44 protein-coding genes and 5 pseudogenes (1 of these 49 running past the window's edge) are annotated in these 57,671 nt (G+C 74.7%); 14 read left to right on the top strand and 35 right to left on the bottom strand.

The features are described from left to right. Nucleotides 1–2,815: pseudogene (locus NBM05_RS01215) on the top strand (proline dehydrogenase family protein) (it extends 868 nt beyond the left edge of the window). A gap of 323 nt (nt 2,816–3,138) precedes the next feature. Here NBM05_RS01215 and NBM05_RS01205 read toward each other — a convergent pair. Then, a complete protein-coding gene (locus tag NBM05_RS01205; protein WP_254164477.1) occupies nt 3,139–3,444 on the bottom strand; it encodes a hypothetical protein in 306 nt (101 codons plus the stop codon). Continuing rightward, nucleotides 3,441–4,316 (bottom strand): hypothetical protein, encoded by an 876-nt coding sequence (locus NBM05_RS01200; protein ID WP_254164475.1) that lies wholly within the window; start codon nt 4,314–4,316, stop codon nt 3,441–3,443. The genes NBM05_RS01205 and NBM05_RS01200 overlap by 4 nt, the downstream gene beginning before the upstream one ends. A 1,131-nt stretch (nt 4,317–5,447) precedes the next feature. Between NBM05_RS01200 and NBM05_RS01195 the strand changes: the two genes are divergently transcribed. The 6 genes from NBM05_RS01195 to NBM05_RS01170 all read left to right on the top strand — a co-directional run bounded on the left by NBM05_RS01195 (nt 5,448) and on the right by NBM05_RS01170 (nt 12,299). Further along, entirely contained in the window at nt 5,448–6,086 is a 639-nt protein-coding gene (locus tag NBM05_RS01195) for a hypothetical protein (RefSeq protein ID WP_254164473.1), read from the top strand. 400 nt (nt 6,087–6,486) lie between these two features. Then, complete coding sequence (locus NBM05_RS01190) at nt 6,487–7,497, top strand: ABC transporter substrate-binding protein (protein WP_254164471.1); 1,011 nt, start codon at nt 6,487–6,489, stop codon at nt 7,495–7,497. Continuing rightward, nucleotides 7,494–9,347, top strand: coding sequence for a siderophore-interacting protein (locus NBM05_RS01185; protein WP_254164469.1), 1,854 nt, complete (start codon nt 7,494–7,496; stop codon nt 9,345–9,347). Before NBM05_RS01190 ends, NBM05_RS01185 begins: the two co-directional genes overlap by 4 nt. A gap of 20 nt (nt 9,348–9,367) precedes the next feature. Further along, nucleotides 9,368–10,381 (top strand): FecCD family ABC transporter permease, encoded by a 1,014-nt coding sequence (locus NBM05_RS01180; RefSeq protein WP_254164467.1) that lies wholly within the window; start codon nt 9,368–9,370, stop codon nt 10,379–10,381. Further along, nucleotides 10,378–11,460, top strand: coding sequence for a FecCD family ABC transporter permease (locus NBM05_RS01175; protein ID WP_254164465.1), 1,083 nt, complete (start codon nt 10,378–10,380; stop codon nt 11,458–11,460). Before NBM05_RS01180 ends, NBM05_RS01175 begins: the two co-directional genes overlap by 4 nt. Nucleotides 11,461–11,510: 50 nt before the next feature. After that, entirely contained in the window at nt 11,511–12,299 is a 789-nt protein-coding gene (locus NBM05_RS01170) for an ABC transporter ATP-binding protein (protein ID WP_254164463.1), read from the top strand. Here NBM05_RS01170 and NBM05_RS15760 read toward each other — a convergent pair. Continuing rightward, nucleotides 12,208–12,498 carry a LysR substrate-binding domain-containing protein gene (locus tag NBM05_RS15760; protein WP_373689258.1) on the bottom strand — a complete coding sequence of 97 codons (291 nt, stop codon included), beginning with the start codon at nt 12,496–12,498 and terminating at the stop codon, nt 12,208–12,210. The genes NBM05_RS01170 and NBM05_RS15760 overlap by 92 nt on opposite strands. A 428-nt stretch (nt 12,499–12,926) precedes the next feature. Here NBM05_RS15760 and NBM05_RS01165 point away from each other — a divergent pair, with 428 nt between their 5' ends. Then, complete coding sequence (locus NBM05_RS01165; protein WP_254164461.1) at nt 12,927–13,664, top strand: methyltransferase domain-containing protein; 738 nt, start codon at nt 12,927–12,929, stop codon at nt 13,662–13,664. Nucleotides 13,665–13,734: 70 nt separating this feature from the next. Here NBM05_RS01165 and NBM05_RS01160 read toward each other — a convergent pair whose 3' ends face one another. Beyond that, nucleotides 13,735–14,367: an ArsR/SmtB family transcription factor gene (locus NBM05_RS01160; RefSeq protein WP_254164459.1), complete on the bottom strand. Its 633-nt coding sequence runs from the start codon at nt 14,365–14,367 to the stop codon at nt 13,735–13,737. Nucleotides 14,368–14,545: 178 nt separating this feature from the next. After that, complete coding sequence (locus tag NBM05_RS01155; protein WP_254164457.1) at nt 14,546–15,445, bottom strand: LysR family transcriptional regulator; 900 nt, start codon at nt 15,443–15,445, stop codon at nt 14,546–14,548. Nucleotides 15,446–15,581: 136 nt separating this feature from the next. On the opposite strand from NBM05_RS01155, the gene NBM05_RS01150 reads away from it, so the two are divergent. Both NBM05_RS01150 and NBM05_RS01145 read left to right on the top strand, forming a co-directional pair. Continuing rightward, entirely contained in the window at nt 15,582–16,799 is a 1,218-nt protein-coding gene (locus tag NBM05_RS01150) for a thiolase family protein (RefSeq protein WP_254164455.1), read from the top strand. Between the two features lie 233 nt (nt 16,800–17,032). Beyond that, nucleotides 17,033–17,695 (top strand): hypothetical protein, encoded by a 663-nt coding sequence (locus NBM05_RS01145; protein WP_254164453.1) that lies wholly within the window; start codon nt 17,033–17,035, stop codon nt 17,693–17,695. Between the two features lie 28 nt (nt 17,696–17,723). Here the strand turns inward: NBM05_RS01145 and NBM05_RS01140 are convergent, their stop codons facing one another. Continuing rightward, on the bottom strand, nt 17,724–19,202 hold the full coding sequence (locus tag NBM05_RS01140) for an ABC transporter permease (protein ID WP_254164451.1): 1,479 nt from the start codon (nt 19,200–19,202) through the stop codon (nt 17,724–17,726). A 212-nt stretch (nt 19,203–19,414) separates the two neighbouring features. Here NBM05_RS01140 and NBM05_RS01135 point away from each other — a divergent pair, with 212 nt between their 5' ends. After that, nucleotides 19,415–21,106, top strand: a complete 1,692-nt coding sequence (locus NBM05_RS01135) for a sensor histidine kinase (protein ID WP_254164449.1) — start codon at nt 19,415–19,417, stop codon at nt 21,104–21,106. Beyond that, nucleotides 21,103–22,953, top strand: coding sequence for a glycosyltransferase family 2 protein (locus tag NBM05_RS01130; RefSeq protein ID WP_254164447.1), 1,851 nt, complete (start codon nt 21,103–21,105; stop codon nt 22,951–22,953). The genes NBM05_RS01135 and NBM05_RS01130 overlap by 4 nt, the downstream gene beginning before the upstream one ends. Here NBM05_RS01130 and NBM05_RS01125 read toward each other — a convergent pair. The 20 genes and pseudogenes from NBM05_RS01125 to NBM05_RS01045 all read right to left on the bottom strand — a co-directional run bounded on the left by NBM05_RS01125 (nt 22,879) and on the right by NBM05_RS01045 (nt 49,882). Beyond that, complete coding sequence (locus tag NBM05_RS01125; protein WP_254164445.1) at nt 22,879–23,295, bottom strand: response regulator transcription factor; 417 nt, start codon at nt 23,293–23,295, stop codon at nt 22,879–22,881. The two genes, NBM05_RS01130 and NBM05_RS01125, sit on opposite strands and share 75 nt — an antisense overlap. Nucleotides 23,296–23,409: 114 nt before the next feature. Beyond that, entirely contained in the window at nt 23,410–23,889 is a 480-nt protein-coding gene (locus NBM05_RS15300) for an ATP-binding cassette domain-containing protein (RefSeq protein WP_309248091.1), read from the bottom strand. Next, a pseudogene (locus NBM05_RS15755) lies at nt 23,816–25,018 on the bottom strand (ATP-binding cassette domain-containing protein); the annotation flags it as partial. The pseudogene NBM05_RS15755 and the gene NBM05_RS15300, both read right to left, overlap by 74 nt. Further along, nucleotides 25,015–25,818, bottom strand: coding sequence for an ABC transporter permease (locus NBM05_RS15295; RefSeq protein ID WP_302183588.1), 804 nt, complete (start codon nt 25,816–25,818; stop codon nt 25,015–25,017). The pseudogene NBM05_RS15755 and the gene NBM05_RS15295, both read right to left, overlap by 4 nt. Nucleotides 25,819–25,846: 28 nt before the next feature. Then, a pseudogene (locus tag NBM05_RS15750) lies at nt 25,847–26,416 on the bottom strand (ABC transporter permease subunit); the annotation flags it as partial. Nucleotides 26,417–26,799: 383 nt separating this feature from the next. Continuing rightward, on the bottom strand, nt 26,800–28,338 hold the full coding sequence (locus NBM05_RS01110; protein WP_254164443.1) for an ABC transporter substrate-binding protein: 1,539 nt from the start codon (nt 28,336–28,338) through the stop codon (nt 26,800–26,802). Between the two features lie 167 nt (nt 28,339–28,505). After that, nucleotides 28,506–29,552 carry a cytochrome P450 gene (locus NBM05_RS15540; protein WP_254164441.1) on the bottom strand — a complete coding sequence of 349 codons (1,047 nt, stop codon included), beginning with the start codon at nt 29,550–29,552 and terminating at the stop codon, nt 28,506–28,508. A gap of 56 nt (nt 29,553–29,608) precedes the next feature. Further along, nucleotides 29,609–31,711 (bottom strand): ABC transporter ATP-binding protein, encoded by a 2,103-nt coding sequence (locus NBM05_RS01100; RefSeq protein WP_254164439.1) that lies wholly within the window; start codon nt 31,709–31,711, stop codon nt 29,609–29,611. Continuing rightward, nucleotides 31,708–33,495, bottom strand: coding sequence for an ABC transporter ATP-binding protein (locus tag NBM05_RS01095; protein WP_254164437.1), 1,788 nt, complete (start codon nt 33,493–33,495; stop codon nt 31,708–31,710). Before NBM05_RS01095 ends, NBM05_RS01100 begins: the two co-directional genes overlap by 4 nt. Continuing rightward, nucleotides 33,492–34,226, bottom strand: a complete 735-nt coding sequence (locus NBM05_RS01090) for a class I SAM-dependent methyltransferase (RefSeq protein WP_254164435.1) — start codon at nt 34,224–34,226, stop codon at nt 33,492–33,494. Before NBM05_RS01090 ends, NBM05_RS01095 begins: the two co-directional genes overlap by 4 nt. A 26-nt stretch (nt 34,227–34,252) precedes the next feature. Then, nucleotides 34,253–35,038, bottom strand: a complete 786-nt coding sequence (locus NBM05_RS01085) for a thioesterase II family protein (RefSeq protein ID WP_254164433.1) — start codon at nt 35,036–35,038, stop codon at nt 34,253–34,255. After that, nucleotides 35,035–36,150 carry a Gfo/Idh/MocA family oxidoreductase gene (locus NBM05_RS01080; RefSeq protein WP_254164431.1) on the bottom strand — a complete coding sequence of 372 codons (1,116 nt, stop codon included), beginning with the start codon at nt 36,148–36,150 and terminating at the stop codon, nt 35,035–35,037. Before NBM05_RS01080 ends, NBM05_RS01085 begins: the two co-directional genes overlap by 4 nt. After that, on the bottom strand, nt 36,147–37,439 hold the full coding sequence (locus tag NBM05_RS01075; protein WP_254164429.1) for a saccharopine dehydrogenase NADP-binding domain-containing protein: 1,293 nt from the start codon (nt 37,437–37,439) through the stop codon (nt 36,147–36,149). Before NBM05_RS01075 ends, NBM05_RS01080 begins: the two co-directional genes overlap by 4 nt. Continuing rightward, on the bottom strand, nt 37,436–41,173 hold the full coding sequence (locus NBM05_RS01070) for an amino acid adenylation domain-containing protein (protein WP_254164427.1): 3,738 nt from the start codon (nt 41,171–41,173) through the stop codon (nt 37,436–37,438). Before NBM05_RS01070 ends, NBM05_RS01075 begins: the two co-directional genes overlap by 4 nt. Next, complete coding sequence (locus NBM05_RS01065; protein WP_254164656.1) at nt 41,059–42,039, bottom strand: condensation domain-containing protein; 981 nt, start codon at nt 42,037–42,039, stop codon at nt 41,059–41,061. Before NBM05_RS01065 ends, NBM05_RS01070 begins: the two co-directional genes overlap by 115 nt. Continuing rightward, on the bottom strand, nt 42,009–42,968 hold the full coding sequence (locus NBM05_RS01060; RefSeq protein ID WP_254164425.1) for a TubC N-terminal docking domain-related protein: 960 nt from the start codon (nt 42,966–42,968) through the stop codon (nt 42,009–42,011). Before NBM05_RS01060 ends, NBM05_RS01065 begins: the two co-directional genes overlap by 31 nt. Nucleotides 42,969–43,114: 146 nt before the next feature. After that, nucleotides 43,115–43,480, bottom strand: coding sequence for a phosphopantetheine-binding protein (locus tag NBM05_RS15285; RefSeq protein WP_373689257.1), 366 nt, complete (start codon nt 43,478–43,480; stop codon nt 43,115–43,117). 246 nt (nt 43,481–43,726) lie between these two features. Beyond that, a pseudogene (locus NBM05_RS01055) lies at nt 43,727–44,779 on the bottom strand (amino acid adenylation domain-containing protein); the annotation flags it as partial. A 58-nt stretch (nt 44,780–44,837) separates the two neighbouring features. Further along, a complete protein-coding gene (locus NBM05_RS01050) occupies nt 44,838–47,105 on the bottom strand; it encodes a condensation domain-containing protein (RefSeq protein WP_254164421.1) in 2,268 nt (755 codons plus the stop codon). Next, nucleotides 47,054–49,882, bottom strand: coding sequence for an AMP-binding protein (locus NBM05_RS01045; protein ID WP_254164419.1), 2,829 nt, complete (start codon nt 49,880–49,882; stop codon nt 47,054–47,056). The genes NBM05_RS01050 and NBM05_RS01045 overlap by 52 nt, the downstream gene beginning before the upstream one ends. A gap of 104 nt (nt 49,883–49,986) precedes the next feature. Between NBM05_RS01045 and NBM05_RS01040 the strand changes: the two are divergent. Next, a pseudogene (locus tag NBM05_RS01040) lies at nt 49,987–51,194 on the top strand (AMP-binding protein); the annotation flags it as partial. A 223-nt stretch (nt 51,195–51,417) separates the two neighbouring features. Beyond that, nucleotides 51,418–52,386 (top strand): NAD-dependent epimerase/dehydratase family protein, encoded by a 969-nt coding sequence (locus tag NBM05_RS01030; RefSeq protein WP_254164417.1) that lies wholly within the window; start codon nt 51,418–51,420, stop codon nt 52,384–52,386. 58 nt (nt 52,387–52,444) lie between these two features. Here NBM05_RS01030 and NBM05_RS01025 read toward each other — a convergent pair whose 3' ends face one another. The 9 genes from NBM05_RS01025 to coaD form a co-directional block, all read right to left on the bottom strand. Then, on the bottom strand, nt 52,445–52,891 hold the full coding sequence (locus NBM05_RS01025; RefSeq protein ID WP_254164415.1) for a GNAT family acetyltransferase: 447 nt from the start codon (nt 52,889–52,891) through the stop codon (nt 52,445–52,447). A 123-nt stretch (nt 52,892–53,014) separates the two neighbouring features. Beyond that, nucleotides 53,015–53,206 (bottom strand): hypothetical protein, encoded by a 192-nt coding sequence (locus tag NBM05_RS01020; protein WP_254164413.1) that lies wholly within the window; start codon nt 53,204–53,206, stop codon nt 53,015–53,017. A gap of 128 nt (nt 53,207–53,334) precedes the next feature. Beyond that, nucleotides 53,335–53,664, bottom strand: coding sequence for a hypothetical protein (locus NBM05_RS01015; RefSeq protein ID WP_254164411.1), 330 nt, complete (start codon nt 53,662–53,664; stop codon nt 53,335–53,337). 224 nt (nt 53,665–53,888) lie between these two features. Continuing rightward, nucleotides 53,889–54,218, bottom strand: coding sequence for a hypothetical protein (locus NBM05_RS01010; RefSeq protein WP_254164409.1), 330 nt, complete (start codon nt 54,216–54,218; stop codon nt 53,889–53,891). Nucleotides 54,219–54,383: 165 nt separating this feature from the next. After that, entirely contained in the window at nt 54,384–55,355 is a 972-nt protein-coding gene (gene mutM, locus NBM05_RS01005; RefSeq protein WP_254164407.1) for a bifunctional DNA-formamidopyrimidine glycosylase/DNA-(apurinic or apyrimidinic site) lyase, read from the bottom strand. Continuing rightward, nucleotides 55,348–56,061 carry a ribonuclease III gene (gene rnc, locus NBM05_RS01000; protein WP_254164405.1) on the bottom strand — a complete coding sequence of 238 codons (714 nt, stop codon included), beginning with the start codon at nt 56,059–56,061 and terminating at the stop codon, nt 55,348–55,350. The genes mutM and rnc overlap by 8 nt, the downstream gene beginning before the upstream one ends. Before the next feature lie 11 nt (nt 56,062–56,072). Next, the gene (rpmF, locus tag NBM05_RS00995) at nt 56,073–56,276 is read right to left on the bottom strand and encodes a 50S ribosomal protein L32 (protein ID WP_254164403.1); all 204 of its coding nucleotides are present in this window, start codon (nt 56,274–56,276) and stop codon (nt 56,073–56,075) included. Nucleotides 56,277–56,278: 2 nt separating this feature from the next. Then, nucleotides 56,279–56,788: a YceD family protein gene (locus NBM05_RS00990; RefSeq protein ID WP_254164401.1), complete on the bottom strand. Its 510-nt coding sequence runs from the start codon at nt 56,786–56,788 to the stop codon at nt 56,279–56,281. A 290-nt stretch (nt 56,789–57,078) separates the two neighbouring features. After that, a complete protein-coding gene (gene coaD, locus NBM05_RS00985; protein ID WP_254164399.1) occupies nt 57,079–57,552 on the bottom strand; it encodes a pantetheine-phosphate adenylyltransferase in 474 nt (157 codons plus the stop codon). Nucleotides 57,553–57,671: the final 119 nt, after the last annotated feature.

Genomic DNA, 57,671 nt, shown 5'->3' with positions numbered 1-57,671 from the left:
AGGAGCTCTCCGCGTTCGCCGCCGAGCGGGTCCGCGCGGGCGGCGCCGGCATCAAGGTGCGCCTGGTCAAGGGCGCGAACCTCGCGATGGAGACCGTCCACGCCGAGGTCGCCGGCTGGCCCGTGGCCACCTGCGAGTCCAAGCAGGCCACCGACGCCAACTACAAGCGCGTGCTGCACTGGCTGTTCACCGCCGAGCGGATGGAGGGGCTGCGGATCGGCGTCGCCGGGCACAACCTCTTCGACATCGCCTTCGCCCACCTGCTCGGCGTCGAGCGCGGGGTCTCGCACCGGATCGAGTTCGAGATGCTGCAGGGCATGGCCAGCGAGCAGGCCGCGGCCGTGAGCGACGACGTCGGGCAGCTGCTGCTCTACGTCCCGGCCGTGCGGCCGCAGGAGTTCGACGTCGCGATCTCCTACCTCGTGCGCCGGCTCGAGGAGAACGCCGCGAGCGAGAACTTCATGTCCGGGATCTTCGACCTGAAGCCCGGCAACGAGATCTTCGCCCGCGAGGAGCGCCGCTTCCGCGCCTCCCTCGACGACCTCGCCGCGCTCCTCGCGGCGGAGGGCGAGACCGCGCCCGGGCCGCAGCACCGTCAGGACCGCTCCGCGGAGGCGCTGCCCGCTGCGTCGGCCGATGACGCTGCACCTGCCGACGACGCCGCTCCGGCCGCTCACGCCGCGCCGGCTGGCTCCGGCGCACCGGCCGCCACCGCGCCCGCCGGCGCCCCGGCCGCCGCCACCCTGCCCCCGTTCGTCAACGAGCCGGACACCGACCCCTCGCTGCGGGCCAACCAGCAGTGGGCGCGCGCCGCGATCCAGACTGCGGCGCGGGAGGGCTGGCTCGAGGAGCAGCTGGCGCCGGAGACGGTCGCCGCGGACGGCGTCGAGGACCTGATCGGCTCCGTCCGTCAGGCGGCGCTCGCCTGGGCCGCCCGCCCCGCCGCCGAGCGCGCCCGGATCCTGTACCGCACCGCCGACATCCTGGCCGCCCGCCGCGGCCACCTGGTCTCGATCGCGGCGGCCGAGGTCGGGAAGTCGGTCGAGCAGTCGGACCCGGAGGTCTCCGAGGCCATCGACTTCGCCCGGTACTACGCCCACTCGGCGCTCGAGCTGGAGGAGGTGGAGCACGCCGAGTTCACCCCCGACCGGGTGGTCCTGGTGACCCCGCCGTGGAACTTCCCGCTGGCGATCCCCGCGGGCTCGACCTTCGCCGCGCTCGCGGCCGGGGCCGGCGTCGTGCACAAGCCCTCCAAGCCGACCCCGCACTGCTCGATGGCGATCCTGGATGCGCTGTGGGAGGCCGGCGTCCCGCGCGAGGTGCTGCGCGGGGTCTACCCGGCCGACCGCGACGCCGGCCGCGCGCTGGTCAGCCACCCCGGCGTCGACCGCGTGATCCTGACCGGCGCCTCCGAGACCGCCTCGATGTTCGCCTCCTGGCGCCCCGAGCTGCGGATCGCGGCGGAGACCTCCGGCAAGAACGCCCTGGTGATCACCCCGGCCGCGGACCGCGACCTCGCGGTGGCCGACCTCGTCCACTCGGCCTTCGGCCACGCGGGTCAGAAGTGCTCGGCGGCCTCGCTGGGCGTCCTGGTCGGCAGCGTCTACGACTCGGAGCGGTTCCGCCGCCAGCTGGTCGACGCCGCGGCCTCGATGGTCGTGGACTGGCCCACCAACCTCTCCGCGACGATGGGTCCGCTGACCGAGCTGCCGAGCGAGAAGCTGCACCGGGCCCTGACGCAGCTCGAGGAGGGGGAGCGCTGGCTGCTCGAGCCGCGCCCGCTCGACGACTCGGGCCGGCTCTGGTCCCCCGGGATCAAGGACGGCGTGAAGCCCGGCTCCTTCTTCCACCTGACCGAGGTCTTCGGGCCGGTGCTCGGCCTGATGCGGGCGAAGGACCTGGACGAGGCGATCGAGCTGCAGAACGCGACCGACTTCGGCCTGACCGGCGGCATCCACAGCCTGGACCCCCGCGAGGTGCGCCGCTGGGCCGAGGAGGTCCAGGTCGGCAACGCCTACGTCAACCGCGGGATCACCGGCGCGATCGTGCAGCGCCAGTCCTTCGGCGGCTGGAAGCAGTCCTCGGTGGGCCTCGGCTCCAAGGCGGGCGGCCCCAACTACGTCATGATGATGGGCACGTGGAGCGACGCCGCCCGGGCCGGCGCGGGGCGCAGGAACTCCGGCGACTCGTCGATCGACGCGCTGATCCGGTGCGCCGAGGCCGAGGGGCTGCTCGACGCCGCGGGCGCGGACTGGCTGGCTACCGCGGTCGCCGACGACGCCGCGGCCTGGGCCACCGAGTTCGGCGCGGCCCGCGACCGCACCGGCCTGCACGCGGAGGCCAACATCTTCCGCTACCGGGCGGCTGACCTGGTGCTGCGCGTCGCGGCCGACGCCTCGGCCGCCGAGACGGCCCGCGCCCTCGTGGCGGCCCGGCGAGCGGGGCTGGCCTGAGGGTCGTGGCCGACCCGGGCGTCTCCGCCGAGGTCGCCGCGCTGCTGGCGTTCGCGCCCGCGCAGCTCGGGTTCGACGATGCCGCGTCGGCCGACGAGTCGTCGTTCGCCCGGCACCTGGCCGACGGCGCCTACGACGTCTCGGTGGGCGCCCGCGTGCGCGTGGTCGGCACGCTGGACCCGGCCACCCGGGAGCGGCTGGCCGCCCGGCCGGAGGTCGCGCTGCTGGACGACGCCGTGACCGCCTCGGGCCGCGTGGAGCTGCGGTACTGGCTCAAGGAGCAGGCGGTCTCGATCACCCTGCACCGCTTCGGTAACCCGTCCTCGGCGTTCCACGCGCTGGCGGAGGAGCTGAAGGGCTGAGGCCGGCGCACCGGTCGGCCGCCGTCCCCGCGACAGGGGCGGCGGCCGGCCCACTTGCCGGGTACTGCGTTTCGTCTCCAATCGTTATTGATACCTCTTGAACTTTCCCGTGAAGACAGCTTGGTCGGCGTACTCACCGCGCCTACTGCCTTCCCAGGGAGTATGGGTTTCCGTTCGTCACTGGAACCAGACCGCGCCGCGGTCCGCGCAGCTTTGGGCATCTGGCCCGGTGGCCTGCGCTTCCAGCTTCCCCATCGGGAAGCGGTTAAACAACTGCTTGCGAAAACCTGTTACCGATGGGGACTCGTCGGGCCCCACATGCCTCAACCGGCGGCGGGGGACTCTCTACGCTCGATTGCCTTCTCAAGCAATTGGCGAGATCGGTTCAGCTTCCAAAAACTCCAGGCTCCGGTCACCATGGTTTTTCCTTGATCCTCGAGCGGGGGGAGTCCCCGTGCGGCAAGTTCCCGCCTCACCTCATCTCGGTTTTGTCCTTTCATGGATTCGATGAGCTCACGGCTCTGTTGGAGGTTCGTTGAGTTTATCGAATGTTTTTCTAGCTCCTGATTGACGAATTCAAGTCTTGCCTTCAATTCGGGCAACGATTTACTCTTGAATTTTTTCATCATCGGCCCATCAAGCATCGGAGTGCGGCATACCCTCCGGCGGCAATGAGTGCCTGGGGAGTGCCGGTTTGCATAATTCGCGTGATGGTTGGACCATTGATTCCGATACCAATAAGGCATCTGACAACGGCCGGTGCCAGCCAGAAGGGGTCTGCAACGATCGGGTAGGCAACGTTTTCAGCCTTCTGGTGGTCGATGAATTGAACGAGCTGGTCGTCCTTGATTTCGAACCGAGTAGGGATGTCCCTGCCCGAAGCATCCTGTGCCCAAGGGGCGGCGATCGCCGTCTCGAGCGATCCATCCGGCCGGTTGATGTGGATGCTGCCGTCATCCTGCGGTTCGATGATGTGCTCAGGATTAAGGGTGAGGTCATACACGTAGCGGTCCGGGGCACTCTCGTCGATGAGTGTGATCAATTGCTGCACACCGGAGTCCGTGGGAATCAGCGAATGAATATGCGAACCCTGGGTGGGGTACGTAATGACACCGTCCGGTGATGCTACACCGCGGCTGGCATCGTGCGCTGCGGGGGAGGTGATCTCTAGGACTGACCCGCTCGAGTCCGTCATGCGGAGCGGTTGGTCTGAGAATCGAGGAAGCTCAATTCCGCCACCTGCTTCCGTCGTGAGGGAGGGCAGCGCCTCCGGGGGGCCGGGGTCGGGCGCGGGTGTCTTGATGAGGGTTTCGGAGCGCTCCTGTACGGCGGTGATGGACCGCTGCGCTGCCTGGACGGAATCGCTAGCATGCTCTGCATCTGGTGATGTCATGGCGCGAGCTGCAGTGGGGGAGAGTAGGGCGGCGAGCAGGGCCATCACCAGAAGGATGACCAAAGCTGTCGGTCTCATTCTGGTGGGGAATACGGAACTGAGGTACATTCTGATTCTCCTTCTTAGTTTTCCCTTGTCATTCGAGGGTGCCTCAACCTCGAGTAGAGATTCGTCGATTAAAGGACACCCTAGGACCGAGTGAAGCGCGACATCTTGGCGAGGTCAAGGGTGAAAACATCGATTAACCTTAAAGTGGCTCGGGGGGTCCTGATGCTTCCTGGCGTGACAGAGGAGCTCTCAGAGGGATATCCAATAGCGACCACGCTTGTGAGGTTAGGAATTCGACACCACGCGCATGGCATCCTCGGATTGACGATGGTTCTTCAAGACATCAGGAACGGGTGGTGTTTTGCATACTTTGGTAGATGCACATGGCTGAGATCAGACCCTTGAACAAGGGGCCGGTGATGCACTGGTCTCAATGCGGGGCGGCATGCGACTGTCGGAATGCTGTTCCAAGCGGCCACCGTCCGGCTCGCAATGCTGGGCGAGGTGGCGCAGCTGCTCCGCCTGAAGGATGGGCTAATTTCCGACGTCGAGGTTGGGTTCAAGGCTTGATGATGCGGTGGTCCTGAAGTGCGTCCTGGTCATCGACACAGTGGCGATCAGCCTGCGCTGTGCGATGCGTGTCTCGCCCCGCGGCGGATTGCCGGTTCCACGAAGTGGTTCGAGTAAATCATGGTTTGACTGGAGGCTTCTCGCGTCCGCAGATCTTTCCATCAGTGTCTCTACATGGGCGGTAATCGGCTACCTTGACGGCGGGGGCCTGACCATGCTCCCCGCCCAGGGCTGTCGGTGAGCTCATGGACTGGCATATGACCTGCTGGCGGCGGAGCGGGTGCGACTTGTCAATAAGGCATCGCTGAGTTCGGCTGCCATTATCCCGAAGTGGATGCTCCGGCCGCCGTGGTGATCGACGTCGGGATAGCGGCGCGGTAGGCGACGACGCGCACTGGCTGCTCGTGAAGGGGTGAGCCGGTGGCGCGGCCGGGTGTGGTCGGGGTGCGTCCGAGGAGTGCGGGGCACCCTCCCGGACGTGGGTGAGAGCGTCGGCCACCACGTGGGTCACGTGGTCGTCGGCGATCGAGTGGACGACCTGCCTGCTGTGCCGGCGTCAACCGCGGCATCACCGGTGCTATCGTCCAGCGCCAGTCCTTCGGCGGCTGGAAGCAGTCCTCGGTGGGGCTGGGTTCCAAGGCGGGCGGCCCCAACTACGTCATGATGAGGGGCTCCTGGCACGACGCCGCCCGGCCCGGCACCGAGCGCCGCCCCTCAGGCGACGCCGCGGCCTGGGCCACCGAGTTCGGCGCGGCCCGCGACCTCACCGGCTTGGACAGCGAGGCCAACATCTTCCGGTATCGCCCGGCGGAGCTGGTGCTGCGCGTGTCCGCCGACGCCGTCGCGGCCGAGGCGGTCCGTGCGCTGCTCGCCGCCCGGCGCGCCGGGGCCGGGGTGCGCATCGTGGCCGATCCTGACGTCGCCCCCGAGGTCTCCGCGCTGCTCGCGCCCGCTACCGGCCAGCTGGGCTTCGCGGCCCCCGAGACGCGCGAGGCCGTCGCCTTCGCAGCCCGGCTCGCCGACGGCGCCTACGACGTCTCGGTGGGCGCCCGCGTGCGGGTCATCGGCACGCTGGACCCGGTCCTCCGGGAGCGGCTGGCCGCCCGGCCGGAGGTCGCGCTGCTGGACGACGCCGTGACCGCCTCGGGCCGCGTGGAGCTGCGGTACTGGCTCAAGGAGCAGGCGGTCTCGATCACCCTGCACCGCTTCGGCAACCCGTCCTCGGCGTTCCACGCGCTGGCGGAGGAGCTGAAGGGCTGAGGCCGCGGGCCGGCCGTCGTCGTGAAGAGGGCGGCCGGCCCAGCCGGTGGCCCATATCGTCTCGCCGGGGCAGAGAGGCGCTCCCCAAGTGCCTGGGGCGCCGGGGCGGGGATGGCGGTCGGCTAGGGGCGAAGGCCGGACTGCCGGGTTGGCTGTGCCTGTTCCGCGGCCTTCGCCGCCCGAAGGCGGGTGAAGTCGATCCCGTGAACTGCCCCAGCCCCTTCTGCGCGCGCACCACGATCCCGGAACCCGCAATGGGAGGTCGCGTATCGCCCCGTCCTGGGGGAGACAGCTTAGGGAATGCTAACCTATCCTCGCGCGTTGTCATCGCGCGCCGAGATCACAGCGTCGCCCCCGTGAGAGCGTGGCCGGACGCCGGTTCACCTTTGAGGAATGAAATATGTCTAAATTCTCCACCCTGTCCAAGCTGACAGTGTCGCTGCTGGTCGCCTCCACGATCGGCCTGGCCGGATGTGCGCAGGGCTCCGACGAGGCCAGCTCCGACAGCAGCCAGTCCGCCGAGCAGTCGGCCGACCGCACGGTCTCCACCCCCAAGGGCGACGTGACGGTCCCGGGCGACCCGCAGAAGGTCGTCGTGCTGAACTACGCCCTGGCCGGTTACCTCTACGACCTGGACGTCCCCGTGACGAACGTGGTCCCCGAGGACGCGGACGGCGCGGGCGAGTTCTCCGACATGTGGGGCGACAAGCCCGAGGAGGACGGCACGGAGTTCCTGCCCTGGAGCACCGAGGGCTTCGACCTGGAGTCCATCATGGCCGCCGAGCCGGACCTGATCATCGCCGGCGGCTGGGGCTTCCCCTACTTCCAGGCCGACGAGATCTACGACGACCTCTCGGACATCGCCCCGACCGTGATGGTGGACAAGGGCTTCGAGACCTGGCAGGACCAGCTGAAGTTCCTGGCCGTGGATACCTTCGGCAAGCAGGACAAGTACGACGAGATGCTGAGCGACTACGACGCCCGCATCGAGGACGTGCGTGGCAGCATCGAGGTCCCCCCGCAGCCGACGTCGTTCATCTCCGTGGTGGCCGATGGCACCCCGTACCTCGCCTTTGACAACTCGGCTCTGCCGGAGCTCTTCTCCGACCTCGGCTTCGAGATCAACCCGCTCTCCGAGGAGAACAACCTCGAGCCCTACGCCCCGGGCGGGGACATGGCGGAGCTGTCCACCGAACAGCTCGGTCAGCTCGTAGACTCGGAAACGGTCTTCGTCAACGGGTTCAATGCCGACACGATCTCGGTCGATGAGCTGAAGGATCGTCCCGTGTGGCAGGACCTGCCCGCGTTCCAGAACGGCCACGCCTACGACCTGCCGTACTGGGCCTCCCGCCACGACTACGACGAGGCGATGGCCCTGCTCGACCAGGTGGAGGAGAACTTCGGCAAATGAGCCACCACCAGCTGATCATCCACCCGCTGATCCTGCGGACCGTCGAGGTGCTCGACGTCGAGGACGTGACCCCGCGCATGCGCCGGGTCCGCCTCGGCGGCGAGCAGCTGCTGGCGGGCTCGCGGGACGGCGCGGAGGCCCCCGCCTTCGCGGCGCCGGGATTCGACGACCACGTCAAGCTCATCTTCGCCGAGAGCGGTCCGGTGAGCGAGGTCCTCCCGCGCCAGCTGGAGAACGGGATCGAGTGGACGGACGCGCCCCTGCGCCTCACCCGGGACTACACCCCTCGGTGGGTGGATGCATCGGCCGGAGAACTCGCGCTCGACTTCGTGATGCACGGAGACGGGCCCGCGGTCGCCTGGGCGGGCTCGGCCCGCCCGGGCGACCAGCTGACCTTCGTGGGCCCCAAGGGCTCCACGGTCTTCCCCGACGGCGTGAGCGCCGTCGTCATGTTCGGGGACGAGACCGCCCTGCCGGCCATCGGCCGCTTCCTCGATGAGCGGCCGACGGCGGCGCCGGCGCACATCGTCGTCTCCCTCGACGACCCGCGGGGCCGCCAGGACCTGAACCTGGGCCCGCGCGACACGATCCACTGGCTCGAGGGAACGGGCGCCGACGGCGAGAAGATCCTCGCCGGGGTGCGCGCCCGCCTAGACGAGCTGGCCGGCGAGGAGAGCCTGGACCTCCTCCTCGGCGAGACCCCCTTCCTGTGGGCCGCGGGCGAGGCGAAGTCGCTGCTGCCGCTGCGCCGCTGGGGCTCCCGCGAGCTCGGCCTGCCCAAGAGCCGCACCAACATCACCGGGTACTGGCACCTGCCCAAAGACGAGGGCCGGGCCGGCGACGCCGGTGCCGCGCCCTCCCTGCCGGCCTCGCCGGTCGCCTGGTTCGCCCTGGCCGCCGCGGTCCAGACCGGGGCGCTGGAGCCCCTGACCGAGGCACCCGTGAGCACCGCGGGGATCGCCGGGGCCGCCGGCCTCGAGCCCGGGGGCCTCGAGGCGCTCCTGCACGTGCTGGACCAGCACGGCGTCGTGGAGCGCCGCGAGTCCGCAGGGCGGGCGGACTGGCGCCTGACCGAGCTCGGCCGGGAGCTGATGGAGGACGAGCACCTCCGCGAGGACTTCGAGCCCGCGGCCTTCGCTCCCATCGCCTCGCTGACCCGCCTGCCCGAGGCCCTGCGCGGATCCGGGGCCGGCTCGGCACCCGGCGTCGGCTCAAACCGCGCCGCCGGGAGCGCATCCGCCGAGACCCGCCCCTCCGCTGAGCCCCGGCCCTCCGCCTGGACCCTGCACCACGGCCGCACCTTCGCCCGCTCGGCCCAGGAGAACCCGGAGCTGCTGGAGGAGGTCGCCGAACACGCCGAGGCGCTCGACTACCTGCAGCACGCCGTCTTCGGTAGCCTGGACGCGCTCGGGGCCGAGCGCCTCGCGGTCACCGGCCCCGGCGCCCCCGGCCTGCACCGGCTGCTGGAGGAGCGCGAGGGCGCCCCCGCGGCCTGCCGCCTCGCGGAGTCCCCCTACGACGTGCCGCTCGAGGCCGACGGTAGCATCCCCGTCTCCGTCATGTGGCTGCACCTGCTCGACGACGACGCCGCCCTGGCCCACCTGCGCGCCCTTGGCGTCTCCGGGGACCGCGCCGTCGTCATCGACTCGCCCCGTCCCGACGAGCTGAGTCCCTCCGCCGCGGAGACCGCCCTGGTCTCCCTGGCGGTGACCGGCCGCGCCCACCGCACCGACCAGCAACTCGCGGAGCTCGCCCGCGCGGCCGGCTGGGACGGCGTCGAGATCGACCGCCTCGGCTGGGGATTCGTCTCCTGCCGGCTCTTTCGCAGCCCGGGGGCCCCGACCCGATGACCGCGAGCACGACGACGGCCGTGCAGCCCCGCACCCGCCCCCGGACCACGCTGTGGATCGGCCTGACGGCCTCCCTGGCGCTGCTCCTGCTGGCGTGTCTGCTGAGCCTGTTCGTCGGCTCGGGGCAGATCGCCCCCGGTATCGTCTGGCAGGCGCTGTGGAGCCCCGAGCGGCTGATCGACCACTCCACCATCCGCGACGTGCGGATCCCCCGGACCGTGCTCGCGGTGCTGGTCGGCGCCGCGCTCGGGGTCTCCGGGGCGCTGGCGCAGGCCGTGACCCGCAACCCGCTGGGCGACCCGGGCATCCTCGGCGTCAACGCCGGCGCCGGGCTGGCCATCGCCCTGGGTGTGGCGATCCTGGGCGTCACGAGCATCGACCAGTACCTGTGGATCGGCTTCCTCGGGGCCCTGATCGCGGCGGTCATGGTCTACGCCATCGCCGCGCGCGCCCCCGGCGGGATCACACCGGTGCGGCTGACCCTGGTGGGGGTGGCGCTCAGCGCCGTCTTCCTCGGCGCGAGCCAGTCGCTGGCCCTGCTGCGCCCGCACGTCTTCGACCAGATGCGGTTCTGGGGAGCCGGCAGCCTGGCCGACCGGCCGCCGGGGACCGTCGGCACGATCCTGCCGTTCATCGCCGTCGCCCTGGTGGTCGGCGTCCTGTGCGCCCGCTCGCTGAACGCGTTGGCGCTGGGGGACGACGTCGCCCGCTCCGTGGGCGTCCACGTCGGCACCCTGCGGGTCGTCGTCGTGGTGGTCGTGACCGTGCTGTGCGGCGCGGCGACCGCCGCGGCCGGCCCCATCTCCTTCATCGGGCTCATGGTCCCGCACGCCGTGCGGTTCCTGACCGGTCCCGACCAGCGCTGGATCCTGATCTTCTCCCTCATCCTGGCGCCGGTGCTGCTGCTCGCCGCGGACATCCTGGGCCGCGTCGTCGTGATCCCCGCCGAGCTGCAGGCCGGCATCATGACCGCCTTCATCGGCGCGCCCGTGCTCATCGTCCTGGTGCGCCGGGCCGGAAGGAGGAGCCTGTGAGCGCCCCCGCCGTGACCCGCCGCTCCGAGCGCGCCGGCTCCCCCCGCGAGCCGCGCTACCTGACCCTGCGCCTCGGTCCGCTCAGCCGCCGGATCTCCGTGGGTCATCTGGTCACCGCCGCGATCCTCGGCGTCGTCGGGGTGGTCATCCTGCTCACCGCGCTGTCTCTGGGGGACACGATCCTGCCGCTGGGCCGCGTCCTGGGGGCCTTCACGCCCGACGCCAGCCGGCTGGACCACAAGGTCGTGGTCGAGTGGCGGGCGCCCCGGGCGGTGGCCGCGCTGGTCTTCGGGGCCTGCCTGGGCGTCAGCGGCGCCCTGTTCCAGTCGCTGACCAGCAACGCACTGGGCAGCCCCGACATCATCGGGCTGAACACCGGGGCGTACTCCGGGGTGCTGCTGGTGATCACCTTCGGCGGGACCGGGTACCTGGCGTACGCTGCGGGCGCCGTCGTCGGGGGGCTGGTGACAGCCGCGGTCATCTACCTGCTGGCCTATTCGCGCGGCCTGCAGGGCTTCCGGCTGATCATCGTGGGCATCGCGGTCTCGGCGATGCTCTCCTCGGCCAACACGTGGTTCATCGTCAAGGGGGACCTCGACCTCGCCCTGCGCGCCGCGGTGTGGGGTGCGGGGACGCTCAACGGGCTGCGCTGGGAGCCGCTGCTGTGGGCCGGCGGGGTGGCGCTGCTCGTCGCGCTGTGGCTGCCGTGGTTGAACCGGCGCGTGGGCGGCCTGGAGCTGGGCGACGACACCGCCACCATGCTCGGCGTCCGCGTGGAGAGCTCCAAGCTCGCGCTGGTGGTCATCGGCGTGATGATGACGGCTCTGGTCACGGCGGTCACCGGGCCGATCTCTTTCATCGCCCTCGCCGCTCCCCAGATCGCCCAGCGGATCCGTCCCAACGGCGGTTCGCTGGACGTGCTCGGCTCCGCGCTGGTGGGGATGGTCCTGCTCGCCGGGGCCGACCTCATCGCCCAGCACCTGATCCCCGCCGCCTCCGTGCCGGTGGGCGCGGTGACCGTGTGCATCGGCGGTCTCTACCTCGTCTGGCTCCTGTTCCGGGAGGGCCGGCGCGCATGAGCCACGCATCGCCCATCCCGCTCGCCGGCAGGACCGCACAAGGAGAACCCATGACCGCATCCCCCTCAGAGCGCCTGCTCGGCGACCGGCTGAAGGTCGGCTACAAGGACACGTCCCTCGTGCTCGACGACGTCACGGTCAGCGTGGCCGAGGGCTCCTTCACCGTGATCCTCGGCCCCAACGCCTGTGGGAAGTCGACGATCCTGCGCACGCTGGGGCGGCTGCTCAAGCCGCGCTCCGGCGTCGTGACCCTGGACGGGCAGGACATCGCGCGGATGAAGACCCGAGAGCTCGCCAAGAGCCTCGCCCTGCTGCCGCAGAGCCCCTCCGTCCCGGAGGGCATCTCGGTCCAGAACCTCGTGGCCCGCGGGCGCTTCCCCCACCAGTCGCTCATGAGCCAGTGGAGTCCCGAGGACGAGGGCGCGATCACGGAGGCCATGCGGGTCACCGCGGTGGACCACCTCGCGCACCGCTCCGTGGACACCCTCTCCGGCGGGCAGCGGCAGCGGGTGTGGATCTCGCTGGTCCTGGCGCAGGAGACCGACCTGCTGCTGCTGGACGAACCCACCACCTATCTCGACGTCACGCACCAGGTCGAGATCCTGAAGCTGCTGGAGCGGCTGCGCGCCTCGGGGCGGACCGTGGTGGCCGTGCTGCACGAGCTGAACCAGGCGGCGCGCTTCGCGACCGACATGGTGACCATGAAGGACGGGAAGGTCGTGGCCGTGGGAAGCCCCGAGGAGATCATCACGGAGGACAACATGCGGGCGATCTACGGCCTGGAGTCCCGCGTGATCGAGGACCCGGACACCGGGAAGCCCGTGGTCCTGCCGCGCTGAGGCTCAGGATCGCGGACGAGTCCGGTGCCTCCCGGACGATCGTGGGGGCGAACCCCGCCTCCACGGCCACCCGCAGGAGCGCCTCCCGGACGCTCGAGCCCTGCGCGCCCGGGAAGGTCACGAAGGGCTCCCCGGCGAGGTCGGCGATCATGACCCGCCCCCGCCAGGCCAGGGGGTGGTCGGAGGGCAGCGCGACCACCAGCTCCTCGCGGGCGAAGACGATGCTCTGCAACCCCGGGTCCGCGAGGGGGAGCCGAGTCGGCACGCTGGCCCCGGCCGCCCGGCCGCCGACGAACGATGCGGCACTCACCTCGGCTTCCTCAGCCGGGCTCGCCTCAGCGTGCTCAGCCCGTGGCGTTCGTGCAGCCGATGGCGGGAACGCGGTACCGGTGCCGGCTCTCTGAGACGGTGGGGCAGGGGTGAAGCGGAGCAGGCCGGGCCGTCCGGATGGGCGGCAGGGCGAGGCGTTCGGAAGCGTTGCACGGCGTCGTCCCTTGCCGGCGTCGAGGCAGGGCAGGGTTTGATGGACCCGTGCCACCGGTGAGAACGCTGAATCTTGATGAGACTCATTCGCAAAGACTATGCTGGCACCAGTCGATCCGCCAAGGAGCGGGGTGAGGGGGCCGCATGGTCGCGGAGCGGGAATCCTATGCGGCGACGGCCTCCGCCTTCGACCTCTTCTCGGCTCCGGCGCGGCCGGCCCGGCTCGCGGCGCTGGGCGAGCTGCTGCCGCTGCTGCGCCCGGAGGAAGGGCCGATCCTCGACGTCGGCGCCGGATCCGCGGCCGCCGCCGCTGTCATCCTGGACCGCGTCCCGTCCGCCCGCGTGATGGCGATCGAGCCCAGCCGCTCGATGCGCTCGCTCGCCCTGGGGCGGATCGCCGAGCACCCGGAGTGGTTCGAGCGGATCACGGTGCACCCCGAGGACTTCTTCTCCGCGGACCTGCCCCGGCGGCTCGGCGGCGCGCTCGCGCTCGGGGTCATCGGCCACTTCGACGGCGGGGAGCGCCGGGCCGTCCTGGCCGAGCTCGCCGCCCGGCTTCCCCGCGGCGGCGGCGCGCTCCTGGACCTCCTGCCGCCGGCTCGGCCCACCGAGCTCCCCGCCGAGGAGTTCACGGCCGCGGTGATCGGCGACCTCACCTACCGGTGCATCGCCGAGGCGTGGCCGGCGGGCGGCGCCGACGCCGAGCTCATGCGCTGGCGCATGACCTACCTGACGCTGGAGGGGGAGCGGGTCGTCGTCGAGGACGTCGCCGAGTTCGACTACCGCCATCCCGAAGCGGACGTGCTGGTCGCCGAGGCGGCCGACGTCGGGCTTTCGGCGCGGCGGGTCGACGGCGCGCACTGGCTGCTCGTGAAGGGGTGAGCCGGCGGCGCGTCCGGACGGCTCACCGCCCGGATGACTTGGCGCCAGGACGGCTCACCGCCCGCACGGCTCAGTGCTCGTCGTAGTGGTCCCCGTGGGCGGCGTGCTGGTGGCCGTCGTGGAGGTAGTCGACGTGGTCGCCGTGCTCCACCGTCTCGTGGCCGCAGCCCTCGCCGTGCTCGTGCTCGGCCACCGAGTGCTCGGCGACGGCCTCGTGCTCGTCGTAGTGGTCCTCGTGCAGGGCGTGGCGGTGGGTGCCGTGGACGTAGTCCACGTGGTCGCCGTGCTCCACGGCCTCGTGGCCGCAGTTCTCGCCGTGCTCGTGCTCGGCGACGGTGTGCTCGGCGTGGGTGTCGGTGGTGCTCATGGCGGATCCTTCCGGAGGATGTGGTCGGGGTGCGTCCGAGGAGTGCGGGGCGCCCTCCCGGACGTGGGCGAGAGCGTCGGCCACCACGTGGGCCACGTGGTCGTCGGCGATCGAGTGGACGACCTGCCTGCTGTGCCGGTCGGCCGTGACGAGCCCCGCGAGGCGGAGCGTCTTCAGATGCTGCGAGACGAGCGGCTGGGAGAGGCCGGACGCCTCGACCAGCTCACCCACGGTCTGCGGCCGGCTCTTCACGAGCAGCAGCAGGCTCAGCCGGGACTCGTTTCCCAGCACCTTGAACAGCTGTGCCGCCGCGGTCAGGCCGGGTTCGTCTCGCATGGATCGAGTCAATCACACACATAAACACATTGCAATATGTTTATGCGATGTCACCTCGAGCCGCTCTCGCGCCGAGCGCGGCTCGTCGACCCCACCCGCGGCTCCCGGCGCACCGGCCCCACCGCGCAGACCCCGACCCGTCGGCCCCACCCCGCAGGCCGCGCCTCACCGGCCCCGGTCAACCGTCCGCGCCCGCACTCAGCACCCGCCCGGCGATCTCCCACACCGCCCGCACCGCGGCCGAGCGCTCCTCCCGCCGCGAGACCAGCACGGCCTCCAGCGGCGCCGGCGGGTCCGTCAGCTCGCGGAAGACCAGCCCCGGCGTCGCGATGTGCCGTACCGATGAGACGGTCAGGGTCACCCCCACCCCGGCCGCGACGAGGCTCAGGATCGTGTACGAGTCCGGCGCCTCCTGCACGATCCGCGGCGCGAACCCGGCGTCGAGGGCCGCCCGGACCAGGGCGTCCCGGACGCTGGAGCCCTGCACTCCCGGGAAGGTCACGAACGGCTCCCCGGCCAGTTCGGCCACCGCGATCCGCTCCCGCTCGGCCAACGGATGGTCCGAGGGGAGCGCGACGACGAGCTCCTCCCGGGCGAAGGCCAGCGTGCGCAGGCCGGGGTCGGCGACGGGCAGCCGCGCGAAGCCGATGTCGAGCCGCCCGGCCGCGATGTCCGCCACGGCCGTCCCGGCGTAGGTCTGCCCCACGAGGACCAGCTCGATCCCGGGCCGCTCCGCCCGTACGGCGCGGGCGAGCTCGGGCAGGACGCCGCGGCTGCTCGCCCCGGTGAACCCGAGCGTGACCCGCCCGGCGATCTCGCCCGCCCCCAGCGTGGCCCGCCGCCGCAGCAGCTCGACGTCCTCCAGGATCTTCCGGGCGGGCTCCAGCAGGGCCGCACCGGCGTCGCTCAGGACCACCGAGCGCGTGCTGCGGTGGAAGAGCTCGACGCCGAGCTCGGCCTCCAGCTGCCGGATCTGCTGGCTCAGCGCGGGCTGGGCCAGGTGCAGCCGCCGCGCGGCCCGGCCGAAGTGCAGCTCCTCGGCGGTCGCGATGAACCCCGTCAGGTGCCTCAGCTCCATGTGCCCTCCTCCGTGGCGCGTCCCCTCCGCGGGCGCATTGATCACTCCAGCTTATGACAACGGTCGCGACTGACTATTGGACGCAATAAGCATCCCGTGACAAGTTGTGATCTAGACGTCGAGGAACGGATGGGTCATGGAACAGGCATTCTTGGTCGGGGGAGCGCGGACCCCCGTGGGTCGCTACGGCGGGGCGCTCTCCTCGGTGCGCCCGGACGACCTCGCGGCGCTGACCGTGCGCGCCGCCCTGGAGCGGGCCGGCGTCGGGGACCCCGGCGTCGTGGACGAGGTCGTCCTGGGCAACGCCAACGGCGCCGGCGAGGAGAACCGCAACGTGGCCCGGATGGCCTGGCTGCTGGCCGGGTACCCGGACTCAGTGCCGGGGCTGACCGTCAACCGGCTGTGCGCCTCGGGGATGTCGGCGATCATGCTCGCCTCCCAGATGGTCCGGGCCGGGGACGCCGACGTCGTGGTGGCCGGCGGCGTCGAGTCGATGTCCCGCGCGCCCTGGGTCATGGAGAAGCCCTCGAAGCCCTTCGCCAAGCCGGGCGAGGTCGTGGACACCTCGATCGGCTGGCGGTTCCCCCACCCGGAGTTCGTCTCGGGCGAGCTGTCCCGCGGCGGCAAGACCACCTACTCCATGCCGGAGACCGCCGAGGAGCTCGCCGCGGTGGACGGCATCACCCGCGAGGACGCCGACGCCTTCGCGGTGCGCTCCCACGAGCGGGCGCTGGCAGCGATCGCGGCGGGCTCGTTCCGGGAGGAGATCGTGCCGGTCGAGGTGAGGGGCCACAAGGGCGAGGCGCACACGGTCGACGCGGACGAGGGGCCGCGGCCGGGCACCACGGCCGAGGTGCTGGGGCGGCTGAAGCCCGTGGTGCGGCCCGGCGGCGTCGTGACCGCCGGGAACTCCTCCTCGCTCAACGACGGCGCCTCGGCGGTGGTCGTCGCCTCGGAGCGGGCTGTGGAGCGGCTGGGGCTGACGCCGCGGGTGCGGGTCGCGGGCTCGGCGGCGGCCGGCGTCGCGCCCGAGATCATGGGGATCGGGCCCGTCCCGGCCACGCGGAAGGCGCTGGAGCGGACCGGGTGGGAGCTGGCGTCGGTGGGCGCCGTCGAGCTCAACGAGGCTTTCGCGACGCAGTCCCTGGCCTGCGTCCGGCGGCTGGGGCTGGATCCGGAGACCGTGAACCGCGACGGCGGCGCGATTGCCCTGGGGCACCCGCTCGGCTCCTCGGGCTCGCGGATCGCGATCACCCTGATGGGCCGGATGGAGCGCGAGGGCGCCGAGCGCGGGCTGGCGACGATGTGCGTCGGCGTCGGGCAGGGGGCGGCGCTGCTGCTCGAGCGGGTCTGAGGGACCGCGGGCGGCGGCGCGGAATGCGACCCGCCCCCCGGATCGTCATCTGCGGCCCCGACGCCGCGCGGCCGCGGGGCGGACGACTCGTCTGACACGTCATCTCGCCCCGAGCCGTTGTGAGCCGTCTCTCCCCGCTGGAAAGGTCGGGAGGGCAACACCGATCGACGCCGGGCCGCTCGCCCCTCGCGGAAGACCTTCTGCGGAGCACCCGGCCCAGGAGGTGACCCGCCATGGGTCGCAAGACGACGATGACCACCACCGCCGCCGCGGCGCTGACCCTGATGATCGCGCCCTTCGCCGGCAGCCCCGCCGTCGCCGCGAGCGCACCGTCCCCTCACTGCGTGAGCGAGGCTGGCGGCGCCCCGGCCAGCCCCCAGCTGCCCGGCATCCCGGACACGTGGACCGGCCAGGGCGTCTGGAACCAGACCGGATCCCTGCAGGTCGACCACCCGCGCCTCGGCCCCCTGGAGATCCGCACCTACTTCCAGGCGACGAGCGGGCCGGGGTCTGCGCCCTCGACCGGTGACGGGGCCTACGCCGTGTACCAGGACGGCCGGGCCGTCGGCTTCGCCTCCTCCGAGGGCGGCCAGGCCGTCGGGTTCGGACCCGACCAGGTGCAGCCCGTGCCCGAGATCGACCTGCCGGACGGCGGGAACGTCGACATCCACGGCAACGTCTACCTCGTCGGCGACGGCCTGACGGTGCTCACGCCCACCGAGTCCGGCTACGACTCGCGCGGCACCCTGCCGTCCTCGGACGGGTCCGCGCCGTTCGCCCAGGCGCAGCTCGTCGACGCCGACCCGGAGAGCGGCGAGCCGCGCATCCGCGTCCAGGACGGGCCGGGCGAGTTCACCGACTACCGCTGGGTCGACGGCGAGTTCCAGGCCGGGTGACCCGGGGGCGGCCGACCGGCCGGGTGGGTCAGGACCCGCCCGGCCGCCCGGACTCCTTCCCGCCGGAGGGGGCGACCTCTCCGGCGGGCGGCGTTCCAGCGGAGCGGCCAATCTCCTCGTCGGCCCGGTCCTCGCCGGATCGGCCGAGTGTCTCCTCGTCGGACCGGCCCACCGCCCCCTCGTCCGGACGCGCGAGCTCCTGCTCCAGCGGCCCGCCGAGCGCCCACATGCTCGTGGTGTCGGTCGAGACGCCGGCGTCGCCCGGGGAGCCGGAGGGCGGGGTCTCCCGGGGCGGCCGGGCCGGGCCCTGCTGGACGATGATCCCCTGCGTCGTGGCCCGGAGGCCGAAGTCGTCCAGGATCTCCTCGCGGTCCTTCTCGTGCTGCTGGCCGCTCGCGCGCTGGGCGTCCTGCATCATCGTGGTCTTACCCCGGAGCATGCGGCGGACCCGCTGCCACTCCCAGTACCGCTTGCCCACCAGCGTCAGCAGCAGCCCGACGGCGGCGTAGCAGGCCAGCATGATCCACCCGCGGGAGTAGCCGGGCCCGACGTCGTAGATCAGCCGCTTCAGCATCTCCGTGATGCCGGATCCCACCACCACGTTGTTGAGCCAGCGGAACGGCTCGGGCATGAACCACTCGGGGAAGGCGGCGCCCGAGGCGGGGATCGAGAGGAAGATGAAGATCGTCATGGCGGGCGCGGCGATGAACCGCCCGCAGAAGTAGCTCAGGCCGTTGACCGCGACCCCCACGGCCAGGGCCCACATCCAGCCCAGGCCCCACAGCTGCCAGAAGTGCCCCTCGATCGCGCCCAGCACGGGCGAGACCAGGAAGCACGTGATGAAGGACAGGACGAAGCTGACCGCCAGGATCACCAGCAGCCGCGTCGTCCGCCGCAGCGGCCCGCCCATCAGCCCGATGAACATCGCCGCGAGGTACCCGGAGATGCACCACGCGAGCATCAGGTACATGGGGCTCATGCCGACGTCGCCCATCGGCAGCGGCGCGACGTCCTCCCGCTGCGGCGGCTGGTCCGGGTTCAGCAGCGGGCTCAGGTAGGCGGGGATCAGGTTGGCGGCCTGCGCCTGGTGCGCCGAGGCCACGATCAGCGAGTTGTCCCCGACGTCGTAGGCGGCGGCGATCTCCCCGGAGCGGACCTGCTCCTGCGCGGAGGCCTCGTCCGGCACGTCGACGAAGGACCACGCCCCCGGCGCCGCCTGGTCCGCGATCCCCTGGTAGGTCTCGACGGCGCTGGACTGGCCGACGATCCCGATGGGCACCTCGCGCGGGGCCGTGCTCTGGAACGCCCCCACGTAGCACAGGACGAACATCACGGCCATGAACGTGGGCATCCACAGCTGGAGCAGGACCAGCTGCAGGGAGGGGTTCAGGGTCGCGAACCATCGCCGGTACGCCGACTTCTCCGGCGGGACGGCGTGGATGCGCTCCGGGCCCACCTGGGCGGGTCCGAGTCGCGAGGAGTGCTGGGGGTGCGCGTTCTTAGCCATTGATGTCAGGGTACGCCTGTCTCCCGCGGGGCGGAGGCCCGGTCGGTCGGGGCCACTCGGCCGGGACCGCTCCCGGCTCGCACCCCCGCGAACCCGCGTCATACCCGGGATGACCAGGGCGTCTTGGATAACATCGGTACCGCTTACCTGCGAGTAGACCGAGCGGTAACCGAGGATTCTCCGAGACGACGGGCGGGACCGAGACCATGGCCATGACGGCGAACCGCGGCACCGGCACGGACCGGCGCTGGTGGCGCACCGAGGCGATCGCCCAGAACGCCCGGCTGCGCGTCGTCGTGCCCGAGTGCCTCTTCACGCTGCTGCTCATGCTTGCCGTCATCGCCTACACGGCCACGCTGGACCTGAACATCCGGCCCGGGTTCCTGTGGAGCGGCGTCGGGCTCTGCCTGGGCGTCACGGCGCTCGGCGTCCTGCTGCCGTGGGAGCGCGCGGCGCCGCGCTGGATCGCCCTGCTCCCGGTGGGGGACATGGTCTCGGTCGGGCTGCTCAGGCTCGGCCTGCTGCCCGAGGGCATCTCGCTCTCGCTGCTGCTGTTCGCCCCCGCCATCTGGCTGGTCATCCTGCTGCAGCGGCGCGGGCTGATCATCGCCGTCGTCGTCTCGGTGGTGGCCGTCTCGGTCCCCTCGCTGTTCTACATCCCGCCGTACTTCTCGCCCGGCGGGCTCGTGCGCAACTCGCTGCTGCCGCTCGCGGTCCTCCTGATCTCCTGGCTCGCGCTGCTGCTCTACCAGCGGATGGAGCACAACCTGAACCGGCTGGTGACCGCCCAGCGGCAGAAGGAGCGGCTGCACCGGATCGCGCGCACCCAGGCCCGCCTGCTCACCGGCGTCGGCGAGGCCCTGAACGTGGGCATCCTGGTGCTCGACGTCGACGGCAACGACGTCCTGTACAACCGGGCTCAGCGGACCATCCACACCCTGGTCTCCCCGCCGACCAACGCCGACAAGACCGAGGCCGGCCACTTCATCTACCGGCCCAACGGCAAGACGCCGGTGCCCGTGACCGAGCGGCCGGCCTACCGGGCCGCGCGGGGAGAGATCTTCGAGGGCATGATCGTGGTGGCGGGGCCGCCCGAGTCCCAGCAGAAGACGCTCTCCGTCTCCTCGCGGCACGTGCTCAACGGCCAGGGCGAGCACGAGGCCACCGTGCTGATCTTCCAGGACGTCACGGAGCTGCAGGACGCAGTCCGGGAGCGGGACAAGTTCGTCGCCACGGTCTCCCACGAGCTGCGGACCCCGCTCACCTCGATCATCGGCTACACCGACCTGGCGCTCGACGAGGCCGAGGAGGACCCGCTGATGGCCGAGTACCTCGACGTCGTGCTCCGCAACTCCAAGCACCTGCGCACCCTGGTCGAGGAGCTGCTGCTGGAGCAGCAGACCAGGATCGGGCGCACCGACCGCAACCTCGAGCCCACGGACATCGGCCGGCTCGTGGAGCGGGCCGTGGAGTCCCAGCAGCCGCAGGCCGTGGAGAAGGGGCAGTCGCTGACCGCCGCGGTCGGTGGACCGGCGCCGCTGCTGTCCCTGGAGCGCTCGCGGATCATGCAGGTGCTCAACAACCTCATCACCAACGCCGTGAAGTACACGCCGCCCGGCGGGCGCATCCGGGTCTCCACCGACGTCGCGCCCGGGGCGGTCGGGTTCACCGTGACCGACGACGGGCCCGGCATGGAGCCTGAGGACGGCGAGCGGATCTTCTCGCCCTTCTTCCGCACGCAGTCGGCGACCCAGGGCGGCGCGTCGGGGGCGGGCATCGGCCTGTCGCTGAGCCGCGCGATCGTCGAGGCCCACGAGGGGCACATCTCCGTGAAGACGGCCCCCGGCCGGGGCACCAGCATCTCCGTCAGCATCCCGATCCCGGCAGAAGAGGGGAGTCCATGAGCAAGGGCAGACACAGGAGGCAGCCGCCGCCCAAGGTGGGGCCGCTGGCCTTCTCGCTCGCGGTGGTCTACGGCGTCGCGGCGTCGTTCATCTTCTGCTTCTCCGGGACCTTCGGGACCTACGGCCAGCACCCGTGGCACGACACGCTGCTGGTCCTGGTGACCATCACCGCCGCCGTCGCGCTGACCTACATCACGCTGCTGCTGCGGGTCTACACGCTGCGCCCCGCCACGCGCGGGGGCAACCCGGACGTGTTCAGCTGGCACCTCATGATCCCGTGCCGGGACGAGGAGAGCGTGATCGCCGCGACCGTCTCGGCCGCGCGGACCAGCTTCCCGCACTGCCACGTGTGGGTCATCGACGACGACAGCGAGGACGCGACCGCGCGGATCGTCCGGGACCTCATGGACTTCGACGACCGCATCCACCTGATCTCCCGCGTCCGGCCGAACGCGCGCACCGGCAAGGGCGACGCGCTGAACGCGGCGTTCAAGAGGGTCGCCGAGTACGTGGGCCCGGACCCGGAGGCCCGGCGCCGCGCCGTCGTCGGGGTGCTCGACGCCGACGGGTACCTCTCCGACAACACCCTCGAGCTGCTCTCCGGCCCGGACGCCTTCGGCAACGGCGGGATCGGGGCGGTGCAGATCGAGGTGTGGATGAAGAACCGCAACGACCGCCGGCCGCGGCCGCAGGCGGGCGCCTACCTCAACGCGCTCGGCCGGTACCTCATCCGCATGCAGGACATGGAGTTCCGCACCTCCAACTCCGCGATGCAGCTCCTGCGCGTCCAGACCGGGACGGTGGGCATGGGCGGCAACGGCCAGTTCACCCGGCTGAGCGTCCTGGAGGACCTGACCGCGGCCCACTCCGAGCCGTGGGGCAAGAGCCTCAGCGAGGACTACGAGCTGGGCCTGAACATCATCTCGCTGGGGCACACCAACCACTACGTGCGGGAGGCCTACGTCTCCCAGGAGGCCCTGCCGTACTTCAAGCGCCTCATCACCCAGCGCACGCGCTGGGCGCAGGGCATCATGCAGTGCTCGGCCCTGCTGCCTTCGCTGCGGCGCAGCCGGTCGCTCAAGGCCTCGGGCTTCGCGGAGATCCACTACTTCATGACGCTGCCGTGGATCATGATCATGAACCTGGCGTTCGTCCCGTGGCTGCTGTACGTCGCGCTCACCAGCGGGCAGGCGGGCTTCCTCGGCGGGGACAGCACCCTCGTGGTCGCGGCCGCCGGGATGGTCTTCCTGGTGCTGCCCTACGCCCTGTGGGGCCCGCTGTACCGGCACTGGGGGCGCGAGCGCCGGGTCGGCTGGGCGACCTCGTGGCTGCTCGGGGCGGGGTACCTGCTGTACGTGTACTTCACCTACCTGTACTACCCCCGGGCGATCGGCCGCATGATCACCAAGCGCACCTCGTGGGCCAAGACGGCGCGGAACGCCGACGGCCTGCAGACCGCGGTGGCCCCCGAGCTGGTGCCCGCCCTCGCCGTGGGGAACCTGCTGGCCCTGGACACCCGGGTCCTGGCGGAGCTCGCCGAGGACCTGGAGAGCGAGACCTACGCCCGCGAGGTCGTGGCGGCCTTCGTCCTGCGCTGGCCGGCGCGCCTGGCGAACCTGCGCGAGACGGTCGCAGCGGAGTCCCCGGTGCGGGCCCGCGACGCCGTGGCCAGCATCCGGGTGTCCTCGACCATGGTCGGCGCCCGCCAGCTGGAGGGCGCCGCCCGGGAGGTCACCGACCTCCTGCAGGCCGAGGACTACGACGCCGCGCGCTCACTCATGCCCGCGCTGGAGGGTGTCGGAGAGCGCACCGTCGCCGCGATCCGCGCCGAGTATCTCGGCGAGTGAGGCTCGCAGCTCGCGGGGGCGGAACGGCTTGGTGAGGTAGGCGTCCGCGCCCGCGGCGAGGCCGGCCGCGCGGTCGGCGTCGGTCGAGCGCGCGCTGATCATCACGATCCGGCCGCCGAAGTCGGGGCGGATCCGGCGGACGACCTCGTAGCCGTCGACGTCCGGCAGCCCGACGTCGACCGTGACGATCTCGGCGTCGGTGCCGCGCGCGGCCTCGAGGCCCGTCGCGCCGTCGATCGCGCTGGTCACCGTGAAGCCGCTCTGCTGCAGCACGATCTCCAGGAGGCGGCGGATGTCGTCGTCGTCCTCGATGACGAGGGCGGTGCGGGTGTCGGCGGTCATGGCGGTCCTTCGCGTCGGTCGGGTCGGGGGAGTCTGTCACATCGTAGGTGAACGGGACCGGCTGGGACGGATGACTCGCCTTCCGGTCCCCTTCCGTGCGGAATTGCGTCCGCACTAGTGGGAAGTATCTTGGGGCCTGCTCGTGACGAGCGTCCGGGCGTCCTGGTCGATCTCGAGGACGACGTCGGCCCGGGCGGCGACCTCGGGGTCGTGCGTCGTCAGCAGCACGGCGAGACCGCGCCGGCGCCGGAGTGCGTCGAGGCGGTCGAGGACCAGCCGCGCCGTCGCGGCGTCCAGGGCCGAGGTCGCCTCGTCCGCCAGCAGCACCGAGGGCTCGCAGGCCAGGGCGCGAGCCAGGGCCACCCGTTGCCGCTGGCCGCCGGAGAGCCGGGCGGGGACGCGGTCGAGGACCTCCGGGGGGAGCCCCACCTCGGCCGTCAGCGCCGCCGCCCGGGCCCGGGCGGCGGGCCCGCTCGCCGAGCAGGAGCCGGGCGGGGCGCGAGACGGCCGTGCGCACCCGGTGCGCCGGGTTGAGCGCCCCGGCGGGGTCCTGCGCCACGAGCTGCAGACGACGCAGCATCGAGCGGTCGCGATCCTCGACGCGCGCGGCGGCCTCCTCGCCGTCCAGCCGCACGCTGCCGGCCTCCGGAGGGACCAGCCCCGCGATCTGGCGCAGCAGCGTGGACTTCCCGGATCCCGAGGGCCCGACCAGTGCCACCAGCTCGCCGGGACGGACGTCGAGCCCGACGTCGTCCAGGAGCACCGGGCCCTCCCGCCCGGCGCGCAGGCGCAGCCCCCGCACGGCGAGGGCGGACGGTGGCCGCACCTCCGGGACTGCGAGGGCAGACGGTGGCCGCAGCCCCGTGCCTCCGAGGGCGGACGATGGCCGCACCCCGGGGGCCGCGAGATCGGATGGCGGCCGCACCCCCGTGCCCGCGAGGGCGGATGGCGGCGTGGTCCCGGCGCCGCCGCCGACCTCCACGACGGCGTCGGCCACCCTCCCGGCGAAGCCCCGGTCGTGGGTGATCACGATCGTGGCGCGCCCCGCGGCGCCCCGGCGCTCGGCGATGAGCTCGACCACCAGGTCCAGTGCCGCCGCGTCCAGGCCGCTGGTGGGCTCGTCCAGCACGAGCAGCGACGGCTCCCTGGCGAAGGCGCGCGCGATGGCGACCCGCCGGGCCTGGCCCCCGGACAGCTCGTGGGCGCGACGACGGAGGTGCTCGGAGCCCAGGCCGACGCGGTGCAGCATCGCCAGGGCCCGGCGGTCGCGCGCGGCACGATCCCGCGCGCCACCCCAGGTGAGACCGCCCCGCGAGCCTCCGAGCGGCCGCGGCGCGCCCGGCTCCGGGCCCACCAGGCGGCGGACGCTGTGCAGGGGGTGGAGGTCGGAGGCGGGGTCCTGCGAGAGGAGGCCGAGCCGCTCGCGCCGCCACCGCCGGGCGGCGCGGCCGGGCGGAATCTCCTCGCCGCCCCACGCGACCCGGCCCGCGGTCCGGGACAGGCCCTCGCCGAGGGCGTCGAGAGCGCCGAGGACGAGGCTCGTCTTGCCGCCCCCGGAAGGGCCCATGAGCGCGACGACGGTGCCCTCCGGAACGGACAGGTCCCGCCCGGCGAGCACGGCGCAGCCCGCGGCGTCGGCGACTCCCAGGCCGGTGACGGTCAGGCCCGAACCGGTGCGCGCCCTCGGCGCGGGGACGGCGGGGGCGGTGCGTGGCTCGCTCATCGGCGAGGCTCCTCTCGGATCGGGACGGGCCGCTCGCGGCCGATCAGCTGGGCGCCCAGCGCCAGGACGAGGGTCACGGCTCCCAGCGCGAGCGCGGGGGCGAGCACGCCCCAGGGGTTGGCGCCGACGCCGACCATGTTCTCCCGCACCATGCGGGCCCAGTCGGCGTCGGCGCCGGTCAGGCCCACGCCCAGCACGTTCAGGGCGGCGGTGACCTGCAGGGCGATCACGAGCCGCAGCCCGAGGTCCGCGGTCACGGTGCCGCGCAGGGCGGGCAGGACCTCGCGCAGCAGCAGCGTCGCGCCTCGCTCGCCCCGGCACCGCGCGGCCTCGACGTGCCCGCTCGAGCGCACGGAGAGCACGGCGTCGCGGACCACCCGGACCGTCAGCGGCGCGCCGCCGCACACGGTCGCCGCCACGACGGCGCCCGGTCCCGGGAACCCCGTGGCCACGACCAGGGCGATCAGCAGGGACGGCACCACGAGCAGCAGGTCGCTCACGCCGGTCAGCGCCCGCTCGGCCCAGCCGCCGACCCACCCCGCCGCGAGGCCGCCCAGGACCCCCAGGGCCGAGGTGAGCAGCGCTGCGAGCACCGCGACGCCGAGGAGCAGGACCCCGCCGGACAGCACCCGGGAGAGCACGTCGCGGCCCAGGGCGTCGGTGCCCAGCGGATGCGCGGCGTCGGCGGCCCGCCAGGGCGCCGCGACCTGAGCGGACGGGTCGAAGGGCACCAGCAGCGGCCCGAGCAGCACGGCCGCCGCGACCACCGCGAGGAGCGCGGGGAGCAGCGCCCGCCTCATCGGGAGCCTCCCGAAGGTCGGTGCGGCGGGCCAGGGCATCGGCCGCCGCGAGCCCGGGCAGCACGACCACGGCGCCCAGCAGGGCGATCGCCTGCACGACCGGGACGTCCCGGCTCGAGACGGAGGAGACCAGCAGCGAGCCCAGCCCGGGATAGCCGAACAGGGTCTCGACGACGGTCGTGGCCGCCAGCAGCCCGCCCGCGCTGACCGCGAGCACCCGCACGAGCGGGGCGAGGACGAAGGGGAGGACCTCGACCGCGGCCACGGCCGCCTGCCCGCGCCCGCGGCGCCGGGCGTCCACGACGTGCGGCCGATCGAGGGCGTCGGCGACGGCCCCGGACAGCAGGGCCGCGCCGAACAGCGCGGTCGGCATCGCGAGGGACAGCGCGGGAAGGACCAGCAGACCGGGCGCGGCCAGCGGAGGACGGCCCGGCGGCAGGACCGAGACGGCCGGCACCAGCCCGAGCATTCCCGAGAGGACGGCCGCCAGCCCCGCGGCCACGACGACCGCGGGCAGGGCCGCCCCGCCGGTGAGCGCGGCGGACAGCGGACCGTGCAGGCGCCGCGAGGACCCGGCCCACCAGCCGAACAGCAGCATCGCGGGAACGGCGAGGGCCAGGGCCGCGAGGATCAGGGCGCCCGTGGCCGGCAGGCGCTGGAGCAGGGCGTCGAGGACCGGCCGGTCGTTGACCAGCGAGACGCCGAGGTCCCCGCGCAGCAGGCCGGCGGCCCAGGCCAGGTAACGCTGCCAGACGGGGCCGTCCTGGTCGAGCCGGGTGCGCAGGTCGGCGACGGCGGCGTCGTCGGCCCCCGGGGTCGTGCGGAGGTCCGCGGCGTCGCCGGGCAGCACCTCGGTCGCGGTGAAGACCAGGAGGGACACCGCGAGGAGGAGGAGCAGGGCGCGCCCCAGCCCGGGGGCCGCCGCGCGCAGCGGCCCCCGGGTCCGGGTGGCGGCGCCGGGACGCGCCGTCGTCGACGGGGTCATCCGCCGGCGACCTCGATCCGCTCGATCTGCAGGCGGCTGAAGCCCGTGCCGGTGGGCACGTTCTCGACGGCGTCGCTCGTGAGGTCCAGGCCGTCGCCCAGGCCCCACACCGCGTAGCCGCCGTCCTGGGCGACCTCGCGCTGGAGCCCGGCGAGGATCTCGTGGCGCTCGGTCTCGTCGCCGGTGGCCAGGGCCTCGTCGAACCGCTCGGCGAAGGCCGGGTCGGTCCACCCGGTCTCGTTGATCGGCCCGTCCGGGACCAGGGCCATCCGGGCGAAGTCGACGAAGCCGTTGCCGCCCAGGCTGTTGAGGTAGAAGGGCTCGACGTTCCAGACCTTCTTCCAGTAGGTGTCCGGCGGGTCGGTCTCCACGGTGACGCGGAAGCCGGCCTCCTCCAGCTGAGCGGCCGCGAGCGTCGCGGTCTCCTCCATGCCGGGGTAGGAGCCGGTCGAGTGCAGGGTCAGCTCGACGCCGTCCGGGAAGCCGGCGTCGTCGAGCAGCTGCCGGGCGCCGTCGACGTCGCGCTCCACGGGGGCGAGGTCGGGGGCGAAGGGGTCCTTCGCGCCGAGCACGTCCGCCTCGGTCTCGCCGTAGCCGAGGAAGACCGTGTCCACCAGCGCCTGCCGGTCGAGGGCCAGCTTGACCGCGCGGCGCACCTCGGGGTGCTCGAAGGGCTCGGCGGCGGTGTCCATGACCAGCGGGTAGTTGACCGCGCCGGCGCGGCGGACGACCTCGAAGCCGTCGGAGTCCTCGTACTGCTGCGCCGTCGCGGGGGCGATGCTGCCGGCCACGTCGGCCTGCCCCGAGGCCACGGCCGAGGCGCGGGCCGAGGGGTCGGGCATCGCGGTGATCTGCAGCTCCGCGACGCCGGGCTCGCCGCCCCACCAGTCGTCATTGCGGTGCAGGGTCGCGGTCGTGTCGTCGGCGGCGTCGAGGGCGAACGGTCCGGAGCCCGGGACCTCGGCGCCCGCGAAGTCCTCGGAGCCCTCCGGGACGACGAAGGTCAGGGAGGACAGCGCCGCGCCCACCTCGGCGTAGGGCTGGGCGGTGACGAGCTCGAGCTCGTGCTCGGAGGTCGCCGAGGAGGCGCCGAGGTCGAACATCGAGAGGCGCCCGTTGTTCTCCGCGCCCTTGCCCTGGATGCGGTTCAGGGAGAACAGGACGTCGTCGGCGGTCACCGGTGATCCGTCGCTGAACGTGGCGTCGTCGCGCAGCTGGATGCGCCAGCGGGAGAGGTCGCCGTCCACGGGCTCCCACGACGTCGCGAGCCGCGGCTGCGCGGTGCCGTCCGGGCCGGTCACGGTCAGCACGTCGTAGAGCATCGCGAAGCGCAGGTAGTCGGACTCGTTGGAGACCCGGCCGTGCGGGTCGTCGGTCGTGGCCGCGGGGGCGCCGACGGCGGCGTAGCGCAGGGTGGTCGCTCCGGACGACTCCGCGGCCGCGGAGTCGTCGGTCGAGGAGCCGCCCTGGGCGGAGCAGCCGGCCAGGGTGAGCGCGGCGAGGCTCGCCACGGCGATGAGGGGTCGTGTCTTCATGGGGTCCTTCACGGGTGTCGGTCCGCGGCGGGCGCCGCGGGGTGCGGGTGACCGGTGGGTCACGGGGGTGCCGCCGGGTGGCGGCGGGTCTGTTCGCGCGGTGCGGGCCGTGCCGGGCCGGTGCGGGGACCGGACCGGTCCACGCCGGGTCGCCGTGGCGGCGGGTCTCACCAGGTCACGGGAACCTCCTCGAGGCCGAAGATCGCGGAGGCCCCGCGCATCGGCAGGTCCCCTTCCGGGACGGCGAGGGCCAGGGACGGGACGCGGTCGAAGAGCACGCGCAGCGCGATCTCCACCTCGGCCCGCCCGAGGCCCTGGCCGACGCACTGATGGGCGCCGTGGCCGAAGGCGACGTGGGCGTTGCGGGTGCGCAGGACGTCGAGCCGCCCGGGGTCCGGGAAGGCGCCCGGGTCGTGGTTGGCGGCGCCGAGCAGGGCGATGAACCCGTCCCCGGCCGGGATGACGCCGTCGTCCAGCTCGATGTCCCGCAGCGCCACGCGCAGGGTGATGGCGTCGGCGACGGAGAGGTGGCGCATCAGCTCCTCGGCCGCGGCCGGCCAGCGGCCCGGGTCCTCCCGCAGCAGCGCGAGCTGGTCCGGCGAGCGCAGCAGGTCCAGCGCGGCGAGGGGGATGAGGTTGCGGGAGGTCTCGTGCCCCGCGTTGAGGGTGATCCCCAGCTGGGACAGCAGCGAGGTGCGGGTGATCTCCCCGCGCGCGAGCGGACCGTGGACGAGCCGGCTGATCAGGTCGTCCTCGGGCGCCTCGGCCTTGACGTCGATCAGCCGGTCCAGCATCCCGAACAGCTCGTGGAGGGCCGCGCCGACCTCCTCGGCGGTGGCCGAGCGCGAGCCGGAGACCGAGGTGACGCGGCGGAAGAACGCGAGGTCCTCCATCGGGACGCCGAGCAGGCGGCAGATCACCGTGGTCGAGACCCGGTTGGCGTACTCGGCCACGAGGTCGGCGGGCCGCGGCAGGGACAGCAGATGCTCCGCCTGATCCTCGCAGATCCTCTCGATCTCCGGGCGCAGCGCGCGGACCCGGCGCAGCGTGAACTCCCCGACGAGCATCTTGCGGATGGCGGTGTGCTCGGGCGCGTCCATCCGGATGAAGGGGCGCAGCTCGGCCGCCACCTGCTGCTCCCCGGCGCCCAGGGCGGGGAAGGCGGGGTGCCGGGCGTCGGAGCTGGCGCCGGGGTGGGCGAGCGCGGTGCGCACGTCGGCGTACCGGCTGACCAGCCACGCGGGCTTGCCGCCGTGGACCCGGACGCGGGTCAGCCCGGGCGCCCGGCGCAGGGCCGCGTACTCGGCGGGCGGGGCGAAGGGACAGCCGCGCTGGACCGGGAAGTCCGGGGCGGCGTCGTCCGCGGCGGCGGCATCCCGGGCGCCGGTCGGGGCGGTGGACGTTCCCGGGGCGGCGGGCCAGCGGCTCCGGTCGGCTCGGCGGCCCCGGGGCCGGCGGTCGAAGGGGTGGCGGAGGGGTCATGGGTTCTCCTGGCGGGGTGCGTGCGGTGGACGGGGTGCGGCGGGACCCGATGCCTCGACCGGTTGCGAGGCGGGGTCCGATGCCTCGGTCGGAGGCGAGGCGGGGCCCGGCGGCGGAGGGAGGGCGCGGCCGGGGCCGTGGACCCGGAGGAGGCCCCGGCGGTGGGCACCAGGCGCCAGCCGCGGGCGTCCTCGCGGCCGCGCAGCAGCTCGGCGTAGAGCCCTTCGCGGGCCGCGAGCTCGTGGGGGCGGCCCCGCTGGACCACGCGGCCGGCGTCGAGGACCACGACGGCGTCGGCCGCGGTGATCGTCGCCGGCCGGTGCGCCACGACCAGGACCGTGCGGTCCCGGGCCAGCTCGCGGGCGGTGCGGGTCAGCAGGGCCTCGTTGGCGGCGTCGAGCGCGGAGCTCGCCTCGTCGAGGACGATCACCGGGGCGTCCTGGAGCAGCGCCCGGGCGATCGCGACCCGCTGCCGCTGGCCCCCGGACAGGCTCGTCCCGCCCTCGCCGACGCGGGTCTCCCAACCACGGGGCAGCTCGGCGACCACGGCGTCCAGCCCGCAGCGGGCCGCGACCCGGTCCAGGTCCTCGAGCGTGGCCCCGGGGGCCGCGACGCGCAGGTTCTCCGCGACCGTGTCGTCGAAGAGGTACACGTCCTGCGGGACCAGCGCCACGTGCCGGGACAGCTCGCGCGAGCCGATCTCCCGGACGTCGACGCCGCCCACCCGCACGGCCCCGGAGCCGACGTCGTGGAAGCGGGCCAGCAGCTGCACCAGCGTGGACTTGCCCGAGCCGGAGGGGCCCACGACCGCGGTCAGGGTCCCGGGCTCCGCGCGCAGGCTGACGTCCCGCAGCGCGGGGGCGGCGTCGGGTGCGTAGGAGAAGCCGACGCGGTCGAACTCGACGGCGCCGTCGGCCGGCACGCGCGGGCGGTCCGGCTCGGGCTGCGGTGGCGTGTCCAGGACCGCGGCGATCCGCTGGACCGTCCGCCCGGACAGGCGCAGCGCCGCGCCGTGCTCGGCGGCACCGGCCACCGGCTGCACGAAGCGCACGACGAGCACCAGCAGCCCGGCCGCCGCGGGCCCGCCCGGGGAGCCGCCGAGGAACAGCAGGACGGTCAGCGCCACCAGGGCGGTCAGCACGAGCCGGGCCGCGGCCGAGTAGGCGGACAGGGCGGGCACCGCGGTGCGCAGCAGCCGCCGCGAGGCCACGTGCTCCTCCTGCAGGGCCCGGTCCAGGGCGGAGCCCGACTCGGCGCCGCGACCGGCCGCGCGCAGGGCCTGCTGGGCGCGGGCGTGCTCGAGGACGCGGTCGGCGGCCTCGGCGGAGATCGCGTCCCGGGCGGCGTCGTCCCGCGACACCGCGCGCCCCGAGGCGGCGTACACCGCGGCGAGCAGGCCCAGCCCCACGGCGGCCGCGACCGCGAGCTGCCACTGCCAGACGGCGAGCACGAGGATCGCCACGGCCGGGGCCACGACCGCCTCGATGAGCGGCGGCAGCACGTGCACCGGCAGCGCGGTGGTCCCTGAGACCCCTGCCGTGGCCAGGTGGGTCAGCTCGCCGAGCCGCGGCCCGGTGTACCAGCCGACCGGCAGCCGGACCAGGTGCTCCCCGAGCCGGTGGTGCAGCGCCCGGGAGACCGCCCCGCCGCTGCGGAAGCTCACGGTCAGGCTCGCGGCCCGCACGACGGCGTACACCGCGGCCGCCCCGAGCAGGGCCAGGGTCCACGGCGCGGCGCTCGCGGGCCCGGGGCCCAGGAGCCGCGCCAGGACCGGGACGAGCAGGGCGATCACCGCACCGTGCAGCGCGGCCGAGAGGATGCTCAGGGCGAGGGAGAGTCGCACGGCCCGGGCGTGGCGCGGGCCGAGGATTCTCAGGAAGGTGCGGATCATCGGGGGTCCTCCTCGGGGTCGGCGGCGGAAGCGGCGGGAGCCTCGGAGCCCTCGCGCCAGGCGGCCCACAGCGCGGCGTAGCGGCCGCCGCGGGCCAGCAGGTCCTCGTGGGAACCCTGTTCGGCGATCCGGCCGTCGTCGAGGACCACGATCCGGTCCGCGCCGGTCACGGTCGGCAGCCGATGGGCCACCACCAGGACCGTGCGGCCGCGGGCCAGCTCGCTCACGGCGTCCTGGATCTCCCGCTCGGCGGCGGGGTCCACGGCGGCGGTGGCCTCGTCGAGGATCAGCACGGGCGGGTCGGCGAGCAGGGTGCGGGCGATCGCGACCCGTTGGGCCTCGCCGCCGGAGAGCTGGACGTCCTCGCCGACCACGGCGTCGTACCCGGCCGGCAGGGCCTCGATCCGCTCGTCGATGCGGGCGGCCCGGGCCGCGGCGCGGATGCGCTCGGGGCCGGCGTCGGGAACCGCCAGCGCGATGTTCTCCGCGATCGAGGCGCGCAGCAGCTGCACGTCCTGGAAGACGAAGCCGACGGTGCGGTACAGGATCCGCTCGGGGACCCGCCGGACGTCGACGCCGCCCAGGCGCACGGTCCCCGCGGTGGGGTCCTGGAAGCGGGCCGGCAGCGTGGCCAGCGTGGACTTCCCGGCGCCGGACGGGCCCACCAGCGCGGTCACGGTCCCCGGCTCCAGGACGAGGTCGACACCGCGCAGCACCTCGTGCGGCTCCCGGCCGGGCTCGGGCTCGTAGGCGAAGCGGACGCCGTCGAGCTCGACGCGGGAGCCCGCGGGCCGCTCGTCCCCCGTCTCGAGCCCGGGCACGGCCAGCAGGTCCCGGATCCGGCCCGCGGCACCGCCCGCCGCCTGCAGCTGCTGCATGCGGGAGCCGATGGCCTGCATCGGCGCGCACAGCGCCGGAGCGAGCAGGGCGAAGGCGACGACGTCGAGCGGCTCGCTCCAGCCCAGGGCGCAGAACAGCACCCCGGCGGACACGACCGTGACGGTCACGAAGGGCGCGGAGAGCAGGAGGAAGGAGGCCACGGTGGCGGGCGTGGTGCTGCGCGACCAGGCGAGGAAGAAGTCGGCGAAGGCGTCGGCCGCGGCGCGGAACCGGGAGGCGGCCCGGTCTTGGCGGTCGTACTGCTTGACCACCCGGATGCCGCGGACGAACTCGACGGTCGCGGCGTTGACCTCGCCCATGGCCCGGGCGTACTCGGTCATCTTGGCCATACCGCCGGCCATGGCCCGGGCGAACAGGGCGATCCCGGCGGCGACTAGCAGGACCGCGACGACGCTCAGCTGCCAGTCCACGACGAGCAGGTAGGCGAGCGCGGCGAGGGGCACGGCGACCACCCCGGCCAGCTCCGGGACGGTGTGGGCCACCAGCGCGTGGACCTCGCCCACGTCGTCGTGCAGGGCCTTCTTCACCCGGCCGGAGCCGTGCCGGGCGAACCAGCCCAGCGGGACCCGGGCCAGGTGGGCGGCGAGGCGGCGGCGCACCGAGAGCTGCATGTCGTCGTCCGCGCGGTGGCTCACCACGGTCGAGGCCGCGCCGAGCGCCAGGGAGAGGAGCGCGGCCAGCAGGGACAGTCCGATCAGGGTCCAGAGCCGCCCGGCCTGCGCCGGCCCGGGGGCGAGCAGGCCGCGGGCGACCTCCACGAGGAGCATCAGCGGCACCAGCCCGACGACGCCGGACAGGGCCTGCAGGACGGCCGCCGCGACGATCCGGCCGCGGATCGGGCCGATGAGCGGGGCCAGGGGCGAGGGCGTCTTCCGCGCGGTCATCGGATCAGCACCCCGATCTCCGGGGTGGACTCGCGGGAGGGCTGCTCGAGGCGTCGCACGGTCATCCCGGACTCCTCGGCCAGGCGCTCGACGCCGAAGGTCTCCCAGTCGTACTCGTCCTCGACGGTGCGCACGCGGCGCCCGTCGTGGAAGACCCGCCACTCGGTGCGCCAGCGCATCACGCCCTCACCGGCGGGCTCGCCGGAGATCCACCACTCGTAGACCTGCTCGCCGAGGGTCTCCCGGCACATCCGCACGAAGGGGATGCGCCGCGGGGAGTCCACGCCCATGAGCTCGACGAGGATCGGTGCGCCGGGCGGCAGGCACGCGGCCAGGCGCCGCCACAGCGCGACCCGCTCGGGTCGCGGGATGTGCCCCGCCACGCCGAAGATCACGACCGCGGACAGGGACTCCGGCAGGCGCAGCTCCTGGGCGGGCTCGGGGACCACGGTCACCCGCTCGCGCAGCCGCGGGTCGGAGAAGACGCGGCTGGTCAGCACGGCCCGCATCACGGGCGAGGGCTCGGCCGAGACGATCCGGGCCGAGGGCAGCAGGCCTGCGATGGTCGCGGTGACCAGGCCCGAGCCGGCCCCGATGTCGAGGATCGGCCCGTGCGAGGTGTCGAGCCCGGCGAGCGCGGTCCGCAGCGCGGGGGCGCTCGAGGCGAGGTGTCGGTGGCCGACGAGGTCGAAGAACTCGGCGGCGGGCGAGTAGTAGTCGGTGGCGGTCATGGGGTCCTCCTGGGCTGGTGGCGTTCTCACGGAGTGCTCGGCCAGGGCGCGGCCGCGGCGGCCAGCGCCGGGTCGAGCCGGCGGAGCAGGGCGGCGACGACGTCGCGCCGGTGCGGGGCGAGGTAGAAGTGGTCTCCGGGGAAGACCCGGGTCTCGACGCCGCCGCGGGTCGTCTCGGCCCAGCCGGCGGCGTCCTCCTCGGCGACCTCGGGGTCGTCCTCGCCGATGAACAGGGTCACGGGGCACTCGAGCCGGGCCCCGGGGTCCGGGGCATGGGTCTCGATCAGCCGGTAGTCGGCGCGCACGCAGCGCAGCACGGCCTCGCGCAGGCCCGGCTCGGCCAGGACCTCCGGGTCGGTGCCGCCCAGCCGGTCGAGCTCGGCGAGGATCGAGGCGTCGGGGCTGCGGTGCACCGCGCCGGGGGCGGCCCGGTGCGGGGCGCGGCGGCCCGAGGCGAACAGGCGGACGGGCTCCCCGTGCCCGGCCCCGCGCAGGCGGTGGGCCAGCTCGACCGCCACGGCCGAGCCCATCGAGTGGCCGAACAGCACGTAGGGCCGGTCCAGCAGCGGGGCGAGGGCCGCGGCGACGGGGCCCGCGTAGTCGGCCATCGCCTCGACCGGGTCCTCGTGGAAGCGGTCCTCCCGGCCGGGCGGCTGGACGCAGAGCAGGTCCACGCCCGCGGGCAGCAGCGGCGCCCACGGGCGGAAGGCCGCGGCGGCCCCGCCGGCGTGCGGCAGGCAGATCAGGCGCAGCTCCGCCTCGGGGCGGGGCCGGGGGTGGCGCAGCCAGGGGGACGGCGCATGGCGGCTCATCGGGGGACCTCCTCGGTCGGGGGCAGGACGCGGTCCAGGGACCAGGAATCGGGGGCGGCGGGACGGATGACCTCGGGGCGGCCGAGCCGGTCCAGGAGGTCGTGCCACACCGCGGTCACGGACAGGTCGCGCTGCCCGCGGGGGAGGGGGTCGGCCCCGGCGCGGACGGCGTCGACCGTCTCCCGGATGGCGCGGGCCATGGTCAGCGGCCAGGTCTCGGCGAAGATCCCGCGCCAGGACGGGGGCTCGGTGCCGGGGACGACCGTCAGGGCGGGCTCGGCCAGGTGGCCGGTGCCCGGGCCGGTGGAGCGCAGCCGGCCGTGCCGGTCGCGGGGTGCGTGGAGGCGGGGCTGCCACAGCACGGGCCCGTGGGCGTCGGCCAGGGTCAGGGTGCCGCCTTCGCCGGTGATCGCGATCCGGTGCCAGACCAGTGCGTGGTTGTCCCCGTCGGAGGGGTCCAGCTGGTGCTGGACGCGCAGGGTGAGCGGGACCCCTGCCAGCGCGCCCTGGAGCACGCGGTAGGGCTGCGGGCTCGCACAGGCGGCCTCGACGCGCGGGTCGGCGGGCAGGGGGTCGCCCAGGGCCCACGGCGCGGTTCCGCCGAGGGCCTCGGCCAGGACGTCGAGCAGGGGGTGCAGGACCTGGACCGCGGAGGTCCCGTCGACCGAGAGGATCGGTCCGAGCTCGCGCATCCGCTGGGCGCCGTCGAGGAACCGGCGGACGGCCGGGACGTGGCGGTAGAAGGGGTTGAGGCGGTAGACGACGCCGGCCGCCCGCGCCGCCCGCAGCAGCCCGGCGAGCTCGTCGCGGTGCACGGGGTGCTCCTGCAGCACGTGGATCCCGCGCCCGAGCAGCGCGCCGGCGATCTCGGCCCCGGGCCCGCCCGAGACGGCGGAGCCGATCGCCACGCAGGCGAGGTCGACGTCGTCGGGCAGGTCCTCGACGCGGGTGTAGAGGGGCACGCCCTCGGCGGCCGCGTAGGCGCGGGAGAACTCGCCCCCGCGGGCGAGCACGCCGACGAGCTCGAGGTCCCGGGGCAGCAGCCGGATCCCCTCGCGGTGGAAGCGGCCGAAGCCGGTCCCGCAGAGCACGGTGCGCAGCCGACGGCTCACAGGACCCCCTCCTCGATCCGCCCCGCCGCGCGGTCCCCGGCCCAGGGTCCCTCCAGGACCCGCAGGTCCTCGAGGGCCGCGGCGCCGTCCGCACCGGCCGGGGGGAGCCGGCCGGCGTCGCCCAGCAGGGCCTCGACGGCGCGGTCCGGGTCCAGCGCGTCGGCGGCGTGGTGCGCGCCCTCGGGGACGCGGCCGGCGGCGGTCTCGAGGGCGGTCCACGCGCCGACCCGGCCGGTCAGCGCGTAGCTGTCGGGGGTGCGCAGCACGAGCGTGGCCGGGGCCCCCGTCCCGTCGAGGACCTCCAGGACCAGGAGGTAGCCGGGGGTGCGGCCGGCGAGGTCGAGGTCGGCGGCGCGGCGCAGGTCCCTGACCGCGGCGGGGAAGTCCGTGGCCGCCGTCCCCTCGGCGGAGTGGCCCGCCCGGGCTCCCTCGGCGGAGAGGCCGGCCCGGCCGGTCAGCAGCTCGCGGACCGCCGGCCCGAGGTGGACCGTGGACCACTCGAGCTCCTCGAGGCCCAGGCCCGCGGCGAGCCGCTCGGCCTCGCGGGTCAGGAAGGGCTGGACGAAGCCGTCCTCGGCGAAGTGCGGGCGCGCGCGGCGTCCCGGGAGGCCCGGGCCCGGCGGACGACGCCGGCGCCGGCCCGCCACACGGCCCCGGGCGTCCCGAAGACGACCGCCTCGTCGGCCGCGCCGGGCAGCGGAGCAGGAGGTCGCCCGCGGCGGCCGGGGTGCAGCGCTCGAGCCCGCCCGCGTAGCCGCGCAGGCGGCGCAGTCCGCGGCGGCGCGCCACCCAGCGGGGCAGGAGCGCCGAGAGGCCCGGCAGCATCCCCGCCGAGACCACGGCCCGCCGCCCGGCGAGCATCGGTCGTCGGCCAGGGCGGAGCGGACCGGCTCGTCGCCGGTGACGTCGACGACGTCGGCCCCGGCGGCCAGCGCGGCCCGGGCCACCCGGTCGCCCACGGCGTAGGAGGGTCCGGCGCAGCACAGCACGACGTCGCAGCCGGCGCAGAACGCGGCCAGCGAGGCGTCGTCGGCAAGGTCCGTGGGCCGGACCTCGGCGGCGTCGGTCTCCGGGTCGGGGCCGCGGCCGTGCGAGTCGGGGCCGTGCCCGGAGGCAGCGCGCCCGCGGCCGGCGGCGCCCGCGAGCTCCGCCGCGAGGGCGCGCAGCGGCTCCTCCCCGCGCCCGCCCAGCCGCAGGCGCGCGCCGCCGCTCGCGGCGAGGAACCGGCTCGCGGCCGAGCCCACCGCGCCCGAGGCGCCCAGGACGCCGATCAGGGGCAGGTCCCTCATGCGACCACGTCCCCGCCCGTGATGGCCTCCAGGTGCTGGAGGATGCCCGGGGCGTAGGGTGCGGAGAGCATCCCGAAGTGGTCTCCCGGCACGTCGCGGACGCGCAGGTCGCCCAGGACCAGGCGCTCCCAGTAGGAGGTCACGCTCTCCTTGTTGCCCGGGAAGGGGTAGGCCCCGCTGTGCCGCAGGAAGGCGACGTCCCCGGCGTAGGGCGCCGGCTCGTAGCGGGAGATCGAGAACACGCTCTGGCGGAAGATGCGGAACATCTCCTCGAGCGCCTCCGGCGCGTAGGTCCCGGCCGAGGGCGGCAGCGCCGAGCACAGCCGCTCGACGCGCTCGGACCGCGGGGTCGCGGCCAGCACCCGGAAGCGCTCCGCGACGTCGGCGAACTCCCCGTCCAGGAGGCCGATCGCACCGTCGGGCAGCACGCCGGGCGTCGCCTCGAGCAGGGCGTCCGATGCCGCGGAGACCCGCTCCTCGTCCGCCGGGAAGCCGACCGCCACCGGGTCGATGCCCATCATGACGGCGAAGGCGTACTCAGAGATCAGCTCGTCCTCCAGCCGGAACGGCGGTCGGTGGGTGCTGATCGCGGTCAGGGACGCCACCTCGGCGCCGGCCTCGGTCAGGGACCGGGCGACCTCGGTCGCGACCAGCCCGCCCAGGCAGTACCCGACGACGTGGAACCGGTCCCCGCCGCGCTCGAGCAGGGCCCGGGCGTAGTCGGCCGCCCAGCGGACGATGACCGAGGAAGGGTCCGCGTCGAGGAACGCCGCGACGTCGGGCAGCTCGAGGCCGACGACGGTCCCGCGCCCGGCGGCCCGGCGCCGGATCTCGGTGATGAGGGAGCGGTAGGGCACCAGGGTCCCGGTCCCGGCATGGACCAGGGCCGTCACGGCGCCGCCGCCGGGGCCGCTGAGCGGCACGTACGGGTCCCGGGCGCGGTCGGCCGCGGCCTCGACCTGGCCCGAGAGGTCCCGCAGGTACGCCGCGAGCCCCGCGACCGTGGGCGTGCGCAGCAGATGCCGCAGCACGACCTCCCATTCGATGTCCTCGCCGGTGCCGGGAAGCACCTCGCCCAGCCGGCCGACCATGCGGGCCACCAGGAGGGAGTCCCCGCCGAGGTCGAAGAAGTCGTCCTCGCGCCCGACGCCGGGTCGGTCCAGCAGCTCCGACCACAGCCCGGCGAGCGCGCGCTCGAGCTCGTCCGCGGGGGCCGCGGCCACGGCGCCCACGCCGGCGTCGGCGCCGGCCGCGGGCAGCTCGGCCAGCAGCCGCTTCCGGTCCACCTTGCCGTTGCCGGTCAGCGGGATCCGGTCCAGGACCTGCCAGCGGGCCGGCACCATGTACTCCGGCAGGCGCGCGGCGGCGTGCCGGGCGAGGTCCTGCGGCTCGGCGGGCAGGCGGTCGGCCTTGAGCCGGGCGAGGAACAGGCCCTGCCCGGTCCTCTCCAGCCCGGGGTCGTCCTCGGGCAGCGCCACGGTGCCGACGGCGCCCGCGCCCGCGAGCGCCTCCAGCCACTGCGCCCGGGTCAGGAACGTCTGGTCGGCGCTCGTCCGCGCGTCGTGGTGGCCGCCGTCGAGGCCCTCCATGAACTCCATCGAGACCATGAGCGCCGGGTCGTGCTCGAGGGTCGTCTCGATCGCCAGCAGGTGGCCGCCGGGGACGAGGACCTCGCGCAGGCGGGCCAGCGCGGCGTCGGCGTCCACGGCGTCGTGCAGGACGTTGGCCGCGACGACCGCGTCGAAGGAGTGGGGGGAGCGGCCCTGCTCGGCCGCGGTCCGCTCGATGTCGTAGAGCCCGAAGGAGATCCACGGGAAGGCCGCGAAGCGCTCCCGGGCCTCGGTCAGGAAGAACGGCGAGACGTCCGTGAACAGGTACTCGACCGGATGCCCGGCCAGGGCCGCCACGACGGCCTCGGTGGTTCCCCCGGTGCCCGCGCCGACCTCCAGGACGCGCAGCGGCCGGTCCGCGGTGCGCTCCCCGGCCAGGGCGGCCAGGGCGGCCGCGACGGCGGCGTTGAGGTGCCGGATCGCGAGGTTGTCCCGGTAGGCGCCGCTCGCGGCGTCTGTCCCCTCGCCGGGGAAGAGCAGGGAGCGCACGTCCAGCTCCGCGGTCAGCAGCTCGGGCAGGCGGCCGGCGCACTCGCGCAGGTAGCGCAGCACGTCGGTGCCGTAGCGGACCCGGGCCTCCAGCTCCGCCAGGCGGTCCCAGCCCGCGGCGTGCTCGGCGGCCGTGACGGGGGTCAGGCCGGCGAGCGAGCCGTCCGCGGCGCGGCGCAGCCGGCCGGCGTCGACGAGCGCGGCGAGCCAGCGGCGCACCAGGCGGTGGTGCCGCCGGTCGGCGCGGAGGGCGGCGAGGACCTCGGCCTCGGGGTGGGAGGAGCCGGCCGCGGGGAACAGGCCCGCCCCGGTCAGGGTCAGGGTCATGGCCTCGAGGGCGGTGGTGCGCATGCGGTCCAGGAAGGCGGAGAGCTCGGCGCGGTCCAGCTCCCCGACCTCCGCCGCGGCGGCGCGCCGGGCGGCGTCGGCCACGGGCGCCGGCACGGAGCGGTCGGCGTCGGCGGCGCGCGCGGCGGTCTCGACGAACGCGGTGAGCCGGCGGCCCTCCCGCTCCTCGGGGGCGAGGACGGCGACGCCGGCCACGGCCGGATGCGAGGCCACGGCCGCCTCGACCTCGGCGAGCTCGACGCGGTGCCCGCGGATCTTCACCTGGTCGTCCTCGCGACCGAGGAACTCCAGGTCCCCGCTGGGGCGGTAGCGGCCGAGGTCGCCGGTGCGGTACAGCCGCTCCCCGGTGCGCGGGTGATCGACGAAGCGCTCGGCGGTGCGCTCCGGGTCCCCGAGGTAGCCCAGGGCCACCCCCTCGCCGCCGATGTGCAGCTCGCCCGGGACCCAGTCGGGGCGGTCCCGGCCGGCGGCGTCGAGGACGTGGAACGTCTGGTTGGGCAGGGGACGGCCGTAGGGCACGCTGGGCCAGGACGGGTCCACGGTCCCCACGGGATGGTGGATGGACCAGATCGAGCCCTCGGTGGCACCGCCCAGGCTATAGAGCCGGGCGCCGGGAAGCAGCCCGCGGAGGCGGCCCGGCAGGGCCAGGGGAATCCAGTCCCCGGACAGCAGCAGGGCGCGCAGGGCGGACGGTGCACAGTCCGGTGCGGAGTCCAGGTAGTCGGCGAGCATGCCCGCCTGCGCCGGGACGGAGTTCCACAGGGTCACGCCGTGCTCCTCGAGCAGCTCGGCCCAGTGGGACGGGTCCCCGCGGCGGGCGGCGTCGGGCACGACCACGGCGCCGCCGCGGGCGAGGACGCCGAAGAGGTCGTACACCGAGAGGTCGAAGCCGAGCGCGGCGAGCGCCAGCACCCGGTCCCCGGGGCCGACGTCGAGGAGGCCGTCCACGCCGTCGAGCGTGTTCAGCGCCGAGCGATGCGAGACGACCACGCCCTTGGGCGCACCCGTGGACCCCGAGGTGTAGATGACGTAGGCGGGATCCCGGGGCTCGACGGCGCGCGGGAGCGGGTCGCTCGGGGCGGGGCCGGCCGGCACCTCGTCGACGGTGATCGCGGCCGGGGCGGGCGCCTCCCCGTCCCCGGCGTCCGCGGGCGCCGGAAGCCACGACTGGGTCAGCACCGCGCGGACGCCGGCGTCCGCGAGGATGCGGGCGCGGCGGGCCTCGGGCTGGGTCGTGTCCACGGGCACGTACACGGTTCCCGCGAGCGAGGCGGCCAGCGCGGCCACGACCTGCTCGGCCCCTTGTCCATCACGATCCCGACGCGCTCCCGGGCCGCACGCCGGCCTCCCGCAGGGCCTCCGCGACGCCGGCGACCCGGCCCCACAGCTCGGCGTGGGTCAGCTCGCCCTCGGGGTGCACCACGGCCGTGGCGCCCGGGGCCGCGATGGCCGCGCGCAGCGGCCTCGTGCAGCAGGCCCTCGGCCAGCGGGGCGGCGGTCGCGTTGACGCGCTCGCGCACCGCGGCCTGCCCGGCGGGGAGGGGCACGACGTCGTCGGCCTCCCAGGGCGCGTCGGAGGTCGCCAGGGCGCGCAGCAACCGCTCGTAGGCGGCGAAGGCCTCGGCCGCGACGCCACCGACCAGCACGCCCTCGCGGACGTCCCAGCGCAGCGCGAGGCCGTCGGCGTCGAGGGAGACCTGGCAGTCGAGCCAGACCTGCGGGGTCTGGGAGAGGCCGTGCACCTCGCGCAGGGACCAGGAACGGTCCGGGGCCGCGTCGGCGTCGTCGGCGCCCAGCGCGCCGGTGAACACGACCGGCATCAGCACGGCGGCCTCGCCGCGGCGGCGGGACAGCTCGGCGAGGACCTCGTTGCCGGAGTACAGCCCGTGGTCCAGGTCCTCCAGCAGGCGTCCCTGCCGGGCGCGGGCGCGCTCGGCGAAGCTCGCGCCGTCGTCGGCCCGCACCGCGAGCAGGCTCAGCGACGTGAAGTCCCCGACGACGCGCGGCACGTCGGGGTGCAGCGGCAGCCGCCGCGAGACCGGTAGGTTGAGGGTGAGGTCGCCGTGGCGGGACCACCGGGCGACCACCTCGGCGTAGGCGGCCAGCGCGACGGCGGAGGGGGTCAGCCCGTGCGCCGCGGCCCGGCCGCGCAGGCCCTCCCACTCCGCGGCGTCGAGCCGCCCGGCGAGGCGGTGAAGCGCGCCGAGGCGTCGGCGGCGCGATCGGCCAGGGGCAGCTCCGGGGCGGCCGGCAGCTCGTCCAGGCGCGCGTCCCAGTAGGCGCGATCCCGGTGGTAGGCGGGGCCCTCGCGCAGGCCGCGGCGGGCCAGGACGTAGTCGCGGAAGCCGGCCTCGGGCGCCGGCGACAGGGCGTCGGGGTTCTCGTAGGCCTCCCGCAGCTCCGCCAGCAGGAGCCGGACGCTCGCGTGGTCGGCGGCCAGCAGGTCCACCGAGAGGTGCAGGACCGTGGTGCCCCGGCCGCGTGTCGCGTGGAGGCGGACCAGGGGCCAGGAGTACGGGTCCGGGACGTGGTCGCGCAGCCGCTCGCGGGTGCGCTCGACGTGGGGGGCGGGGTCGGCGTCGCCGAGGTCGGTCGCGGTGAAGGACTCGCCGGGGGCCTCGGGGAGGACCTCCTGGTAGCCCTCGGGGCGCACGACGGCCCGCAGCATGTCGTGCCGGTGGACCAGGGTCCGCCACGCCTCGCGGAGGCGCGCGGGATCGAGGTCGCCCAGCTCGAGCTCGACGTAGGCGTGGCATGCGACGCCGCCGAAGTCGTACGCGGAGCCCCGGCCGACGAGGTACGCGGACTGGACCTCGGTCAGGGGGAACGGCTCGTGGCGGGCGGCGGGGTCGGGGGTCAGCCGCGGGTTGTCCCGGGCGGCGAGCAGGTCCAGGACCTCGGCGCGGTGCGCGGCCAGGGCGGCGCGGCGCTCGTCGGTGAGCGTCCCGGCGGGGGCGCGGAAGCGCAGGGCGCCGTCCTCGGCCCAGAGGTGGACGCCGTCGCGGGCGAGGTCTGCGAGCAGGGCCGCGGGGCTCGGCCCGGTGGCGCGGTCGGTGGCGGGTGCGAGGGGTGAGGAGTTCACGGGCTGGGTCTCCTGGGTCGTGGTCGTGGTCGTGGTCTTGGGGGGCGTGAGCGTGGGTGGCGTCGAGTCGTGGGGAGGGCGGTGGAGGGATGCTGCGGGGCGGGGAGGTCGCCGGGCCCCGGTCCTGGGGGAGCGGCGGCTGCAGGTCAGATGGTCCCGACGACGACGGCGTCGTCCCCGGCGCCACGGAGCTGGTCCGCGAGGGCCCGGAGGGTCGGGTCGGCGAGGAACGCGCGGGTCGAGACCCCCGGGTGGAGGGCCCCGCGAACCTCGGTGATCATGCGCAGGGCCAGCAGGCTCGTGCCGCCCAGCGCGAAGAAGTTGGCCGCGCGGTCCTCGACCGGCGCCCCGAGCACCCGGGACCAGAGGTCCGCGAGTCGGCGCTCGACGTCGTCGGCGGGCTCCTCCGGGGCGCCGCGCTCGGCGAGCAGGTCCGCGGCCAGGGCCTCCAGGGCGGGGCGGTCGACCTTGCCGTTGGGGGTCAGGGGGAGGGACGGCAGGACCCGCAGCACGCCCGGTACGGCGTGCGGGGCCAGGCGCTCACGCAGGTGGGCGTCCAGGTCCGGGGGGAGGTCTGCCGGAGCGCTCCCCGCGGCGGCGTGCCCGGCGGCGGCGTGCTCCGCAGTGGGACCTCCCGCGGCGGCGTGCCCCGCAGTGGGACCTCCCGCGTCGTCGTGTCCCGCGGCCTCGTCCGCCGGGGTCAGGAAGCCGACGAGGCGTCGGTCGCCCCGCCCGCCGACCGCGAGGACCGCGGCCCGGCCGATCCCGGGGTGCTCCCGCAGGGCCGCCTCGACCTCGCCGGGCTCGAGCCGGTGCCCGCCCACCTTGACCTGGCGGTCCGCCCGGCCGAGGAACTCCAGGAGGCCGTTCTCCCGGTAGCGCCCGAGGTCGCCCGTGCGGTACCAGCGGCCGCCCGGGCCCTCGACGAAGCGCTCGGAGGTGCGCTCCGGGTCCCCGCGGTAACCGCGCGCCAGCCCGGCGCCGCCGATCCACAGCTCCCCGGGGACCCCGTCTGGGCAGTCGCGCCCGTGCGGGTCCACCACGCGGAAGCGCTGGCGGGCCAGGGGGAGGCCGTAGGGCACGGAGGACCAGCCGGCCGGGGCGCGGCCGCCGTCGTGGGCGTTGGACCAGATCGCGGCCTCGGTGGCCCCGCCCAGCGCGACGAGCCGCGCACGCCGCGAGGAGGCCCGCTCCAGCCGCCCGGCCAGGTCCGTGCCGACCCAGTCGCCGGAGACCAGCGCCAGGTACAGCCCGTCCGGCAGCTGTCCGTCACCGGCCGCGACGAGCAGGAGGTCCAGCAGGGCGGGCACGGAGTTCCACACCGTCACCCGGTGCTCGCGGCACAGCTCCAGCCAGCGGTGGGCGTCGGTGCGCTCCTCCTCGCGGGGGAGCACGAGCGCGCCCCCCGCGCCGAGGACGCCGAAGACGTCGAAGACGGAGAGGTCGAAGTCCAGCGCGGACAGGGCCAGGACCCGGTCCCCGGGACCCACCGAATAGCGGGCGACGACGTCGGCCACCGTGTTCAGGGCGGCCGCGTGGGAGACCTCGACGCCCTTCGGCTCGCCCGTGGACCCGGAGGTGAACACGACGTACGCGGTCCCGGCCGGATCCGCCGGGACGGGCTCGAGCAGCGGCGCGTGGCCCAGCAGCTCCGCGACCTCGCAGGAGGCGGGCGCGGCCGGGTCCGCCCCGATGCTCAGCACGGTGCCGGCCGCCTCGTGGACGCGCTCCCGGCGCCGGGCGGGCTGCGAGACGCCCACGGGCACGTAGGCGGCGCCCGCCGCGACGATGCCGAGCGCGGCGCACACCTGGTCCGCCCCTTGGGCAGGTGGACGCCGACGGCGTCCCCGGGCTCGACGCCGCGCGCGATCAGCCCCGCGGCGATCCGCAGCGCCCGGTCCCGGACCTCCCGCGCGTGAGCGCGCCGCCGTCGCCGATCAGCGCCGGGGCGTCCGGCTCGCGGAGCGCGCGGTCGAGGAAGGCGTCGTGCAGCAGCCCGCCCGGTGCGGGACCGGATCCGGCCGCGGCGTCGATCTCCTCGCGGCGGCGGCGCTGGCCGGCCGGGAGCAGGTCCGCCGCCGCCCGGTCCCACGCCCCGAGGCCCTCGCGGGCCAGGCGGCGCAGCAGCCCCAGGTAGGCGGCGAACATCTCGTCGAGCACGCCGGGGAGGAAGAGCTCCTCGACGGCGTCCCAGGAGACGTCGAGGCCGCCGTGGCTCTCGAGCACCTGGTTGTCCAGGTGCACCTGCGGGGACTGGGAGAGCCCGCCGACGCGGGTCGCGAACCCCCGCAGCGGATCCAGGCCGCGCCCGTCGCCCAGGCCCAGCGAGCCGGTGAAGACCACCGGCACGCCGGCCTCCGCCGCACCCTCCCGCCGGGAGAGGTCCCGCAGGACCCGCTCGGCCGAGACCTCGCGATGGTCCAGGTCCTCGCCGAGACGCCCGTGCAGCCGGCGCGCGGCCTCGAGCGGGGAGGTCCCCGGGGCGCGGTCGTACCCGGCGAGGGAGAGGCTCGTGAAGTCGCCCAGGACCCGCTCGAGGTCCGGGTGGCCCCCGGGGCGGTTGAACAGGGTCAGCGTGATCGCGACGCCGGTCCGCCCGCTCCACGCCGCGAGGACCTCGCCGTAGCAGGCCAGCAGCAGGGACGACGCCGTGAGGCCGGCCTCGCGGGCGACCCCGGCCAGCGCGGTCCACTCGGCGGGTCCGAGGTGGTCGGAGCGGCAGGCGAAGCGCGGCACGCCGATCGCGGAGGGGTCCACGGCCAGCGGGAGCGCGGGCGCCGGGGGCAGCTCCTCGACCCTCCGCCGCCAGTGCTCCAGGGCGCGGCGCTCGCGAGCGGGGTCGGGGGCCGAGGCGAGTACGCAGTCGCGGAAGGTGATGCCGAGCGGGGGGAGGACGGCGTCGGGGTCCAGGTACAGCTCCTGCAGCTCGCGGTAGAAGGTCATGATGCTCAGGGCGTCCAGGACCAGGTAGTCCAGGACCACCCCCAGCCGCGTCCGCTCCCGGCCCGCGTGCGGGTGACGCAGCGCGCGGACCTCGAACAGGGGCCACCGGGCCGGGTCGAGGACGCGGTGGGACATCTCCTCGGAGAAGGCGGCGAGCGAGCCCTCCGGGTCCGCGGGGTCGGCGTCGCGCACCGGCACCGAGACGGGCGGGACCTCGGGCAGGACGCGCTGGGCGCCGTCGGCGTCGAGCACCGCGCGGAGCATGTCGTGGCGTTCCACGAGGCGGTCCAGGGCGCGGGCGAGGCGGGCGACGTCGAGGTCCTCCGCGTCGAACTCGGTGTAGTGGGAGGTCCCCGCGCCGCCGAGGACGAAGGCGGGATCCCGGCCGGTCAGGTAGGCCCGTTGGACGCCGGTCAGGGGGAAGGGCTCGTGGCGCCCCGCCGCGTCGTGCACGATGCCGGGGGCCGCCTCCCGCCCCGCGGCGGCCGGGCCGGCGCCGATCAGGCGAGCGGCCAGGTCCGCGAGCACCGGGTGGCGGAAGACCGTCCCCACCCCGACGCCGTCCCAGCCGCGGGCGCGCAGGTCCGCCACGAGCCGGGTCGCGAGCAGGGAGTCCCCGCCGCGGGCGAAGAACGAGTCCCCGCGGGAGACGCCCGAGGCCCCGAGCAGCTCCTTCCACAGGCCGGCCAGCTCCTGCTCGCGGTCGCCGCGGGGGGCGGCGGAGTCGTCCTCGGGCCGGTCCTCGGCCTCGGCGAGCAGGCGGGCGACGGCCGCGCGGTCGGCCTTGGCGTTGGGCGTCAGCGGGAGGTCCCGCAGCGTGCGGATCGCGGCCGGGGTCATCGAGGCGGGAAGCCGCTCGGCGGCGTGGGAGCGCAGCTCCGCGACGTCGACGTCGTCCTCGGCGAGCACCGCCGCGGCCAGGCGGGGGGCGGGGTCCTCGAGGAGGACGACGACCGCCGTCCGGACCCGCGGGTGGGAGGCGAGCGCCGCCTCGACCTCGCCCAGCTCGACCCGGACGCCGCCGACCTTGACCCGGTGGTCCGCGCGGCCCACGAAGTGGAGGGCGCCGACGGCGTCGTACCGGGCGAGGTCGCCGGTGCGGTACCAGCGCTCGCCGCGGGCCTCGACGAAGCGCGCCGCGGTCAGGCCGGGGCGCCGCGATAGCCGCGGGCCAGGCCGGCGCCGCCGATCCACAGCTCGCCGGGCACGCCGTCGGGACGGTCGCGGCCGTCTCCGTCCACGACCCGGCAGCGCACGCCGGGCAGCGGGCGGCCCCAGGGGACGGCGTCCCAGGCGGGATCCGCCTCCCCGACCTCGAGCAGGGTCGAGTGGATGGCGGCCTCGGTGGTGCCGCCCAGCGCCAGGAAGCGGGCGCCGGGGGCCGCCGCACCCAGCCTCGCGACCAGGCCCGGGTCGACGCGGTCCCCGCCGAGCAGGGCGGCGCGCAACGCCGGGGCCGGGGCCTCGCCCGACTCGACGACGCTGAGCCACAGGTCCAGCAGCGTCGGCACGCAGTTGACGACGGTGACGCCGTGCTCCGTGGCCGAGCGGGCCCACCGCGCGGCGTCGGGCCGGTCCGCCGCGGCGACGAGCACGACGGCTCCGCCGACGGACAGCGGTGCGAAGAGGTCCAGCACCGACATGTCGAAGTCGGCCTCGGCGAGGCCGAGCATGCGATCGGCGGGGCCGAGGGCGAGCTCCCGGGCGAGGATGTCGACCGTGTGGGCGGCGGCCGCGTGGGGGACCTCGACGCCCTTGGGGGAGCCGGTGGAGCCCGAGGTGAACAGGACGTAGGCGAGCTCGGCGGGGTCGGCGGCGCGCGGGGTGCCGGCCGCGTGGGCCAGGGCCTCGACCAGGGGGAGGACGGGGACGGAGGGTCCGTCCCCCGGCGGGGTCGTGCGGGCGCCGGTGCCGGCGTCGTCCCGGTCGGTGAGCACCAGGGCCGGGGCCGCCTCCCGCAGGATCCGGCGGCGGCGCTCGGCGGGCTGGTGCCAGCCCAGAGGCAGGTAGGCGCAGCCCGCGGCCAGCACGCCGAGGATCGCCGCGACCCGGTCCGTGCCGACCTCCGCCGAGACCGCCACGAGCGCACCGGCCGGCGCGGCGGCCGAGACCGCGCCCGCGACCCAGCGCGCGCTCGGCCAGCTCGCGGTAGGTGAGGGAGGCGCCGTCGGGTCCGACGACGGCGAGGGCCTCCGGTGCGCTGCGTGCCCGGTCGAGGACGGCGGCGTGCAGCGTCCGCGGGGCGGGGGCGGGGTCCCCAGCGCGGGGCGGGCGCGCTGTCGCAGCGCGGCGGCCGGGACGGCGTCGGGCGCGGGCCGGTGCCAGGCCTCCGGGTCGTCCACGAGGGCGTCCACGAGGTCGCGGTAGGCGTCGAAGGCCGCGCGGGCCGTGCCCGGGGCGAAGGCGTGCTCGCGCAGGTCCCAGTTGAGGAGCAGGCCGCCGTCGAGCTCGGTCACCTGCGCGTCGAGCCAGACCTGCGGGCCCTGGGAGATGATGTGCGACGGCGCGCCGAGGACCCGCTGCACCTCCGCGCCGAACAGCGGTCCCAGGCCGATCGCGCTGGTGTAGACCACGGGCGAGGGCACGGTGGGGCCGCCCCGCAGACGGGCGAGGTCGCGGAGGACCTCGACCCCGCCGTACGCGCCGTGGTCCACCGCGGCGTGCAGGTCCCGCTGGAGGGAGCGGGCCCGTTCCGCGACGGTGAGCGGGCCGGCGGCGTCCACGGTCAGCAGGACCGAGCTGCTGAAGTCCCCGACGACGCGTTCGACGTCGGGGTGCAGCGGCGCCCGGTCGAAGAGCGGCAGGTTGAGGCTGAACCGCGGTTCGGCGCTCCACCGGGCCATGGTCTCCGCGAAGACCGTGGCCAGGGCGGCGGCCGGGGTGATCCCCGCGGCTCGGGCGCGCTCGCCGAGCAGCGCCGTGCGCTCGGGCGTCAGGGCGTGGTGCAGGCGGGTGGAGCGGGCCGCGGGGGTCCCGGCGGGAGTGGGCGCCGCGGCGTCGAGGACCGCGGGCAGGGCCGGGGCGGGGGCGATCTCCGTCAGGCGTCCGGCCCACCAGGCGCGGGCGCGCTCGATCTCCCGGGGGCGGCGGGAGGCGCGGTCCCGCAGCGCGGTCGCGAAGTCGTAGGCGGGGGCCGGGCGGGGCGTTCCGGCGTAGGCCGCGGCGAGGTCCTCGAGGAGCACGCGGAGGCTCAGCGCGTCGGCCGCCACCATGTCCAGGTCCACGTGGACCCGGGTGCGGCCGCCGGGCAGAAGGGTCAGGAGGACGTCCAGGACGCCGTCGGACTCCAGGTCCACGCGCCGGTGGGTGCCCTCCTCGCGCAGCGCGGCGAGGCGGTGCTCGACGTCGTTCGCCCCGGCCGCGCGGAGGTCCTCGACGCGCAGGGCGGGCCCGGGGCCGTCGCACCGCTGGCTGCCGTTCGGGTCGATCCGCACGCGCAGCATCGGATGGCAGCCGACGACGTGCGCCAGCGCCGCGCCGAGCCGCTCGGGGACGAGGCCGGCGCCGTCGAACTCGGTGTAGAAGTGGGCCGCGACGCCGCCCAGGGGCTGCTCGTCCCCGCGGCCGACCCAGTAGGCGTGCTGCATCGTGGCCAGCGGGAAGGGCGCGTCGGTGGCCTGCGGGGTTGGCGCGGGCGGCGGGACGGGGGCGTCGTCCGCGGTCCCGCCCGGCGCGATCCCACCCGGCGCGGTTTCGCTCGGTGCGGTGAGATCCGAGGTCGCGCCGCCCGGGGCCGCGCCGTCCGCCGGGCCCAGCAGGCGCCGCCAGGCCTCGAGGGTCGGCTCGGTCGCGAGGTCCTCGAAGGTCACCTCGTGGCCGTCCTCGCGCCATCGGCCCACCAGCCGGATCAGGCCCAGGGAGTCGAGGCCGCGCTCGAAGAGGTCGTCGCGCTCGGCGTACGCGTCTGAGCCCAGGACCGCCGTGACCTGCTGGCGGACGGCCGGGGATGGCGTGGCGGGGCGGTGCGGCACGGGGACCTCTTTCGGCCGGTGGAGTCAGAGAGTGCTAATGAGTATCATTCTCATTTATGTCCACATCTAACAGCACCCGAGAGCGCGTGTCGAATCGCCCGGCCGCCCCGCTGCCCCCGCTCCCGCCGCTGGCCTCCAACGACCCGGCCGCGATCCTCTACACCTCGGGCTCCACGGGCCCGGCCAAGGGCGTGGCGTACACGCACCGGCAGCTCGCCGCGATGCGCGACGCGATCCAGCGGACCTACCGGATCGAGAGCGGCTCGGCGCTGGTCGCCGGCTTCGCGCCCTTCGCGCTGCTGGGCCCGGCCCTGGGCGCGACGTCGGTGACCCCGGCCATGGACGTCACCCAGCCCAAGACCCTGAGCGCCCGGGCCCTGGCCCAGGCGGCCGGCGCGATCGAGGCGACCGTGGTCTTCGCCTCCCCCGCCGCCCTGGTCAACGTGACCGAGACCGCCGGCGAGCTGACGGCGGAGGAGCGCGCCGCCCTCGGGCGCGTGCGCCGCCTCCTCTCCGCCGGCGCGCCGCTCACCGAGCCGCTGCTGCGCGCGGTGGCCGGGCTGGTCCCGGCCGCCTCGGTGCACACCCCCTACGGCATGACCGAGGCGCTGCCCGTCTCGGACATCAGCCTGCAGCAGATCCTCGAGGCCGCCGACGACGCCGTCCACGGCGTCCAGGGCGCGGGCAACGGCGTGTGCGTCGGGACCCCGGTCTACGGCGCGCACCTGGCCCTCGCCCCGCTGGACGAGCGCGGGCGCCCGGCCGAGGAGCCGACCCAGCGGGCCGGCGTGACGGGCGAGATCCTGGTCAAGGCCCCCCACATGAAGGACCACTACGACCGGCTGTGGTGGACCGAGCGGACCTCGGTGAGCGTGCCCGGCTGGCACCGGACCGGGGACATCGGCCACTTCGACGCCTCGGGGCGGCTCTGGGTCGAGGGGCGGCTCGCGCACGTGATCCTGACCGCCGAGGGCGTGCTCTCCCCGGTCGCCCCGGAGAGCGCGGCGGAGACCGTCGCCGAGGTCCGCCGGGCCGCCGTCGTGGGCGTCGGGCCCGAGGGCGCGCAGGTCCCGGTGGCCGTGGTGGAGCTCGCCGAGGGGACGGAGGGCGCGGGCCGGCCCGGCGTCGTGCCCCACGAGCTGCTGCGGCGGGTGCGGGCCGCGGTCGGGAGGCCGCCGGCGTCGAGCTCGCCGCGGTCCTCCAGGTTCCCGAGCACCCGACCGACATCCGCCACAACTCGAAGATCGACCGACCCCGGCTCGCCGCATGGGCCGCCGGGGTGCTCTCCGGAGGGAAGGTGCGCACGCCGTGAACAGCGCAGCCAAGCACAGCATGCCGTGGAACCGGGGCCACCGGGAGGAGCCGCGGGGCCGACGACGCCGCCCGTCTCCGGAGCCGAGCACGACGCCGGAGCGGAGCACGACGCCCGCGGGACGTGGCGCGCCCCCGACCCCGCCGAGCGCCGCCGCGTCCTCGCCGACGCCGGGCTCGCCCCCGCCACGGGCCGCACCGTCCTGGTCACGGGCGCCTCTGGGATGCTGGGCCGCGAGGTCGCGCTGGGGCTGATCCGCCGCGGTCACCGGGTCACCGCCTTCCAGCGCAGCGATGCGAAGGCCCTCAAGGCATCCCTCGGCGAGCAGGGCCGCGAGCGCCTGCACCAGCACCGCGGCGACCTGACCGACCCCGACGCCGTCCGCCGCGCCCTCGAGGACGCCGACGCCGTGGTCCACCTGGCCGCCAAGGTCTCCGTCTCCGGCCCGTGGGAGGAGTACGAGCAGGCCAACGTGCGCGGCACCCGCGTGCTGCTGCAGCTGGCCCGGCGCGCGGGCGTGCGCGACGTCGTCTACGTCTCCTCCCCCTCGGTCTCCCACGCCGGCTCCGCGTTCATGGGCCAGGGCAACGAGCCCGCCGAGCCCGACGCCGCCCGGGGCAGCTACGCCCGCTCCAAGGCGTACGGCGAGCGGCTGGCCCTGGAGGCCGACGGCGAGGACTTCCGGGTCGGCGTCGTGCGCCCGCACCTGGTGTGGGGGCCGGGCGACACGCAGCTGGTCGAGCGGATCCTGGAGCGCGCCGCCCGCGGCGGGCTGCCGCTGCTGGACCAGGGCGCGGCCCTGATCGACTCGACCTACGTGACCAACGCGGCCGACGCGATCGTGCGCTGCCTCGAGCGGATCGAGCAGGCCCACGGGCGGCCGCTGGTGGTGACCAACGGCGAGCCGCGGACCGTGGGCGAGCTGCTGGGCGGCATGTGCCGGGCCGCGGGCGTTCCCGAGCCGACCCGCCGGGTCCCCTCCTCGCTGGCCAGGCTGGCGGGCAGGGTCATCGAGAAGGTCTGGGAGCGCCGCCCGGGCGAGGACGAGCCGCCCATGACGGAGTTCCTCGCCGAGCAGCTCTCCACGGCCCACTGGTTCGACCAGCGCCAGACCCGCGAGGTCCTGGACTGGACCCCGGAGGTCTCGATCGACGCCGGGATGGAGCGGCTGCGGGAGTACTACCGGGGGTAGGCAGCCCCGGCTGCGGACGCGGAGCGGTCTTCGATCGCGGCGACTGCTCGGACCGGTGCTACGTCGCCGAGCCCCGGCGCGCCTCGAGGGCCTCGTCGAAGAAGCGGCCCATGACGCGGACCTCCTGGTCCCGGTAGCCCAGCGCCTCGTAGAAGGCCGCGGATCCGGTGTTGCCGGCGCGCAGCATGAGCTGCACCTTCGGGATTCCGCGATCGGCCAGCCACCGCTCGGCGGCGCGGACCAGCGCCCGGCCGACGCCCTCCCGGCGGCGCGCGGGGTCCACCGCGAGGTAGTACAGCCATCCCCGGTGGCCGTCGTGGCCGACCATGGCCGTCCCCGCCAGGGCGCCGTCGTCGGTGGACGCTGCCAGGACCGTCGAGGAGGCGCCGGTCAGCGCGCGCCCGAGGTCGGCGGCGGGGTCGTTCCAGGGGCGGGTCAGCCCGCAGACGTGCCACAGCTCGATGGCCGCGCCGTAGTCTTCGGTGGCGAGTTCGTCGATGCGCATGGGGCCAGGGTACCCGGGGCGCGCTGCGGTTGAGGGATACACGGGCCCCGCCGTTCAGGGGTGCGCGGGGGCTCGCGATCCACGAGTTCGCGGGGCGCCTCGCAGTCCACGGGCGCCCGGGGGCTAGACGAGCCTCTCGAGCATCAGCCGCCGCGGGCGCAGGAATTCGGGGTGGATCCGATCCCGCCACGGGCTGGCGATCGCGGCCCGCCAGGTCGCGCCGCCCTGGACCTCGCGCGCCTCCAGGTCGTAGGCGGCGAGGTAGCGCGGCGAGCCGTCCGTGCGGAAGCGCCGCGCGCGGACGGTCCCGGGCACGCCCGCGATCCGCGGCAGGTGCTCGTCGTCGAACCAGCGGTTGAACTCGCCCTCGGTCTCGGCGGGGATGTCCGCCTACAAGACGTAGTGCCAGGGCCGCCGCGCGCCGTCGTCCGCGTCGCCCAGCGTCAGCAGCCCCTCCAGGCGGCGGATCCGGTGCTCGGGAAGGCGGAGGCGTCGACGCCGAGCAGGGCGGCCAGCAGCCGCGGCCCGTCGGCCGGCAGCCGAAGCTCGCCGGTCGGCGGCCGCGGCACGTCGGCCGGCCCGGGCTCCTCGCCCTGCCGGAGGCCGCCCACGTAGATCCACGTCTCGTCCTCGTCGACGGCGGTCAGGACGTCGACGTCGAGGCCCGGCGCCGCGGACCTGGCCCGTCTCGCCTCCCCGGGACCCCAGCGCGTCCCGGGGAGCTCGAAGAGCCACAGGACGAGGGGCGGCGCGTCGCCGGGGCGAGTGGTCATCGTGGGCTCCTCCTGGATGTGGTCGACGCGCCCTCGACGATGAGGACGCCCGAAGACTGGGCCGCTACGGGGCCCGACAGCCTGCCTCGAGCATCTCATGCGCATCGGCGGCGGCACGTGAGTCACGACCGCGAGCCGGCCCCTCCGCACGCGGCGCCCGCCTGCGCCGCCGGCACCCCGGCGGGCGTGACCGGCCGCCGGCCATCACGGCCGGGATCCGGCGATCACTGCCCCAGGATCGCGTAGAAGACCTTCTCCGAGACCTCGACGGCGAGCCGGTCGACCTCGCTCAGGTCCACCCCGTCGATCCGGAGGGGCTCCTTGTTCTCGAAGGCCTCGAAGCCGCCGATGCCCCAGCTGCCGGCGGTCACGAGGATCCCCTCGCCGTCGGGCTCGATCAGGATCGCCGCGTACTCCTCGCCGATGGCGACGCTCATGCGCTCCCTCAGCGGAAGCCCCGCCCGATGGATCTCCAGGGCGATCTCCCGCGAGATGCGCAGGTACTCGATGGGCGAATCGTGCTGCGGTGAGAGGTGCAGGTCGGTGTCGATCATGGGAGCATCCACCTAAAGTCGTAGTCCTTAGAGGTGGAGATTAGCATCACTTGACGACGAAAGCTTTACACATACAGTTTTTTGCCCGGCGTGCCGCCGCGCAGATCTCAGGATCCGGACGACGCCGTCGCCGCGGCACGGGCTCCGGCCGTCGAGCCCGAGGCCTCAGCCCGCCCGGAACCCCCGCGGCGCCCGCTGGCACCGCGGGCAGCGGTACGAGGACCGGTTCATGAACGGCTCCCGCACGATCACGCCCGGGACCGGCAGCTCGGCGCACCGCGGGCACTGCTTCCCGGCGCGGCCGTAGACGTTCAGCCCCCGCTCGAAATACCCCGACTCCCCGTTGACGTTGATGTACAGCGCGTCGAAGCTGGTCCCGCCGGCGGCCAGCGCCTCGGTCATGACCTCGGTGCTCGCGTGCAGGATCGCGTCGGCCTGAGCTGCGGTCAGCGAGTCGGCGGGCTTGGCGTAGTGCAGGCGGGCGCGCCACAGCGACTCGTCGGCATAGATGTTGCCGATGCCCGAGAGCACCGTCTGGTCCAGCAGCACCCGCTTGATCCCACTGGAGGTGCGCCGCAGCCGCCGGCGGAAGGCCGCGGCGTCGAAGTGGGCGTCCAGCGGGTCCCGCCCGATGTGGGAGACGCTCGCGGGCAGCAGCGGCAACGCCAGCGCGCTGAGGGAGGCGCCCGGGGCGCCGTCGGCCGCGGGCACCAGCGGGTCCAGGAACATGCCGCCGAAGATCCGCTGGTCCACGAAGCGCAGGTCCCGCACCGCGCCGTCGGGGGTCAGCAGGCGCATGCGGATGCGCAGGTGGCGCTCCCGGGCGGCGTCGGGCTCCTTGATCAGGGCCTGGCCGCTCATGCCCAGGTGCACGACGACGCCGCGCTCCCCCACCTCGCCCGCGGCCAGCGCGGAGGCCGGGGCCGAGGGGTCGGCGAGGATCAGCCACACGTACTTGCCGCGGCGGGCGACGTCGGCCAGCACCCGTCCGGACAGGGCGGCGGCGAAGCGCTCGGGGCCCTCCGGGTCGCGCCGGAGGGAACGGGGGTCGAGGACCTCGACGGACTCGATCAGCGAGCCGCGCAGGTGCCGCTCCAGTCCGGAGCGCACCACCTCGACCTCGGGCAGCTCAGGCACCGGCGGCCCGCGCGGTCTCCGCCGCCTCCGCGAGGCGGTGGAAGGCCTGCTCGGCGGCGGCGCGCTCGGCCTGCTTCTTGGCCGTGCCGAGGCCGACGCCGCGCACGGCCCCGCCGATGAGGATCGTGGACTCGTACTCGCGGGCGTGCGCGGGCCCGGTCGCGGTGACCTCGTAGCGGACCTCGCCGATGCCCAGCGAGGCGGCGAGCTCCTGGATCTCGGTCTTCCAGTCGCGGCCGGCGCCGAGGACGTAGGCGTCGTCGAGCAGGTCCGCGGTGAAGCGCAGGACCAGGTCCCGGGCGATATCCGGCCCGCAGACCATGAAGGTCGCGCCGAAGAGGGCCTCCATGGTGTCGGAGAGGATCGAGTCCTTCTCCGCCCCGCGGTTCAGCTCCTCGCCGTGGCCCAGCCGGATGTGGCGCCCGACGTCGAGCGAGCGGGCGATGCGCGCGAGCGAGCGCTCGGAGACGACGGCGGCCCGCCGCTTGGCGAGGCTCCCCTCGGTCTCCTCGGGGAAGCGCACGTAGAGCTCGTGCGTGACGGCGAGGCCCAGCACCGAGTCGCCGAGGAACTCGAGGCGCTCATTGTGCGGGGTGCCGGGGTGCTCGTGGGCGTACGAGCGGTGCGTGAGGGCAAGCTGAAGCGTCCCGGCGTCGAGATCGACACCGAGACGCTCCAGAAGCTCTCCGTAAGGTACGGACGTCATGCGGACACCTCTTAGGCGTCGGCCACCTTGCGGCCCTTGTACTCGAAGTACAGGGGCGTGCCGGTGGAGTCGGTGACGACCTTGGCCTGGTGCGGCAGGCTGTAGGTGACCTTGCCGTTCTCGACGGTCTTGACCAACTGGGGCGCGGTCGCCTTCCACTGGGAGCGGCGCGCGCGGGTGTTGGCACGGGACATTTTCCGCTTGGGAACAGCCACGGCTATCTCTCTTCTCTCTCGGTTGTCTCGGTTGCGGCCTCGGAGCCGAGCAGCCCGGAGAGGGCCGACCAACGGGGGTCGAGCACCTCGTGATGGTGGTCCGGGTCGTCCTCCAGGCGCGCCCCGCACTGGGAGCACAGGCCCTGGCAGTCCTCCCGGCACACGGGCTGGAACGGCAGCTGCGTGATGACCGCATCGCGCAGGACGGGTTCGAGATCGATGACATCGTTCTCGACAACGTACTGCTCGTCTGCGTCGTCGTGCGACTGGCTTGCGGGTGCCGGCTCAAAAGCGTAGAGCTCCTGAACGTCGGCCGTCACCGGGAAGTCGATCGGGTCGAGGCAACGGCTGCACTCCCCGCGGGCTTCCGCGGAGGCGACACCGCTGACCAGGATACCATCATGAACGGATTCAAGACGGAGGTCCAGGTCGATGTCGGAGCCCTCGGGCACGCCGATCAGGGCGTTGCCGAACTTCTCGGGGGCGGGCCTGGTCTCGTTCAGGGTGTCCATGGTTCCCGGCCGCTTGGCCAGTTCCCTCACGGAGACCGCGAGGGGCGAAGCATTGTCCTTCTTGATGATGAACTCCTGTACGAAATCGTGACCGACATATCAGGCTACTGCGATTCCCGGCGCGGGGGCAACCCTCCGGCTCTCCCCCGGGGCCGTAAGTGCCCAAGATCACCGGGCTCCGCGGCGCGCTTCGGCGCGTCGGGCCTCGCGCCGGTGCGCGGCGGGTCTCGCACTGGTGCGCCTGGGGCGTCGCGCCGGTGCGCCGCGGCCCGGCACACCCCCGACGCCGCTCAGCCGCCCGAGAGCCGCCGCGCCACGCTGCGCGGCACGTAGTCGGAGACGTCCCCGCCCAGGGACTCGACCTCCTTGATGAGCGAGGAGGACAGCTGCGAGTACCGCGGGTCCCCCGCCAGGAAGATGGTCTCGACGCCGGTGAGACTGCGGTTCATCGCGGCCATGGGCGCCTCGAAGTCGAAGTCGCGGGAGTTGCGCAGGCCCTTCAGGACGGTCGCGGCGCCCCGGCTGCGGGCGTACTCGGCGAGCAGCCCCCCGCCCATCGCCTCGACGCGCACGCCGTCGAGCAGGCTGAAGACCTCCCGGACCATCTCCAGCCGCTCCTCCAGCCCGAAGCGGTAGGTCTTGGCGGGGTTGTTGGACACGGCCACGATGACCCCGTCCGCGAAGATCTTGGCGGCCCGCGCGATCACCTCGACGTGACCGTTGTGGATGGGGTCGAAGGATCCGGGACACACAGCGAGCTTCATGCCCCCAAACTAACAGGCGCGCCCTACGATGTGCCTATGCCCCAGAACACCGCCGCGCCCCGCACCCCCTCGTCCGCGACGCCGCACCGCGCCGCCGCCGCGCCGGCCCCGCCCTGGCG

The organism is Rothia santali, assembly GCF_024199905.1.
Classification (GTDB): domain Bacteria; phylum Actinomycetota; class Actinomycetes; order Actinomycetales; family Micrococcaceae; genus Rothia; species Rothia santali.
Note: the sequence above shows the minus strand (reverse complement) of the source record. Positions and strands in the feature narration are given on the sequence as shown.

Coding starts and splice junctions, on each gene's coding strand:
- NBM05_RS01205 (WP_254164477.1), bottom strand. CDS start 3,444: ATGATGAAAAAATTCAAGAGTAAATCGTTGCCCGAATTGAAGGCAAGA.
- NBM05_RS01125 (WP_254164445.1), bottom strand. CDS start 23,295: ATGACCGCCGACACCCGCACCGCCCTCGTCATCGAGGACGACGACGAC.
- NBM05_RS01030 (WP_254164417.1), top strand. CDS start 51,418: ATGCTGGGCCGCGAGGTCGCGCTGGGGCTGATCCGCCGCGGTCACCGG.
- NBM05_RS01100 (WP_254164439.1), bottom strand. CDS start 31,711: ATGATCCGCACCTTCCTGAGAATCCTCGGCCCGCGCCACGCCCGGGCC.
- NBM05_RS01190 (WP_254164471.1), top strand. CDS start 6,487: ATGTCTAAATTCTCCACCCTGTCCAAGCTGACAGTGTCGCTGCTGGTC.
- NBM05_RS01140 (WP_254164451.1), bottom strand. CDS start 19,202: ATGGCTAAGAACGCGCACCCCCAGCACTCCTCGCGACTCGGACCCGCC.
- NBM05_RS01165 (WP_254164461.1), top strand. CDS start 12,927: ATGGTCGCGGAGCGGGAATCCTATGCGGCGACGGCCTCCGCCTTCGAC.
- NBM05_RS01130 (WP_254164447.1), top strand. CDS start 21,103: ATGAGCAAGGGCAGACACAGGAGGCAGCCGCCGCCCAAGGTGGGGCCG.
- NBM05_RS01090 (WP_254164435.1), bottom strand. CDS start 34,226: ATGACCGCCACCGACTACTACTCGCCCGCCGCCGAGTTCTTCGACCTC.
- NBM05_RS01155 (WP_254164457.1), bottom strand. CDS start 15,445: ATGGAGCTGAGGCACCTGACGGGGTTCATCGCGACCGCCGAGGAGCTG.
- NBM05_RS01160 (WP_254164459.1), bottom strand. CDS start 14,367: ATGCGAGACGAACCCGGCCTGACCGCGGCGGCACAGCTGTTCAAGGTG.
- NBM05_RS01015 (WP_254164411.1), bottom strand. CDS start 53,664: ATGACCACTCGCCCCGGCGACGCGCCGCCCCTCGTCCTGTGGCTCTTC.
- NBM05_RS01185 (WP_254164469.1), top strand. CDS start 7,494: ATGAGCCACCACCAGCTGATCATCCACCCGCTGATCCTGCGGACCGTC.
- NBM05_RS01025 (WP_254164415.1), bottom strand. CDS start 52,891: ATGCGCATCGACGAACTCGCCACCGAAGACTACGGCGCGGCCATCGAG.
- NBM05_RS01200 (WP_254164475.1), bottom strand. CDS start 4,316: ATGTACCTCAGTTCCGTATTCCCCACCAGAATGAGACCGACAGCTTTG.
- NBM05_RS01095 (WP_254164437.1), bottom strand. CDS start 33,495: ATGACCGCGCGGAAGACGCCCTCGCCCCTGGCCCCGCTCATCGGCCCG.
- NBM05_RS01010 (WP_254164409.1), bottom strand. CDS start 54,218: ATGATCGACACCGACCTGCACCTCTCACCGCAGCACGATTCGCCCATC.
- rnc (WP_254164405.1), bottom strand. CDS start 56,061: ATGACGTCCGTACCTTACGGAGAGCTTCTGGAGCGTCTCGGTGTCGAT.
- NBM05_RS01075 (WP_254164429.1), bottom strand. CDS start 37,439: ATGAGGGACCTGCCCCTGATCGGCGTCCTGGGCGCCTCGGGCGCGGTG.
- NBM05_RS15295 (WP_302183588.1), bottom strand. CDS start 25,818: ATGAGGCGGGCGCTGCTCCCCGCGCTCCTCGCGGTGGTCGCGGCGGCC.
- NBM05_RS01170 (WP_254164463.1), top strand. CDS start 11,511: ATGACCGCATCCCCCTCAGAGCGCCTGCTCGGCGACCGGCTGAAGGTC.
- coaD (WP_254164399.1), bottom strand. CDS start 57,552: ATGAAGCTCGCTGTGTGTCCCGGATCCTTCGACCCCATCCACAACGGT.
- NBM05_RS01145 (WP_254164453.1), top strand. CDS start 17,033: ATGGGTCGCAAGACGACGATGACCACCACCGCCGCCGCGGCGCTGACC.
- NBM05_RS01135 (WP_254164449.1), top strand. CDS start 19,415: ATGACGGCGAACCGCGGCACCGGCACGGACCGGCGCTGGTGGCGCACC.
- NBM05_RS01085 (WP_254164433.1), bottom strand. CDS start 35,038: ATGAGCCGCCATGCGCCGTCCCCCTGGCTGCGCCACCCCCGGCCCCGC.
- NBM05_RS01150 (WP_254164455.1), top strand. CDS start 15,582: ATGGAACAGGCATTCTTGGTCGGGGGAGCGCGGACCCCCGTGGGTCGC.
- NBM05_RS00990 (WP_254164401.1), bottom strand. CDS start 56,788: ATGGACACCCTGAACGAGACCAGGCCCGCCCCCGAGAAGTTCGGCAAC.
- NBM05_RS01110 (WP_254164443.1), bottom strand. CDS start 28,338: ATGAAGACACGACCCCTCATCGCCGTGGCGAGCCTCGCCGCGCTCACC.